We start from the raw sequence: 57,671 nt of genomic DNA, 5'->3' as shown, positions 1-57,671 counted from the left end.
TGGATCCCTCGGTCATAAACATGATAAAGCACATAAGGCCGATAAGCAGGACCGTAGGGTGAGTGTAGTGACTCATCACGCCGCCTTTTGGGGCGGCCGCACGGGCGCTGGCGCCCGCCTGGCCTGCTGCGCCGTCCGGGGCAGCTGCACGGTCAGCCGGGGCGGCGTCAGCGGCCGCAGCGCCGTCGGAGGCGCCGGTATCAGGCAGGTGGACGGTGGTGAAGAGGTGGCGGCCGCCGGTTATCATCAGGACCACCAGAATGGCCGCTGCGTAGATACCGGTAAAGGCAAAGGGAAAGTTGATGGACAGCAGGAAGGTAACGCTCAGTGAGCCTGTGAAGCCGCCTACGCTGTACAGGCCGTGCAGGCCGGACATGACGTTAAGTTCGGTGCGCTGCTCTACCAGGGCTGCGTTGATATTGGCCACCACATCGAGTATTACCGAATTGGTGCCCATGATAAAGAGTATGGCCGCCAGCAGATAAATACTGGTGACAAAGGGAATGAGGGCAAGACAGGCAGCTACGGCAAAGGCGGCAAAGTAAATGGGAGCACGGCAGCCAAAGCGCGAGCTGAAATAGCCTGAGGTAGGCATGGAAACAAAGGATCCTATGCCCATGCACAGCAGCAGCAGTCCCAGATCGTTTTCATTAAGGGCAAAGCGGTCCTTGATATAGGGAATCATGGGAGCCCATGCTGCAACACAGAAACCGGCTATTAAAAAGGCAATGCGGTTGGAGTTGATAAGCTGCTTGTGAGAAGAAGTGATGGCCATAAAGGTACACCCGGAAAAAAGTAAGGTTGATGCCGTCATCAGCTGCCGCCGCAGCACTGTCATCGTAGCCCCGTCTTCAGGCCTGCGCCGCCCCGGCCTCCCGGCAGGGGCGGGCGCAGGTGCGGGCCTGATGGGGCCGGGCATTTCCCTGGTGATTTCCGTGGAGGCAGGCCGGTGCAGTGATGCGCAGGCATGCCGGGCCGCGCCATGACCTGAGGCTTAAGGGGCCGGACCGGCTGCGCTGTCAGGTATGAGTCCTGGCAGGCAGGGCAGCGGCCGCCTGGCCTGTGGGCAGGGCGGGCGTGATTTTGCAGCATGGGGTGGGAAAATGCCGGGCTTAAGGGCGGGGCGATGAGCGCTCAGCGCAGGGCAGTGCGGGCAGGGCCTGCCCTGTCATGGCCGACCGGCCGGACCTGGCGGCAGGCCAGATTACGGACCGGGCGGCAGGCCAGCTTATGGACCTGCCTGCAGGGAATGGAGGCCTGTGCTCCTGTGGGGCGGGCGCCTGAAAGGGCAGCTGACGGCAAACGTTGTCATGGCCAATTTTATCATTATTGCTGCTTCTTTGGCGGCACGGCACAGGCAAGATTATTGTCCCCTGCAACAGGGGCTGTATAGCGGCTGCGCATCCAGATAAAGGCCAGCAAATCACAGGCTCCGGAAAAGGCGCGGTTGAAGAAATTGAATTTGGACTTGCCGTGATAGCGCTGCTGATGGCGTACCTTTACGGCTACTACCTTATGGCCCGTGAGCAGGGTCAGGGCGGGCAGGAAACGGTGCATGCCCGAGAACAGAGGCAGGGAGCGGGCAAGGTCGCTTTTGATTATCTTGAGCGGGCAGTTGGTATCGCTCATGCCATCGTGGGTAATGGCATTGCGGATTTTGTTGGCAAGGCGTGACTGAATACGTTTGGACAGGCTGTCGCTGCGCCGGGCTCTGATGCCGCAGATTAAATCGCCCTCATGCCTTCTGGCCAGCAACAGCTCAAAGTCATCAGGAAAGGTCTGCAGATCGGCATCGATATAGCCGGCCCACTTTGTCTGGGTATGCTCAAAGCCGGCCTTTAAGGCACCGGTAAGGCCGCAGCGGCTGACCAGAGAGATATAGAAAAAGCCGTGCAGGGCATTGGAATTTTCCTTGATGATGGTAAGAGAGCGATCCTCTGATCCGTCATTGACCACCAGAAAGCATACCTTTACCGAGCACTTGCGCTGATACTCACGCAGAGCCTCATACAGGCGCGGCAGACTCTCCTCTTCATTGAAAACAGGAACAATCACAGTAAGGTCATAATGGGAGTGGACGAGGTGGTGGAGCATCGTCAGTATCCTTTCACGGCGGAAGATAAAAAGGCAGTATCACAGCCGGCTCAGCCTGCGCAGCCCGGCTGAGCCTGGTCACAGCGTACCAGCGCCCGTGGCGCCGGCTGCGCTGCGCCGCTGCCTGTCCCGGGCCTCACAGCAGGGGCCCGGTGGTTTTGAGCATGTTCAGCCGCCCGGCCCGGCCCGGTACCGGGCCGGCGCCGGCGCAGGCGCAGGCTCGGCGGAGCGGCTGTCCTTTAATGATATTACCAGCAGGGGGCGGCCCTTTAGCTGCCCTGAAAAAAAACAGCCCGATCCTGTGGGGATCGGGCTGCTTTTATTGGGGCACCGCTGGCGCAATGCTGGCGGCGCTTAGAAGATTTCGCCTTCAGTATCGACGTTGGAGCTGTCGATACCGGTGTTGCGAATGCTCTTTGCGCTGGAGCCATCGTCGATAACGATCATGCCTGGAATGGCCGGCTCGGCAATCTCGCGGTTACTGGTCCAGGTAAGACCATAAGGGCGCGGAATATCAGCTGAAGGCAGACCCTCCTGAGCGCGTTTGAAGAAGTTTGAGAACATTGGCAGCGCAGTAGCACCACCACTTTCTGAACCAATGGCGCGGGTATAACCAAGGTCACGGTCATTATCAAAGCCTACCCAGGCAGTAACCACCATATTGCCATTAAAGCCTGAGAACCAGGCGTCATGGACATTATTGGTAGTACCAGTCTTGGCATGAATGTCATTACGATCAGTCATGCGTGCGGCCTTGGCGCCGGTACCGTAGTAAGGACCGTTAAGACCCTTGCCGCCATAGACATTGGACTTCATCAGCGAGGCCACCAGATAGGCATGGCCGTGACTTAAGATCTGCGGTGCAGTCTTGTACGGGCTGTCAGGGTTGCCAAGGCTGTCAAGATCAGCAAGGGCGGCTACAGAAACAGAGGCGGTGTTGCCCGGCTTTACCACAGCCGGACCCTGTCCGGCAGCATCGTTCTGGGCAACGGCAAAAGGCACAGCTACGTTCTCATTGCCCGTAGCTCCGGCCATGCCGGCAGCATCAGTGCCCTCCATGCCCGGGGCGCCGGCGGCGCCCTCAGGGCCTGGCTGCTGGCCGTCAGGATCCGGACCTTCAACTCTGTCCATGCCCTGAATCTGGTTGGCTGCCTGGATTTGCGATGGAGCCTGGGCATTGTCCAGGTTTGCCTGGTTGCCCTCATAAACAGCCTGGGCCAGATACTCGGCCGGATCGTAAAAATCGCGATTGAGATTTGGGAACACAGTCATCTCAGGCTTATTGACGAAGGTGGCCAGAGCAAGGTCACGGGCATTTGGCTTGTAATTCCTGCGGAACTGCATGGAAATGGCGTTTTCAATGGCATCTGGCAGAGTGTGATCAGCAATCTTTGGATAGGCGCGATACAGCTCCTGACCGTTATCGAGCTCAATGCGCTCAATAAGATGCGGAGTGATCTTGTAGCCGCCATTGGCAAAGGCCGAATAGGCTGTGGCCATTTGCAGAGGAGTAAGCTCTACAGAACCAAGAGCCATGGACTCACTTTGCTGGAACTTTGGCACCATGATGTTGAACTTGCGCAGGTGCTCTACGGCATTAGGCACGCCCACATGACGTATGGTGCGAATAGCAATGGAGTTCTTGGAGCGGGCCAGACCCTCACGTATGGTCATCAGACCGTCAAAGCGGTTTGGTGAGTTACGTGGCTGCCACCAGCTGCGTGAGCCTATGTCCCAGGTCTTGATTGGCTCATCAGGAATAACCGAGTTCAGGGCTATACCGTAGGCTATGGCCGATGAGTAGATAAATGGCTTGAAGCTTGAGCCGGTCTGACGCAGCAGCTGGGTGGTGCGGTTGAACTTGCTCTTTTCAAAGTCAAAACCGCCGGCCATGGCCAGTACGGCACCGCTCTTAGGGTCAAGGGAAATGAGCGCGGCCTCAACATCAGGTATCTGAGTGAGCATCAGCACTTCACGCGGCTGCGTATCCTTGCTGCCATCTTTAGGCTCTATGGTCTTTACGTAGGTAAAGATAATGTCGCCGGCAATGAGGAACTGACCTGGCAGTGAGGGCAGTTCGCCCTGCTTTCTGTCAGTGACAAATTCGCGGGCCCATGACATGCCCTCCCAGGTAAGCAGCTTCTGCTCGCCCTTGGGGGTAAGCACAGTGGCAGTACGGTTTTCATCATCAACTGTGAGCACCAGGGCCGGATCAATGCTGCGCAATTTGTTTTCACGGCGCAGTATGTCCATGGTGGCATCATAATCAAGATCGGCATTAACCTCGGCAATGCGGGCAGCCAGCGGATTGTTGTTTTCCACACCGGCGATGAGATCACGGTAGGTATAGCTGCGCTTCTGGGCGCTCAGCTGCTGGGCCAGCTCCAGGCGGGCCTTGATAATGACACCGTTATTGGCGCCGGCATTGGTACCGTTTTTGGCCACTGGCTGTCTTTCGCTGCCGCGCAGACCACGGGTCGGGTCATAAATGTTATACAGCGGACCACGGTAGCCATGGCGCACATCGTAAGCGGTAAGAGAGCTGAAAATAGCGTCGTGGGCAAATTCCTGGTAGCGTGAATCTACAGTGGTGTAGATCTTAAAGCCTTTGATATAGGCGTTTTCGCCATATTTGGCTATCACGGCCTGACGGGCCTCTTCAGCTACATATGGGGCATAGGCCTCAAGAGGGGCTGAGTGGAAGAAGGCTCGTGACGGAGCGGCGTCAGCTGTTTCAAACTCTTCAGGGGTGATATAGCCCAGGGTGAGCATACGCTGGAGCACCAGATGACGGCGGTCCTTGGCGCGCGTTGGGCTGGTAATAGGGTTTAAGGTGGAAGGGGCCTTTGGCAGACCGGCAATGGTGGCGATTTCAGCCAGGGTCAGATCCTTGAGTGCCTTGCCATAATAGGTCTGAGCAGCTGCAACTACGCCATAGGAGCGGTGGCCCAGTGCAATCTTGTTCAGATAGAGTTCGAGAATTTCCTCTTTGGACAGTACCTGCTCAATACGCCAGGCAATGAACACTTCCTTGATCTTGCGCTCAAGGGTACGGTCACGGGTTAAGAAGAAGTTACGGGCTACCTGCTGGGTAATGGTGGAGGCACCCTGGGAGGCACCGCCTGAGGTGGCAGCTACCACCACGGCACGTAAAATACCAACAGGGTCAATGCCCGAGTGCTCGTAGAAACGGGAATCTTCAATGGCAAGGAAAGCCTGCTGCATCTTTTCCGGGATCTCGTTGAGATCAACAGGAATACGCTTGTGCTCGCCGAACTCACCAATTAACTTGCCGTCACTGGTGTAGATCTTCATCGGAGTTTCAAAGCTTACGTGCTTGAGTTCCTCAACGTCAGGCAGTTCCTCCAGGGTGGAGTAATAGCCCGCCGCAACGACGCCGCCTGACAGGGCAGCACCGAAGAGACCGGCCCAGAAGACTGCTCTTGCAATCCTGATAGCTTTAGAAAACACCACTTTGCTCCTTGCAAAAAATAATGTGAACTCTATATTTTAGCAAAATAAGGTCTTAACCATGCAATTTTCGTCCCGCATCGATACAGGCCCCGGCGCCATTTTCCCGCCATCGCCCATGCCTCCGGCTGGCGGCAGGGCTGCAGCCGGGGCACGGGCAGAGCAGCGCCAGGGCAGCGGCCCCGGGCCCGGTCCGCACTTGTCGCGCTGCACAGGCCGCTGGCGCCAGGATACAGCCCCGGGCCCTGCTCTTAACTGGTGCAACACTCTCATGACTATGGGCAAGTCCCGTCCCGGTGCCTTATGCTGATGCAGCCACCGGGCCGGGCAGGGCATGGCCCCGGCGGCGGCATCAGCAGCTGCAGCTGCGGCTGCAGCTGCGACGCGCGCCCGGCTCTGACGGGCGTGTAAGCGGCGTCCCGGGACAGGCCGCCGATGACAGAGGAGATGACTGTATGAGATTTGACCGGCCGGTATTTCTGGTAGGCCCCATGGGCGCCGGCAAGACCACCATTGGCCGCAGGCTGGCCCAGAGTATCAATGGCAGCTTTCTTGATCATGACGATTACATAATCGAGCAGGCTCACATGTCCATTCCCGACATCTTTGCCTCAAAGGGCGAGCCTTACTTTCGTGAGCTTGAACATGACTGTCTGCGCAGCCTGCTCGATGAAATCTTTTGCCCTGAGCATATAGTCAGGCCGGCGCAGCTGCCTGCTGTCATTGCAGGGGGCGGCGGTGTGGCCGGCCGCGCGGACAGCCGCGCCCTGATAGCTGCGCACAGCCTGTGCCTGTATCTGCATCTTGATGTGGAGCATCAGTATGAGCGCGTGCGTCATGACCAGAACCGTCCCATGATTAATGTTCAGGACATCAGGGGACGCCTGAGCGAGCTCTTTGCTCAGCGCGATCCTCTGTACCGCTCAATTGCCCTGGCCGTAATCGATACTGATGACAGCATTGACAACATAGTGCAGCGCTGCCTGCAGGCCCTGAGCCCGCACCAGCTTTAGCTGCCCGGCCGGGCAGCCGCTGCCGGTCAGCGGCGTCAGCCAGGCTGACGGCGCGTGACCTGCCCCTGTGCCCAATTAAGTGTAAGGAGCCTTTTGATGGATAAAGTTCATATTGCCCTTGGGGATTATTCCTACGATATTGCTATCGGCCACGGTCTTGATGTGGGAGCCCTGGTAAGACAGGCTCTGCCAGAGCGTCGTGACATTATGATTGTCACTAACGATATTGTGGCACCGCTATACCTGGAAAAAGTACAGAAACAGCTTGAGGAGCATGATTTTGTCTGCCGCAGCTGCATTCTTACCGATGGCGAGAGCCATAAGGACATGAACAGCTACATGCAGATCATGACTGATCTGCTCAGTGCCGGCCTTGGTCGTGACTGTGTGCTGCTGGCCCTTGGTGGCGGTGTGGTGGGCGATATGACCGGCTTTGCGGCCGCCACCTATCAGCGTGGCGTGGACTTTGTTCAGGTACCGACCACACTGCTTGCCATGGTGGACTCCTCGGTAGGCGGCAAGACAGCCATTAACCATCCGGCCGGCAAGAACATGATTGGCGCCTTCTACCAGCCAAAGGTGGTCATAGCCGATCTGGACATGCTCAAAACCCTGCCTGAGCGTGAGATTGCCGCCGGTATGGCCGAGGTCATCAAATATGGCGTGATTCTCGACCAGGAATTTTTTGATTACCTCAACAGGGCATCAGGTTTTGCCGGGCTTGATCAGTCTTATGTGGTCAGGCGCTGCTGTGAGTGGAAGGCCCATGTAGTCTCCCAGGATGAAAAAGAGCATGGCATGCGTGCCCTGCTCAACTACGGTCATACCTTTGGTCATGCCATTGAGGTGGGCATGGGCTTTGGTACCTGGCTTCACGGCGAGGCCGTTGCTGTGGGCATGGCCATAGCCGCCTTTGTCTCATATAAGACAGGCAAAGGCATGAGTGAGCAGCAGTGGCTGCAGATAAGAGACATACTGCCACGCTACGGTCTGCCTAAGGCTGTCCCGGCAGAACTTACGGGCGCTGACTTCATTGCCCACATGCGTCATGACAAAAAGGTCAAGGCAGGCCGCATCAACTACGTAATACCTCAGTGTATTGGCAGGAGCTTTGTGTGCAACGATCTTGTCGACGAGCTCATTATCGACCTTATCAACCAGTACCGCTCCCTGACCTGACAGGCCATATCCGGCCATGCCTGGCCCAGCCCTGCATGAGCAGGGCTGAGGCCAGGGCGCCCGCCCGGCCTCCGTCCGGGCCCATGGCGTCAGGGGGCGCCCGGCCGTGCCGGGACGCTGATGACGCCCCGGACAGTGCGGCCGGACCCTGGTCTTTTGTTGTTATAACTTTTGGCAAAGGCCGTTTTCCAGGCTAAAATTGCAGGGATAAACAAGCTCCATATCCTGATTAATATTCATTAGTTAAGATGGTGGAGATGGTGATTTTGTGCACCCCAATTCTCTCTGGTGGTTTCTGCCCGGGGCCTCTTTTTGGACCTGGACAGACAACGGGCCGCCGCTCCAGTGGTGCTTTTGAGCCTCGCTGGTGCTGACTTGCTGTCCGTAACTTAAGGAGCCTTAACCCCGGTACCTGCCGGGCAGAGTGCATCTTTGATGCAGCCTGCAGCATGGAATGAACCTGCACTGCCCCGCCTGTGGTGGCGGTCGTGCCGGGCAGAGCCTGCGTGGCAGGGATGGAACAAGGAAACGACCGTGGACATAGAAGCACTTGCCTCTTTAGAAAGTCAAAAGCGATTTTGTCGGGAACTGGTAAATAATGTAGTTGCCAACGAAAGTTTTATTCTTCTGTCCGGTGACAGCGGTTCAGGACGTACCGTAGTCTGTGAGCAGATAGTCAACGAGACTGACTCCAGAATGCGTGCCGTCTTTATTCCCTGCCACAAGGACATGGCACTGCAGAGACTGCGTGAGCTCTTTTTACAGCAGATGCTGCCCAGCGGTCAGTTCGATACTGACATCAATCTGGCAGATGCTCTGCAAAAGGCCCACATTCCCTACAATCACAAGATTCTTGTAGTCGTTGATGACATCGACAGTGTAGTATCTTCTTTCTACAACGAGCTGCTGGCTCTTCATGAGCAGTTTGCAGGTCAGGGACGTTTTGCCTTTGTGCTCGTCTGTCACCCGCTGTGGGCCGAGGAAAAGGTCAGTTACTATGCAGGCAAGGCCGAAGTGCTGTCCATGCAGATACCGCCGCTGAACATCCAGGAAGCCATGGTGCTCTCGCGTCACATGTTTGCGCTGCAGAATACCATGCGCATTTACAATGCCATTTCCAACAAGCTGCCGGACGCTCTGGCAGCGGCCAAAGGAAATATCAGCCAGATTATTTCAATAACGGAGAAACTCATGAAGGATCCGACCACGCCATCGGTAAGCAATGACAGAGGCCGCTCAGGCGGCAAGGTCAATGCGCCTAAAGCAAAGAAAAAGAGCAGCTCAGTAGGTATTTTCGTCACCATTGTCTGCATTATCATCGTGGTCGCCTGCCTTATCCCAATCTTCCTTGGAGGCAGCCTCTTCGGATCCGATGATGAGAGCAGCCGTCCTGCTCAGTCTGTGGTAGCCAATGGCGAGGGCCTGGTGCTCAACAATGGTCCTGAGGACTTCAAGGGCCTTGATTCAGACGAGGGCGTGCTCCCTCAGGGCGTGCCAGGCGGTATTGATGCCGAAGCTGCAGCTCCAAAGACCGAACATTCCGTAACCCTCTCAGGCAAAGAGCTTGAAAAAATAGAAGGCGGAGCCAATGGCTCTGCCTATCCCCGGGGAGTGGGAGGATCTGTAGCTCAGCAGCAGGCGCCTGCCAAACCTGCCATTCCTGTCCTGCGCCGTGGCGACAATTTCAACCATGTTGATGCCAATGCCCAGGGTCAGATTACCCATATAGTTGCTCCACCTGTGGTAAGCCAGCAGGAGCTCCAGCAGAAGCTGGCTGCTCAGCAGGCTGCCCAGCAGGCTCTGGCAGCCCAGCAGGCCGCTCAGCAGGCTGCCGCCCAGGCAAACCGTCAGCCACCTCACAATCCTGCTGATCGCGCTGCCCTTGAGCAGGCTGCCATGGACAAGTTAAACCAGGATCGTGCCCAGGCTCAGAGGGCAGCTCAGCTGGCTGCCCAGAAGGCTGCCATGGAAGAGGCTGACCGTCAGCTGGCCGCCCAGCAGGCAGCCCAGAAGAAGGCAGCTGAGCAAAAAGCTGCCCAGCAGGCTGCAGCTCAGAAGGCTGCCCAGCAGGCAGCTCAGCAGGCCGCCGCACAGCAGGCAGCCCAGCAGGCCGCCGCCCAGCGTCCGGCCCAGCCAGCTCAGCCGGCCCGTCCTCCATTACGTGCAGGTCAGGTCATCAGCCTTGCAGATGAGCAGCGCCAGCAGGCCGCCGCCCGTCAGCCGGCTGCTGCCGCCCCTGTTCACAATGGCAACGGCACTGAGGCCACAATCGACCAGCTGCGTAATCTGCCAGACGGCCGCTACACAGTTCAGATTGTTTCCGGCTCCAACCGCGCCAATGTGGCCGCAGCAGCCCGTGGCCTGTCCGGTCACTACTGGATTGTGCCAAGCTCCCGTAATGGCCGCCCATGGTTCATTCTCATGGCCGGTGACTTCGGTTCACGCGAGGAAGCCATGGCTGCCGCCCGGAACATCCCACGCACTGTGTCTCAGGGAGCTACTCCTTTTGCCAAGCGCGTGTCCGATGCCAAGGCCGAAATCAGACAGTAATTCAGGAACTTATGTAACCTGAACCGACATATGGGCCCTGTGCTGCAGCGTAACTGCGCTGCGGTGCAGGGCCTTTATACTTGCCAGGACCTGGGCCGCACCAGGTCTGCAGCTGTGGCCGGCCTCCCCGGCCTGCAGCACAGCACAGCTGGGCTGCGGCGCACTGTGCATGCAGCCGTGGCAGGACGCTCCGGCCCTGCAGTAACTTCCTTTTACTTTTTTGTTTGGCCTGAATAATCGGGCTCTCAGAGCACTGAGGCTCTGCTTACCTGACATTTTTAAATTATGGAAAAGAAGCATTTAATCGCCGGCTCCATTCTGGCAGCCGATCTTCTGGATCTGGGCAATGACATTCAAAAGGCTCTGGATGCCGGTGTCGACATCATCCACTTTGATGTTATGGACTACCACTTTGTGCAGAATCTGACCTTTGGTCCTGATCTGCTCAAGGCTATCAGAGGCCGTTTCCCTGAGGCCGTGCTTGATGTGCACCTCATGGTTGATCCGATTAATGACAAGATTCTTACTGACTATGCCCGCGCCGGTGCCTCCATGATTTCCTTCCATCCTGAGGCCACCCCTCATGTGGATCGTTATCTGTCCTTTATCCGTGAGCAGGGCTGTCAGGCCGGACTGGTGTTCAATCCAGGCACCGATATCTCCTGCCTTGACTATCTGTGGGAGCGCCTTGATTTCGTACTCATCATGACCGTAAACCCAGGCTTTGGCGGCCAGAAGCTTATTCCTTCCATGATGAAGAAGATTGCCGACGTCAAGGCCATGGCTCAGCGTGCCGGAAGGGACATCCGCATCGAGGTCGATGGCGGCGTAGCCCCTGATACCATTCGTGCCTGTGCCGATGCCGGTGCCGAGCTCTTTGTGGTCGGATCTGCCCTATTTAACAAGGACGATTACGCTCAGGTAGTTAAGAACCTGCATCAGGCCATGGCATAATAATCAGGCTCAGCACCACGCAGCCGCTCAGCTGCCGCTTGCAGGCACCAGGCCTGCATCGTCTGTGGTATGCGCGGCAGCCCAGGCTGGCATAACGCGCCGGTCGTTTTCAGTACAGTAAGGAGTTTTGTATGAAGCTGGAGTTCAGGCCAAAGGCCATTTTGTTTGACCTTGATGGTACTTTGCTGCACACTTTGCCGCAGCTTTCTCTTGCCGCCATAGCAGTGGCCCGTGATATGGGGCTTGAGCCTCCTTCCGTGGAAAACATGAGTCATTACGTAGGCAATGGCCTTAACATGCTGCTGTGCCGCATTATCCTTGGTCGTCACGATGTCAGGGTCGAGGAAGTTCCGGAGGAGCAGCTCAATCAGGCCCGCGAGCTTTTCTCCCGCCACTACACCCGTGGTCTGAGCACCGACTTTGAGGTTTTTGAGGGAGTGCGTGAGGGCTTTGAGTGGTTTAAGGCCCATGGCATAAAGCTGGGCGTGGTAACCAACAAGCCTCATGTCTATGCCGTACCGCTGCTGAGCTACGCAGGGCTTACTCCTTATCTGGGCGGCATTCTGGGCGGTGAGGTACTCAAGGAGCGCAAGCCTGCCCCTGAGCCTCTGTACCATGTGCTCAGAGAGCTGGGCGTAGAGCCTGCTGACGCCCTGATGGTGGGTGACTCCATCTCCGATGTCAATGCAGCCCGTGCCGCCGGCATGCCATGCGTGGCCTTTACCTACGGCTACGATGGCGGCTTTGACCTGCGCACCACCTGCGATCCCGATTACCTTTTTGACAGCTTTGGTCAGCTCACCGAGCTCATCAAATCACTGCCCGAAAGACAGGCCTAGACCCGCCACGGCCACCCTGGGCACGCCACGGCCACCCAGGGTGTGCCATACGGCCGCTGCCCTGGCAGTCGCATGCCAGGCCGTGGCTGCCAGATGACCTGATCCCTGCCTGTTAAGGTGCATGGGCCGGGATAAGGTCAGCACTCAGTTATCATAAGTATTCATACAGGGCAGACAGCAAGGCTGCTCACAGCTGTGAGCTGCCAGGCTGTCTGAAGCACAGGGGCGGCCCACTTGAGGCCGCCCCTTGCGTGCCTGTCGCATCTGCCCTTAACCTGCCGCGAGGCAGTATCAGTTCAGGAACCTTTTATGGCCAAAGATATTATTTTTTCAGGCATCCAGCCTTCAGGAGAACTCTCAATAGGAAATTATATTGGCTCCTTACGTAACTGGGTTCCAATGCAGGATGAGTCCGACTGTATCTTCTGCGTAGTGGATCAGCACGCCATCACCGTGCGTCAGGATCCTGATATGCTGCGTGAGACTACCCTCAATACCCTGGCAGTTTTCATGGCCTGCGGTATTGACCCGGCCAGGTCCATCATCTTCCTGCAGTCCCATGTGCCAGCTCATACTGAGCTCAGCTGGGTCTTAAACTGCTACACCCAGGTAGGTGAACTCAACCGCATGACCCAGTTCAAGGACAAGGCCAAGCGCTATGAGAGCAATATCACTGCAGGTCTGTTCAACTACCCTGTGCTCATGGCTGCCGACATCCTGCTCTATCAGGCAAAGAAGATTCCTGTAGGTGACGATCAGCGCCAGCACATCGAGCTGACCCGTGACATTGCCGAGCGCTTCAACAGCATCTACGGTCAGACCTTTACCCTGCCTGAGGGCCTGATTCCAAAGGCCGGCGGACGCGTCATGTCACTTCAGGATCCGGGCAAGAAGATGTCCAAGTCCGATGACAATCCAAAGAATGTTATCCGCATTCTTGAGGAGCCAAAGTCCATTCTCAAGAAGATCAAGAGCGCCGTTACCGACAGTGATGACCCTCCTGTAGTTGCCTACGACTGGGATAAGAAGCCTGGCGTATCTAACCTGCTTGAGCTCATGTCTGCTGCCACCGGCCGCGATATCAATGAGCTCGTTGAGCACTTCAGGGGCTCCATGTACGGCACTTTCAAGGCCGAAGTAGGCGAGGCCGTAGTGGCCATGCTCGAGCCTGTACAGCAGCGCTATAAGCAAATCCGTGGCGACGAGGCCTACATGAGGGAAGTGCTTAAAAAGGGCGCCGAAGCCGCCTCCGAGCGCGCTCAGAAGACTCTCGATGACGTCTACAGAAAGATTGGTTACATAGTCCTGTAGTCCCTCACGGCCCAAAGCTGCCCTGGCCCTCACGGCCCCCGGGCAGCGCCGGGCCGTGTCCACATCCGGCTGTTGGCCGGCTCCCAAACAAAAGCCCTGAAATCCTTAAGTGGACTTCAGGGCTTTTGCTTTTCTGACAGGCCAGAACCGGCCCGCCATGCAGGCTTTGGACAGGCCGGCTGCGCCAGGACCGACGCCGGTGCTGCGCCGGGCCTGCGCTCTTAGTGGTTGAAGCGCAGGGCCATGGCCTTGCCCGGCTCTGAGCAAATCCTGCTGTCGGCAACTACCAGATTGCCTGAGGCAATGGTGTGGGTGACCATGCAGCTGAAAGATTCGCCCAGCATTGGGGACCACTTGCACAGGGAGGCAATGTCATCCTGAGTTACGGTGTAGTGAACGCGCGGATCGATGATGGCTATATCGGCAAACCAGCCTTCCTTGATGGCGCCGCGCTTTTCAATGCCAAAGCGCTCGGCCACATTGATGGTAGCGGCCTTTATGCCTTCTTCAAGGCTGATTTCGCGACGGCGGGCCAGCTCAAAAATGACATTGAGGCTGAACTGCACTGATGGCAGGCCTGAGGCCACGTTGAGGTACTTGTCGCTCTTCTTGACGGCCAGCTCATGAGGGGCGTGATCGGTGCCGACAGTGGAGATTACACCGGTGCGCAGTCCCTTTAGCAGGGCCTGACGGTCACGCTCAAACTTGACGGCCGGGTTGCACTTTAAAAAGCCCTTGAGGCGCTGATAGTCACTGTCGTTGAAGAACATGTGAGGGATACAGACCTCGGCTGATACCTGGCGCTCATGTAAAGGACCGTGGGCAAACTGAGCCATCATGGCTACTTCCTCAGCTGAGCTCAGGTGCATGATGTGCAGGCGCTTTCTGGTGGCCAGAGCAGCTTCAATGGCCAGTTTTGAGGACTTGAGGCAGCAGTCGCGGTTGCGGATCACTGGATGCATTTCAAAAGGAATGTCATCGCCGTACATTTCCTTTGCTTCGGCGGTATTGGCGTTGATGATGCCATTGTCCTCGCAGTGGGTGGCTACCAGAGCAGGTGAGGCCTCAAACATCTTATAAAGGGCGCTGTCATCATCAAGCAGCAGATTGCCTGTGGTTGAGCCCATGTAAATCTTGATACCGGCAATTTCATGAGGGTCAACGCGCTTGACCTCCTCAAGATTGTTCTCACCGGCGCCCAGATAGAAGGCGTAGTTGACCATGCTGTCACGGGCGGCAATGGCCTTTTTGTCATGCAGGGCCTCAACAGTGGTGGTGGACGGGCTGGTGTTAGGCATTTCCATGTAGGAAGTCACACCGCCCAGAGCTGCAGCTACGGACTCAGTGGCAATGGTGCCCTTATGCTCAAGACCAGGCTGTCTGAAGTGCACGTGGGCATCGATAAGACCTGGCAGCACCAGCTGGCCGGTACAGTCAATCTCACGATCGGCCTTTTCATTGATGGAAGGCTCAATACGGGCAATGGTATCGCCCTCAATCAGGATTTCTGTCTGGCGGAAACCACTGTCAGTAAGAGCAGTAGCATTCTTTAAAACAATCTTGGACATGGTTTACCTCATTTGATAACCGGCACTGACAGCCCCATTGGTTCTGATCTTCTGCTGCCTTGATCTCAGCTCAGTACCAGCTGTGCTGTCGCTTTCCATAGTTTAACAAATTGAGCCGCCTGTGACGCCCCGCCGCCAGCGCAGCCGCCATAGCGGCCGCCAGAGCCGGCAGCTGCGGCAGCGGCCGGGCGGCCGGGGCCATGGCTGTGACCAGGCACCGGGCTTTTGCATGGCCCATGGCCAGTCCGTGACCATGGCCCGGACTGGGGGCAGGATCATGGGGGCGCATTTTGAGGGAGGGCGGGACTGAAATTATCAAAAGAAAGTGAGCTGTGCGTCATTGCTGCAATATGGATCGGCCGGAGCATTTCGCGCCTGACAATTAAGGTTACAATAGCTTTGCCAGGGTTAATCCCTGTAGCCATGAGGGCGCACCTGGTCGCAGCGTAAGGACAGGCCATATATGCGCACAGAAGAAGTGTGGGCACCACGGATACGCCGTGCATGTTATCTGGTGCTGCCACAGACTATGTGCAGGGGCCGCTGGGCCGCAGACAGCACCGCCTGCCGGGTGCCCATGGGTTTTTATATCATCAGGTGTTTTCTTTTATGGACAGATTTGACGAGCTGGCTGCTCCACGTTTTACTATCAAGGATGTCGAGGTTCACGAGCAGACCCGTCTGTACGAAAGGCGTTTTGCCCTCGATCTCTACCGTGTTTCCCACCGCAAGTTCAACGGACACACTACCCGTATTCTCGACCGCATTATTTTTGAGCGCGGTACCGATGCCGTAGCCATTCTTCCTTTTGACCCGGAAAGTGGTGAGGTTGTGCTCATCGAGCAGTTCCGCCCTGGCGCCTTAAAGGATCCTGTATCCCCATGGCTCATTGAAATCGTGGCCGGCATGATTGACAAGGGTGAGAGTGAAATTGAGGCCGCTATCCGTGAGCTTCAGGAAGAGTCAGGCATCAAAATCACAGCTGAGCACCTGCACTACATCAACTCAGTGTACCCAAGCCCGGGCGGATGCTCTGAGCGCGTCACTCTCTACATTGGCAAGATCAAAGCTGACCATCTGCTAAGCCATGGCGGTCTGGACAGCGAAGAAGAGGACATACGCATCTTCAAGATTCCGGCCCAGAAGGCCTTTGAGCTGTGCCGCAACGGCCGTATCTGCAATGCCGCTGCCCTCATGGCTCTGCAGCATCTGCAGATTTACTACGATGAAATCTGTCAGTCCTTTGCCCAAATCAAGGACTAAGCCCCGCGCCGACCTGCGCATGCGCGCATGACGCAGCCATACTGCCGTGTCCGGCAGGACTGAGCGCCATGCCGGCGCCGCTGCAGCAACGGCAAACGATGTCAGCCCTGATGGCCGCCTCTGGTTGTCAGGGCTGTCTGTTTTCCGGCCGGCGCATACTGCGTATGCCTGATGGGCCTTCACAGGCACAGGCACAGGAACAGGCACAGGTATGCTTTCACAGTGAGACTGGCATCAGGGACATGGGGCTTTTGCCGGTATAGTGGCATGGGCAGGGAGCACAGTGAACGCTCAGGTTTAAATCACACGTATATTTAGCGGTCATAGAGGCTGTTGGGACGGGCTGTGATATGTGGTGAGGGGCCTTTTGTGTGATTTATGGCAAATTTGCTGAAAAAAGTTCTCCAATCTGCGCAATCGATGGCAAGAATGTTATCGGATTAACTTTTCTTGAAATTATTATCCGGTAATATATGCGCACGGGATTGCGCCCACGCCTGACGGAGGCATCAGAATGCTCCACAACAGCCAGTCTGCATGCTTTAACTGGTGCCGTCAGGGCACCTGGATGTGCAGCAGGCACAAAGGCACGCTGGCACAGTCCAGTACTGGACCGGACAGACTACAGTCAGCGCCTGCTTTGACAGCAGACAGCCGGGTTTTATGGTCCTGTTGAAGTTGTTTATGTTTTTTTCCTGATCAAGGATTTTGGCTCAATTGCCTCTGTAATTCACATCAGGTATCGCTGTACTGGCATACAGGAAGTACTCACCTGCAGGCAGCTGCACCTTCAGCTGCGCGACTTGCGGCTGCCCCAGTGGCAGCAGCGGCTGTTTTGCGGATGTACTGACCTGGGCTGTTTTGCTTTTTAGAAATACTGAATGACAGGCAGTTAAGTTTCTGGCGGTTTTGGCATGACTACATTTAATCTGCAGTTGAAAGGCGATGAGGAGCATATCAGCGTCCTCCAGCTCACCGACTTACATCTGTTTGCCGAGGAAGCCGGGACCTTGCTGGGAGTGCGTACTGCTGATTCATTCAAGGCCGTACTTGAGGCTGTGGTCAATCAGTCACTGCACTTTGATATTGTGGTAGTAACAGGCGATATCAGTCAGGATTACTCAGTAAGCTCCTATCAGCGTTTTGCCCACGCCATTGCCATGCTGCAAAAACCGGTATTCTTTGTGCCGGGCAATCATGATGACGGTCCTTTGATGTACCGTATCCTTCACAACTTCGGCGTTCACACCGAACGCTCCCTGATTTGCAACAACTGGCAGTTCGTTTTCCTCAATTCTGAAGTCTACAGCGTTCCTCATGGCTGGGTAGAGCGCGATCAGCTCAACTACCTCAAAGCCTGCTGTGACAACCATCCTGAGCTCAATACAGCCGTACTGGTCCATCACCTGCCACGTCTGGTCAGGAGCAACTGGCTTGATACCCAGACCATGCATAATCAGGATGAGTTCAATAACTTCATAGCCGGTTTCCCAAATATCAAACTGGTACTCAGCGGGCATGTTCATCAGGAGTATGACCAGGTCCACGACGGTATTCGCTACATTGCTACCCCGTCAACCTCCATTCAGTTCGAGCCTTTATCCCACGATTTTGCCCTCGACATGCAGGGCCCGGGATGGCGCTACCTGCGCTTTGACCGCAACGGCGGCATCGACACCCAGGTCTTCCGTCTGCCATCTGGCCGCTTCATCCCTGACACAGGGGTAGGCGGTTACTAAAACCCATACCTCAATGACTTCAAGGGGCTCCCCGCCCTACATCTCCCACGCCATGCCTGCCCACGGGCACAGGCTTTGCCCTCCGGACGCCAGCCTGCACCGGCAGTCTGCACACGGCAGTCTGCACACGCCAGACTGCACCAGCAGCAAGTCCGCAGCTTATCAGCCCAGGGCCATTGCTGGCCGGGCACTCTTCCCTGTCCCCATCCTCTGCTCCGGCCCACTTGCCTGTCACCGTTCGTGCCTTTGCTCTTCAGGGATTTTCCCAGGCACAGGGCTGAGCTGTTTTCGCCTTTCATACCGTTCTTCAGATCTTGCGCATCAGTACAGTCAGGCCTGCACTGGCTCAGGGGCTTGCCTTGTGTCCTGTTCTGTTCTGTACTGTCAGCTCATGTCGCTGGCCAGGTAGCATGTTGCCCGGAGGCTTTGCCGATGGGCGGGCCGGGGCGTCCCTGTCATGGGAGGGCCGGGACTGCAGGGGGCTTTAATCATGGGGCTGATGGGTCTAAACTTGTTTTACGCCTGTCAGCGGCCTGCGAGCGCGGCTGCACTGTCTTTGCAGTGCGTTACTTGCTGTGCTGTGCTGTCCTGTTCTTTGCCAACGTTGCGGGCGGGCTTTGTTCACGGGAGTATTACTGATGCAGATTTTCTATATTCACGGCTTTTTGTCCGGCCCTAATGCCATGAAGGCTACCATGATACGCAACTATCTTAAGGAGCATGGCCGCGACGACCTGGTCTTTGAATCGCTGAGCTTTCCTGATACCCCACGTGAGGGCGTTGCGGCTATATTTGAGCACATTGATGCCTGGGTAAAGGAGCATGAGGGCCAGCCTTTTGCCGTGATAGGCAGCTCCCTGGGCGGCTTTTACTCCAGTCTGGTCGGAACCCGCTGGCCATGCCGTGCCGTGCTGCTCAATCCATGTGTCCACCCTCAGGATTATTTTGTAAAGCTTACTGGTCCTCAGTACAACGCCAATACTGACTGCCACTTCGAGCTTACCCCTGACATGCTGACCTTCCTCAAAGAGCAGGATGAGACCATTAAGGTTAATGTCCCATCAGTAAAGGTCTTTCTGGGCACAGCTGATGAAGTGCTCGAGTACCGCCGTGCCCTTGAGTTTTATCAGGGCTGCGATATCCGCATTGTCGAGGGAGCTGACCACGCTCTTACCGAGGGTTTTGAAGAGCTGATCCCTGAGATTCTCGGCTTTATCGAGGGCTGACAGCCATGCTGACCGTCAGGCTGGGCGCCTGACAGCCAGCCAGGCAGGCCTGCCTTGCAGGGACTTAGTCTGGCAGGGCGCTGCCGGGCAGGACACGGCCCTTTTTAAGCCTGGTTATGCCGGGATGTCGGGAGTGTTGTCCGGGATGGTGCAGGGGCGTGCCTGAGGGCGCGGCCGGAGGGCTGGCCGTCTGCGTGACGGCTCTGGTCTCTGGCCAATCGCGGGCCATCTAAGGAAAAGCTAAGCAATAGGCTTTTACAATTTAACTGACGGCAGCTGAGGTCAGTGTGCTGTCATCTGCCGGGCGCAGCGCTGTTTTGGGTGCTGGCGTACCGGACGGTCACAGAGCATTACCGGTCTTTGTGGCTGTATGCATGCAGGTCTGCTCAAAGTGCAGATCGAGGGACAAGGAGCAATGAAGTATGCGCATTTTACTGGTTGAAGATGATGAGATGATTGGTCAGTCCGTGGCTGATAACCTGGCAGATGCTGCTTATGCCGTAGACTGGGTGAAGAACGGACATGATGCGCTGGAGGCTCCTTTTGCCGCCGAGTATGACTGCTGTCTGCTTGATCTGGGCCTGCCTAAGGTGGACGGTATTCAGGTGCTTGAGTACTGGCGCAAAAACCAGCTCAAAAAGCCTGTCATTATCCTCACCGCCCGCGATGATACCGGTGACAAGGTGCTCGGTCTTGATAAGGGTGCTGATGACTATGTGGTCAAGCCTTTTGAGATGTCAGAGCTGCTGGCCCGTATCCGTGCCGTGACCCGCCGCCGTGAAAGTGCTGCTGCTGACGGATCCATTACTTATGGCGATCTGTGCCTCAATCCTGCCAACCATGAAGTACGTATTACCAAGGGACCAGGTCAGGAGAGTGTTGTAGTGCTTACCGGCCGTGAGTTTGCTCTGTTTGAAGCTCTGATGGCCCGTCCTGGCGCTGTTCTGTCCCGCGATGCCCTGGAGCACCGCATTTACGGCTGGGACGATGAAATCGATTCCAATGCCGTTGAATACATTATCTACACTCTGCGCCGCAAGATTGGCTCTGAGTACATCAAGAATATCCGTGGCGTAGGCTGGAAGGTTAACAAGGTTGACTCAGCTGCCGCCGCAGCCGCACCTCAGGGTGACAAGACTGAGGGCTCCTGGTAACAGGCTTTCAGTCCCCCTGACACAGTACTTCCACCTGGCACGGGCAATACCGGTGGCAGCCTGAAAATTTCCCGTCTATGGAGGAAGGTCACGTGCAGCTCAATCACAACGAAAGCTCTGAGCATCAGCGACAGAGCGATGCCGCTGCTGAGCGTCATTCAGGATCTGCTGGATCTGCAGCCCTGGCCGCAGCTGCCGATGCCCTTAGTGATGACGACTTTCAGCAGTACACCCAGGATCAGGGCAAGGCTCAAAGCGGCCAGGCCCAGGATGCTGCCAGCACCGGTGACTCTGAGTCACCTGAGGCTGCTTCAGCCGCGCCGGCCGTTCCTTTGGCCGCTGCACCAGCTGCCACAGCCCCAGCTGCCGCTGCGCCAGCTGCTGCTCCGGCAGGTGGCGCTGCAGCTGGTGGGGGCAGCGCCGCTGAGGGGGACAGCCGTCGCCGCTGGCGACTGATACGCAAACGCCGTCGTACCAACGACTTCATGCGCTCGCTGCAGTTTCGCATCATGGTGCTCTTTTCTCTGGTGGGTCTGGTTACCACTGCATGTATGGGCATTATGTCCTACATGAAGATTTACAAGACGGCTCAGGAATTCGTTGACGAGGAGCTCTCCCAGATTTCTCTGGTGGCCATCAACTACAAGATGATTATCCCGCGTCGCTGGGAGCCGCCACGTAATAATCACACCCGCATTTTCCGCGTGCAGAGCATCAATGGACGACTGGTGCTTACTTATGGTGTCAGTGAGTTTGGCGATGACAACGGCGGAGCCAACAGGACCGATGGCGCTCCTGCCGTAGCCCCAGATGCCGGCGGGCCGGATGCAGGTGCCCCAGCTCAGGGACCGGGACGCGGACCTGGTCGTGCTCAGGGCAGAGGCCGCATGATGGGCGATGATGTCCCACCGCTTACTCCGTCCATTTTTGATATTCACAAGTTTAAGTACGACATCATCATTGCGCCTCTGTTTGGCCGCCCAGGTGATGCCCTTTATATTCCTCATGGCGTAGCCGACGGCTTTTATACTCTGCTGGTGGCAGATCAGCGTGTGCGTGCCTTCGTGTCCACCAACACTACAGGTCAGCGCTTCCTGGTAGCCAGACCGCTGAGCTCCATTGACAGCATTACCCGTCAGGCCCTGATTACCTCTATCTGGCAGTTTATAGGCATTAATCTGCTGTTCATCCCGCTGCTGATGGTGTCGGTCAAGCTGATGTTTGTCACCCTCAATAAGATTGCCAAGTCACTGTACAAGCGCTCTGAGGATGACCTCAGCCCGGTTATTCCGGAAAACCATACCGGCTTTGTGCCCTCAGAGCTCGACAGCTTCATTCTGGCGCTCAATCGACTGTTCAGTAAGGTCGATGATGGCATTCAGTCCAAGCGGCGCTTTATTGCTGATGCCGCCCACGAAATGCGTACGCCGCTCACCGCGCTGTCGTTGCAGGCTGAGTCTCTGGAAAAAGAAGAGCTCTCTCCTGGCGCCCGTCTTAAGGTCCAGCGCCTTAAGGACGGCATTTCCCGCGAGCGTCAGCTCATGACCTCGCTGCTGACTCTGGCCCGCGAGCAGAACCGAACTGATCTGATGATGGAGACCATAGACATTTTTGATCTCTACACCAGACTGATTGATGAGCAGGAAGTGCTGGCTGACCGCAAGGGCATTGACCTTGGTGTCGAGGGTAATGTTCAGTTCAAGATGGTCTCTGACCGCATGCGTCTTATGCGTATCATGTCCAATCTGCTGTCCAATGCCATCAAATACACCCCTGACGGCGGCCGCATTGACCTGATGGCCCACAAATTTGATGATGGCCGTATTCAGCTGATTGTTCAGGACAATGGTCCGGGCATTCCTGAAGACCACTTAAAGCATATTCTTGAGCCTTTCTACCGCGTCTGCGGTGATCGCTCCGAAATTCAGGGCACCGGCCTGGGCCTTGCCATTGTTAAGGCCAGCTGTGACAGCATTAATGCCCGCCTTGAGTTTGCCAACTGTTCGCCTCATGGCCTTGTGGCAACTGTAACCCTTATGCCTGAGGCCCAGCCACACCCTGGCGACAAGTCAAACCGCCTCCTGTCCTGATACTTATCTACAGTCATTACGACAGGCTGACAGTATGCCTGCCAGCCATCCTGCCTGCCAGCCGGCCTGCGGCCTGCAGCGCTGCCCGCTTGCTGGCCTGCAACGCAGTCGAACGCCCGGCTTGCGGCCAGCCCGGCGGGCGGTGACCATGAGCCACTATGCTATGGGCTCATTCGTGCAGGGCAGCATGACCTGTCTTCTTATTGAGCTAATTTGCCTGAGCTGCCGCCGCATGGCGGTGTGAGCTGAACAGGCCAGCTGCCGCTCTGGCCGGCTGGAGTATTTTCTAAGTCAGCAGCCTTCGGGCAGCTGGCCTGATATTGGAGTTTACTGTGAGCACCAGAAAAGCAAAATCATCAGAGTCAGCTGCACCTGTGGCAACTGTCAGTGCCGATAACACTGGTGTTGCTCAGAATGGCGGCGGCCCAAAGATGCCGCGAACTCTGCTTACCAAAGGAAAGAGCTGCTGCTTCCTGTGCGTTTATAAAAACGTATGGGTAAAGGCCCACAAGGATAAGGACGGCAACGACGTTCCAGCCCGATCCATGCCGGCCAAGCGTACCAGCATAGGCAAGATATTAGAGCCCGACGGCATAGGAGAAGTCTTTCTTTATGATGACTTCCTTGAGGAATATCCCGAGCTCAGGCTCTACCGCGTCATGCGCGTGGGCAAGAGTCAGTTTGAGTTCATTCCCCGTGAGCCTGATCCTAAATTTGGAGATATGCCCAGCCTGCGTCCCAGGATGCCTAATACCCTTCTGGCCCGCTCTACCTACGGCTGGTATCTGTGCACCTACAAAAACAAGTGGACCCCTGCTCACACTGATGAAAACGGCAATTTAGTACCGGGGTCATCCCGTCCGATCAGACGTAACAGCATAGGCAAGATCAACTCGCCTGACGGCCTTGGTGAGGTCATTCTCTATCCTGAGTTCCTCAAACAGCATCCTGAGTTTATCGGCTATAAGGTCGTTCGTACCGGTAAGAACACCTTTGACGTTACTCCATATGAGGAGGAAGAGACCGGCGCTGTTTCTCTGCCAGAGACTGTTTTGACCAGGAGTAAGTGCGTCTGGCTGGTACAGACTCCGCTTACTGTCTGGCAGCCGTCCCATGTAAATGAAAAGGGCGCAAGGGTGGCCGGAGCTACTTACGAGGGTAAGCTAATCAGCATTGGCAGTATTTCAAGCAAGGATGGCACTGGTCCGGTAAAGCTCTATGAGCGCTTCCTGGCCCGTTTCCCAAAATACATGGGCTATGATGTCTACCGTGCAGCTGATGGCAAGTTCCATTTCCATATGTCCGAGAGCAAGCTCAAAGCCGATGAGCAGGCTGCCGCCCGTACTGAAAAGAACCGCCAGAACAGGAAAAAGGCAGCTCTCAAGGCAAGTAAGAAGCTCGAGACTGAGCGCGCAGCCAAAAAAGGATCGGAAAAGAAAGCTGATAAGGAAGCCAGCAAGGCAAACAAACAGGCGGCCAAACAGTAAGCCAGACAGTAAGCCAGACAGTAAGCCAAACAGTAAGCCAGACAGTAAGCCAAACAGTAAGCCAGACAGTAAGCCAGACAGTAAGCTCAGTGCATGACATGTTAATCAGGCTGTTACCGTGTTTGTCCTGCAGGAGGCCTGTATGAAAGAGTACTTAGATAAAATCTACGGTTACATTGCCAAGGCCAACATTGAGGCTGTTGCGGCAGCTGTAGCCGCAGGTGCAATGAAGGGAGCAAACGAAAACGATCCTCTGGATCCTGCTCCTGTATCATTCCGTTACCTTAATACAGCCCGTTGGCCATCAAAAAGTAGCAATAAGTCATCGGCAGAGGGCGCCATAGTCAGCAGAATTGACCGCGACAGCATCGGCTGCGGCAGCATCGACCGCTGCTGCAGCATCGACCGCAGCGTCAGGCGCAAAGGCAAAAAGTAAGGGCAGTCTTACTTAGGCTTAGATCTGAAGGCCGTGGTCTGATATCTGGCTGTCGACTCTGTGCAAAAAGCCCTGGTGTCAGACTTTGTGACATCAGGGCTTTTGTGCTTTCGCGACTTTGTGCTTTGGCTTTGCAGGCCGGACCATTGAAAAAGAGGATGCTCCATGGCCTTTTGGCCTGAGGGGCATCCTCTTTTTTCTGGACCGGGGGCTGCAGGCTGCGTCAGCAGGCTGTGGCGGCCAGGTGGTACGGGCAAGTGGTGTTTGAAGATTAATTGAGAGGTACTACTGCACGTACAGCTTCTTCAAAGGACTTTGCAGGAGGCTCGGTGCTGAGCTCGTGCTCCCAGGTAATGATACCGCCCATGTTCATGAGATGCTTGTAACCGGCGCGTGACATATTGTTCATGGCAATGCCGGAGCGGCGGCCGGAGCGGCAGTAAAGCAGCACTGGAGTGTCTTTTTCCTTGAGTACTTCCAGACCCTTGAATGAGGTGATATCGCCATGCGGAATGTTAAAGGCACCTGGAATGTGGCCATTTTTGTACTCATTTTCAGAACGTACATCAATTACTATGGCGGCATTCTTATCGATAAGGGCCGCAGCTATGGTCTGCTTGACGTTAACTGGGCTCTCAGAGAGCTTGAAATCCTTAACGTTATCAAGGAACTCATCACCGGCAATGGCGGTAAAAGCAGGGAACATTAAAGCAACTCCGATAACAAGGCCTGAAATAAGGCCACGTGCTTTCTTACTGACAAAAGTGTAAATCGACATGATCTCACCTGCTGAGTATTACTGTAGAAATTGTACTGAATTGATTCCTGCCACACATAAGTATGCATAGAACGCATGGCTGTACTGAACATTGTACTGAAATCCGCAGTAAGCGCTGCAGCGCGCATAGAATATATAAAAGAGAAAGCCTGAGCACGAAAGATAAAAAAAATTGTTAGCTCAGGCTTACTTTCAGTACATTTTCAGTTTACGCCACTTTGTCAGGTGATAACAGATAAATCAGATAAATATGCCCCAGACATGAAGTGCATACCCAAAAATAGATACGTAAAACCAGGATTTTGAGAGTATAAAATATCAGGTGATTTCACCCTCAATCCCATAGTTTAGCCGTTTGCGCAATCTTGCGATCTGACTGCAATTTTAATCAATTAAGGAACAGGCTGAAAAAACATAAATTGCGCATGAAGATCCAGAAATGTGCGCTCTCTTAAATTTACTTTGCAAAAATTGCCGTGAGTCAGGTGCTGTAAATACAGGCATAGCCGTCATTTATGACGGTAATTTCATAAGCAGAAGCAAAATTTGATAAAAGTTGCTGTAAGGATGAAGGGGCTTCAGGAGGAATGGTCTGGGGCAATGGTCTGCTACGCTGGCATAGGCCAGGGAACCTGAGCTGGATGTGTGGCAGGTGCCATGGGGATGGCACTGGATGTATGGCAGGGGCCTGTGAACATTAGATTGATGTATGGCAGGTGCCATGGGGATGGCACTGGATGTATGGCAGGGGCCTGTGAACATTAGATTGATGTATGGCAGGTGCCATGGAGATGGCACTGGATGTATGGCAGGGGCCTGTGAACTGTAGCTGTATGTATGGCAGGTGCCATGGAGCGGGCACTGGATATATGGCAGGGCGAAGGGACGATGTCTGGGCAGCACAGCTGCCGTGGCCGGCCGTCAGGCCACAGGCAGATGCGCGCTCAGTTCAGGCCTTTTTCATTGGCCTTGTTAATATCGGAGAAGCGGCTTGCTGACATGATGCGGTTTTCAATGCTCTCAAGGGTCAGACGCCCCGGGTTAGGAAGGTAGAGCATATTTATGTAAAGCAGCAGCAGTGAGGTGATAAATCCCACAGCCAGAAGTCCGCTCAGGCCGTAGTTATGAATAACAGGGGAGTACATCTGCATGCTGCCCAGCAGGCCTATGCCGTGGGCCATGAAGATGGAGGCAAGGCCAAATTCGCGGCCACGGACCGGCATGAGCTCAGGAGCAATGGCTGCAATAAAGACCATGAAGCTGCCCAGGCTGAAGAGCACGAAAATCATGATCGAAATAAACAGAATGAACTGCTGAATCGTGCCAGTCGGAAATAATGAGCTTACCAGGGCGGCACCAAGGGCGGCTAATGCGATAGCCGAGCTGTAGAGCACCACCAGTCGGCGCTTGTTGCGTTCAATAGACAGAGCATGCAGAAATACGCCTATAAATGCCATGAGGAAAGTGGTGTAGATAACCTGGTTGTTAACTGAAAAGTAGCAGGATTCATTATTGAGGCAGATCAGGTACAGCGACATATTGTCGATCAGCACATAAGGGATGACACTGACGCCTCCGACATTGAACAGAAAGGCAGCTATGCACATGTAGCTGAGGAGCCTGCGGTAGACGGTATTTTGCAGGAAGAACTCAAAACCTCGGGACTCACCACGGCAGCACTCATTGATTTCGGCAAGCTCACGTGCAGCGGCACCCATGTCATGACGCAGCTTGAAAAGCACAGACAGAGCGGCATCGGTAGAGCCGGTCAGAGCAAGATAGCGTGGCGATTCACTGAGCTTTACTATGGCTATGGACACCAGAATGATATTAGTGATGAACAGGCCGATGAATACCAGGAAAGGGTGATCAGTGACCTCAGCTGAGGCAATGAAAGAGAAAAAGCCGCCCGCCATGACGCCTACAGGTGTCATCATCAGTCCCATGCCGCGATTGACCGGGAGCATGATTTCGCAGTTGTACAGCGAGGCTGAGACCAGATAGAGGCCCAGGGAGAATCCTATGACCAGCTCTGAGCACAGCAAAATGGAGAAATTGGGAGCTACCAGTGAGGCAAAGATAGCAAGTGAGCCTACGGTGATGGCAGAGATAATGGAGAGCTTGCGTCCTGAGCCATAGTTGACGTACCCGGCAATGAATACACCAAAGATAAAGCCCAGGATATAGGTTCCGGAGATGATATCAGCCTTGCTGTCGGCAATCAGGAAAAAGTCTGAGACTATTTCATGGTTGATAAATACAGAGCCAAGGTCGAAGCCAAAGATCATACCCATGGCCGCAACAAGGGCAACATGGGGCAGAGGCCACAGGGCTATGTCCTTAATCGAGCTGGAATATAAAGGCAAGGGCACTCTCCTGGAAAAGGCTGACAGACCGGATAAAGCATGCCACTGCCGGGCAGGCAGCTGGCGCAGGCGGAGCCAGGGGCAGCGACTGGCGCTGCTGCAGCAGCGCAGCGCAACTGCCGGGGCAGGTACTGAGAACAGGATTTCTGTAAAGTCATGGACCGCAGCAGGCTCAACAGACAGTGCTGCCTGGCCATGCAATGGCCGGGTCCGGTAAAGTCTGAGCACACAGCACGCTTGTGTGCCTGCAAAGCTTATCCGCTCATTCTAAATCAAAGAGCCCGAAAAATCCCGCCCTGGCGCCCCGACACTGTGCACTTGTGCCCGGCGTCGGCTGCACTGCAGCTGTGGTAGCAGGGCTGGAGGCACAGGATGGGCTGGACTGGGTTGCATGGACTGGTCCCCCGCAGAGCTGTACGGGCAGGTCTGCCTGATGAGCTGTACGTGCAGGTCCGGCCTTTTAGCTGTGCGGGCAGGTCGGCCTGATGAGCTGTGCGGGCAGGTCCGGCCTTTTAGCTGTACGTGCTGGTCGGACCTCTGAGCGGACGTGGACGCGACGGTGGGGAAAAACTGTGTCCGGCGCGGCGGCGGCGGTTTGGAGCATTAATATTTTTGCTATTATTGCTAAGATAAATTCAGCACATCTGACAGGTCCTTGCGGGGCCGGTTTTATGGTCAGGTGATGCTGCGTTGCTTAGGCACAGCTGGTGCCATTATGGACAAGTTGAGGTAAAGGCGGATGGATTTTATCAAGATCCCCGAGTTCAACGGTCGTGTAACCGTTGTTGGCGATGTCATGCTGGATCGTTACTGGTATGGCTCTTCAAGTCGTATTTCCCCGGAAGCTCCGGTTCCTGTGGTCAATGTCGACCGTTATGAGAACCGTGCCGGTGGCGCCGCCAACGTAGCCTTAAACCTCTCAGCCTTTGGTATCAGCTGCGACATCGTGGGCATTATCGGCAAGGATGAGTCTGGCGAGTCCTTAAAGCAGCTGCTGGCCGAAAAGAATATTGATGTGCGCTTTATTGAAAGCGAAGATCTGCCAACTATTACCAAACTGCGTATTCTCAGCCGCCATCAGCAGCTGCTGCGCGTTGATTTTGAAAAGGGCTATGAAAAGGTCGATCAGGGCAGCATCATGGCCGCTTTACGCAAGTGCATGCGCGATACCCGCGTGGTTATCTGCTCAGACTATGGCAAGGGTGCCCTGTCCTCAGTACAGACCATGATTCAGGACTGCCGCCGCAAGAACATCATTGTGCTGGTAGATCCAAAGGGCACTGATTTCTCCCGTTACCGTGGCGCTACTCTGCTTACCCCTAACATGTCCGAGTTTGAGGCTGTAGTCGGCAAGGTTACTGACAATGAAGACCTCGAGCGCAAAGCCCTCAACCTCATCAAGGAGCATCAGCTCGATGCCCTGCTGGTAACACGCTCAGAGGACGGCATGTCCCTGATTGTTCCGGGTAAGGCTCCGCTGCATATCCCAACCTGTGCCCGTGAAGTTTATGACGTTACCGGTGCCGGTGATACCGTAATTGCTACCCTGGCTGCCTGCCTTGCCAGCGGCTGCGACCTGCCAGAGGCCTGTGCTGTGGCTAACCGTGCTGCCGGAATTGTAGTGGGCAAGCTGGGTACCTCAACCGTAACCCCGCGCGAGCTTCATGAGGATGTCTACGGTGCCGGTGAGGATGCCTGCAAGCACTGTGGCGTGCTTACTGAAGATGAGCTTGTTGAGGAAGTTGCTTTCTTAAAACAGAAAGGAAAGCGTGTGGTCATGACCAATGGCTGCTTTGACATTCTGCACAAAGGCCATGTGGACTATCTGCAGAAGGCACGTGCTCTTGGTGATGCCCTTATTGTTGCCGTAAATTCCGATGAGTCCGTTCAGGCTCTCAAAGGCCCGACCCGTCCAATTGTGCCCCTTGAAAACCGTATGGACGTGCTGGCTGCCCTGAGCTGTGTGGACATGGTTGTTCCTTTCAGTGAACAGACCCCGCAGCGCCTGATTGGCCGCGTGCTCCCTGATATCCTGGTCAAGGGCGGTGACTACAAGGTCGAGCAGATTGCAGGTCACAAGGAAGTACTGGCCAATGGCGGCTCAGTGAAGATCCTCAACTTCGTTGATAACTGCTCCACCACAGGCATAGTCAACAAGATTAAGGCCCAGTAAGCCTCGCTGCCAGCCGCCCGGCTGCCTGCATGGCCAGCTGGCCATGCTGGGCAGCTGGAGCGCAGGCCGATGCGTGCGGCCCGTGATGCCAGCGCGGACTGCGCTGTCCGCCCAATGAAAAAGGCCTGATCCTCATTGAGGGTCAGGCCTTTTTCGCTGTCCGGGGACTGGCCATTGGCCAGAGCGCCAGGACACCACTGGTGGTCCATGGGCAGATGCTCAGGGACCCTGGAAGAAATTAATTGTTGGTGGAGTGGCTTACTGATGGCATGGAGGTAGCCTTGCGCTGCAGACCACGGTTTATTGCTTCAATGTCAGCAACGGTCAGCTTGCCTTCGACATAGAGCAGCTGCAGACGGGACATGACGTAGTTGAAGCGGGCAGCTGAGAGGCTCTGCTTGGCAGAGTAGAGCTGCTGGGTGGCATTGAGCACGTCAGAAATGGTACGGGTACCTACCTCGTAACCTGCCTGGGTGGCCTCAAGAGCACTCTGGGCAGACTTTTCAGTCTGGGAGTAGGCGTTTACTGAGGAAATGGCGGCCTGAACGTTGTTGTAATTGTTATTGGCGTTGGACACCATGGTACGGTGAGCCAGTTCCAGAGCCTCGGAAGCGGCTACATAGTTGTGCTCTGCCTGGGTTACCTGGGAGCTTACAGCACCGCCTGAGAAAATAGGCATGCTCAGGTTAACTCCTACTGCAGCCTGAGTGCTGGTGCCTTCCTGGGCGCTCATGGTATCTGCAGAATAGCTGCTGTTAGATACGCCGTAGGAACCTGTGAGGTTAATGGTAGGCTCGTGACCGGTCTGAGCCAGAACAATCTGATCCTTGGCAATGTCACGGCTGATGATGCTGGCCTGCAGGCTCAGATTGTTCTCTTCGGCATTAGCCACAATCTGAGAGATGGTGCGGTCAACACCAAAAGGAGTGAAGCGGGCGGCATCAAGGGCATTGAGGGAAGTGACCTGACGGCCGATGAGCTTGCGGATTTCCTCATAGGAGTTGATGAGGATGTTCTCAGCCTGAATTACCTGGGCAGAGGCAAGGTCGTAGGCCGCCTGGGCTTCGAGCTGGTCAGTCTCAGCGATCAGACCTACCTGGAAACGACGGGTGGCCTCATCAAGCTGACGCTTGAGGGCAGTCTGATTGGCTTTGGCAAAGGTTACGGAGTCAACGGCATTAAGCACGGAGAAGTAAGCCTGAGAGACGCGCAGAATCAGCTGCTGCATGGCATCGTTGTACATCAGCTCCTGCTGAGCGGCAGTCTTGGTAGCGATGTCACGGTTAACCCATGAGCTGTGACGCCACAGAGCCTGAGACAGATCAACGCTGCCCTTGGTGGTGCGGCTGTTATAGGAGCTGCCGTTACCTACAGGATCAATACGGGAACCGGTAATGCTGCCAGTTACATTGATCTGAGGAAGCAGAGCTGCAGTAGCTTCGTCAATGGCAGATACTGCACGGTCACGATTGGCTTTGGCCTGCAGAACGACAGGATCTCTCTGATAAGCCTCGTTATAAATCTCGAGCAGGTCTTCGGCCTGTACTGAAGTAATACCGGTACCCAGCAGACCGGCAACGGCCATTGCCAGCATTCCAACTTTAAAACGCATTTGCAACCTCAATCTCAGGGGGCAGCCTGACGGGCTCAGGGCATAAACAGTCACATGTGAGCACTGTATTGCCGGCCATTACAGGCGTGGAAAAAGAAACTTTGGCAGGGAAAACCCGTAGCGGGGGCTGTATTGAACAAACTGCAGGGGCAGGGGGCCCAGTCAGAAAAAACAGCCTGCGCATCCTTATCCCAGGAGCGCTCAGGCCGGTGCCGTTGTGCACCTGTTAACGAAGCTGCGCTTTGATATCTGCGCCATTAATACTGCGCCTTTAACCCGGGGCGCATAATCCCTTACTTCGTCCTGTAAGACTGTTGTGCAATGATGTCAGCTCTTCCCTGATACTTTCCTGTCAGTCTGTGCTGCCTGATGCCTTTGCATGCTCATACCAGTGAATGCTCATGCATGGGCATGCTTACGCCCTGGCACAGCCACCTGCGCTGACAGAGTAAAAACTGATTGCTCCATTATGCAGTCATAAGGTTATATTTTCCTTAGATCAGCACAAATTAAGTGACCTGCACCAGATGTGAACGTCACCTGCAGGTATGGCCAGCTGAAAGAAAAGAGCCATAACGCCAGGGAGAATTACAGTTTTCGTGACCCTCAATTGTAAACTATTTTACGTACATTCATGTATGTATGTTAAAGAAAAATGTGTGAAAGTTTCGAAAAAAGTATTCACAAAACAGCCTGTATATCGCATTTAACTTACATATTGGGGTTAATCGCCTGTTTGTCTAAACCTCTCCGGGCACTGTGCACAGCATAATCACATGCAAATAGAACAATGACAAGCCTGCCCATCGCAAGGCATGCTGCCAGGACCAGAGCGTGACAGCCACGCAGCAGGGCAGCTACAGCACAGCAGCTGCAGCGCAGCAGCTGCTGCATGGACAGCCTCTGTTCACAGGGCAACAGCCCAGCAGCATGTCATGCATCATGGTCGGCAGCAGTGGCTGCAGCATTTGCTGCAGCACAGGCCAGCGCTTACCTGGAGGGCAATGTGATTATGGACAGGCGCATGGACAGCACAAAACTGGTGGCAGAGCTGGTAGCAGAGCTGGTGGCAGAGCTGGTGCGAGCTCCAGGCTGGGCCTGGTCTGGTATGGGGATTTAGATGAAAGGTAATTGGCGTTGAAGAGAGTGGCCTGATGTCGAGGCAGGCTTCAGATCAGCTGGCAGGGGGCTGACGAAAGTGGGGCTGTTTTGGAGTTTTGATGTGGGGAGAAATAGCCTGTGAATCGGCCTGGACTGATGTTTGATAGATACAACATCTGGGCATAAAAAAAGACCTGTTAAGGTCTGTCTTTGTATCATGTATGGTGGAGCTAAACGGGATCGAACCGTTGACCTCTTGCATGCCATGCAAGCGCTCTCCCAACTGAGCTATAACCCCACATGATAGTAGATGGTGGAGGTATACGGGATCGAACCGTAGACCCTCTGCTTGCAAAGCAGATGCTCTCCCAACTGAGCTATACCCCCTAGGGCTTACCAGATCGCATTAAGTAATGGTGGAGCTAAACGGGATCGAACCGTTGACCTCTTGCATGCCATGCAAGCGCTCTCCCAACTGAGCTATAACCCCACTTTATGGTGGAGGTATACGGGATCGAACCGTAGACCCTCTGCTTGCAAAGCAGATGCTCTCCCAACTGAGCTATACCCCCAATCTGGTTATTGTTTTCTTTCTGGTGGAGCTAAACGGGATCGAACCGTTGACCTCTTGCATGCCATGCAAGCGCTCTCCCAACTGAGCTATAACCCCACGTCGTCAGAAAACGAAGCTCATTATACATTCACTTTTTGGCCTGTCAACAACTTTTTAAAAAAATTTTAACCTCAACTTTGCACAGGTCTGCAGGCCCGTATTTATAAGCCCTGGTGCTTTAGAGGCTGAGTTCTGTGCAGGGCAGCTGCATTATTTTCCTGCCATGCAGTGAGAGCTGCCCAGCCTTTCCCGTCCGGTACGCTGCATGCCTGCATTTGCCTGGCTGTGAGCAGGGGCTGGCCGTTTGCTTCGGCATGGCTGTACGCTTTGGCATGGCCGTACGCTTCGGCATGGCTGTATGCTTTGGCATGGTGGAGTGGTGATGGCTGCAGTGGGGCTGATACCATGGGCAGGGTTGCAAAGAGGCTGCATTTTTGAGGAGCGGGCTTAGCTTGCAGAAAATAGTGTGCTAATCTTGCATGCGCCTGAGGGGCCCAACCCACAGCTGGCATCGTATCCGTGAGCGATGTTTAAGCGCACAGTGCGCAGCACTGCCGCACTGCGCACTGCTGCACAGCCGCACTGCGGTACGCTGGCGGCAGTAGCGTGAGGGACGGGCGCTGGCATTGGTTCTGATCTCACTTAAGGGAAAGACAGGTTTTATGGCTAAAGCTGATAAAGCAAATACTCCTCCTGTATACGATGGTTCATCCATTGAGGTTCTTGAGGGCCTTGAGCCGGTACGTCGCCGTCCTGGCATGTATACCGATACCACCAGCCCTAACCATCTGGCCATGGAGGTTATCGACAACTCGGTGGACGAAGCCCTTGCAGGCTATGCCAACTATATTGATGTAGTGCTGCACGAGGACAATTCCCTTGAGGTTATTGATAACGGCCGTGGCATGCCTGTAGACATGCATCCTACCGAAAAGGTACCGGCTGTAGAGCTTATCTTTGGCCGTCTGCATGCCGGTGGCAAGTTCAGCAAGGACAGTTACGGATTCTCCGGCGGTCTGCACGGTGTGGGTGTCAGCGTGGTTAATGCCCTGTCTACCCGTCTTGAGGCCCGTATTCAGCGCAATGGCATCATCTATTCCATTGCCTATGAAAATGGCAACAAGGCCGAAGACCTCAAGGAAGCAGGTACCTGCAAGAAAAGCAGCACCGGCACTTCAATTCGCTTCTGGCCTGATGCCTCCTACTTTGACAGCGGTAATTTCAACTTCAAGGCCCTGATGCATCTGCTCAAGGCCAAGGCCGTGCTCTGTCCTGGTCTTACTGTTCACTTCCTTAATGTCAAAACAGGTGAGGAATTTACCTGGGTTCATGAGGGATCAGTAGGTGCCTATCTGTTAAACCAGTGCTCCGGCCGTGAAATTCTGCCAGCCACCGGTTATTCCGAGAGCATCAAGGGCGATGACTTTGAAATTGCCTTTGCTGTTGCCTGGGAGACCGAGGGTGTCGAGCGCGTACGCGAGTCCTTTGTAAACCTCATTCCTACAGCTGAGGGCGGCACACACGTTAACGGCTTCCGTATCGGCCTGCTGGCCGCCATGCGTGAGTTCTGTGACCTGCACAATCTGCTGCCACGTAATCTCAAACTCGTGCCTGATGACATCTGGGCGGGCTGCTCTTTTGTACTGTCTGTAAAGATAAGGGATCCTCAGTTTGCAGGTCAGACCAAGGAAAAGCTCTCCTCACGTGAGTGTGCTCCGCTGGTGGAAAGTGCGGTTAAGGACCGTTTCTCCCTGTATCTGAATGCCAACGTTGAAGATGCCCGTGCCATTGCCAACCTCATTATCGCAGCAGCCAGGGAGCGTGACTCCTCTGCCCGCGTTATTGAGCGTAAGAAGGCTGTGCGCGGCCCTCAGTTACCGGGCAAGCTGGTGGACTGTACCTCAACTGATCCATCCCGCTCCGAGCTCTTTATTGTAGAGGGTGACTCTGCAGGCGGATCGGCCCGTCAGGCCCGTGATGCCTCCTGTCAGGCTATTTTGCCGCTGCGCGGTAAGATTCTTAACACCTGGGAGGTGTCAGCCAATACTGCCCTGGCCTCTGAGGAAATCAGGGCTATTTCCGTGGCCATTGGCCTTGACCCGGACAGCTCTGATCTCAAGGGACTGCGCTATGACAAGATCTGTATTCTTGCTGACGCAGACTCTGACGGTCTGCACATCGGTACTCTGCTGTGTGCCCTTTTTGCCCGTCACTTCACCCGTCTGGTCAAGGAAGGTCACGTATATGTAGCCTGTCCTCCTCTGTACCGTATCGACAGTGGCAAGGACAAGGAATATGCCCTTGATGATGCTGAACTTGAGGTCAAGAAAAAGCAGCTTATCAAGCGCGGTGCCAAGCCTGAGAACATCAAGATTCAGCGCTTTAAGGGTCTTGGTGAGATGAATCCTGAGCAGCTGCGTGAAACCACTCTGGCTCCTCAGTCACGCCGTCTGATGCAGCTTACTCTCGACGATGAAGTTCAGGACAATACCTTTGCTCTCTTTGACATGCTGCTGTCCAAAAAGCGTGCAGCTGACCGTCGTGTCTGGCTTGAGGAGAACGGCGACAAGGCCGAGCTCATGGACTGATAAGTCCCGGAGAGTCCGCGCAGCCGCTGTCCCTGGGCAGGCCGGGAATGTCATTGCGCTTATGTCACGCCATGCGTGCCGCAGCGTGTCCAGCCATGCGTGCCGCAGTGTGTCACGCCATGCATGTCGCAGTGTGTCCAGCCAGGCCTGCATTGGCTGACCGGGCCAGCAAGGCCGCCATCGTATGGTCTGCTGGGCCAGCTTTGGCATGGCCATGAGCAGGCATGAGAAGGCCGGGAATTGCCAGGCCTGGCGGGGATAAAATGAAGTGGGGGCAGTCTGTCTTACAGGCAGACTGCCCTCACTGTTTTTGTATGCATGGCGCACACAATGAGCAATTTCCGCTGTTTTGCCGTTAAAATAGCCCCGTGGGGCATTAAAATGTGCTCCATAATTGCAAGAGCTTTTGTACAGGTCGGTATGGATGCGGGCTGGCTTTTACGCCAGCCAGCTTTGAGTCATGGTGACCTGTGAGTGCTCATAAGGCTGCAGCCGTGCTGCTGCCCGGACCAGGCTTTGCGTGGTCCAGGGCGGCAGGGCGGCCGGTGGCCATGATTTCTTTTTCGTCTGCATGACGGTCAGGTTCCTGATTTAAGCCTGGCCTGAATGCGGGCACAGTGGTGAAGGCCTGTCTTTTTGAGCAGGGCCTTTGATGATCAACCCTTAGTGCCAGGGTCAGGAATTTATTCCTGGCCTTCCTGGCTCCCGGACTGGTGTGGACCTGTAACTGCTGTCAGGTTAAATGCAGGCCGGGGCAGCATCTTTGTTTTTCAGATGCTGCCTTGTCTGTTTTTAAAGCAGGGACAGGGGCCATGCCCTCCGGGGGCAATGACAGAGGAGATGAAATGGCCGAGTCGTCCGATGGACAGGAGAAGACCGAAGAGCCGACTGGCAAACGAATACAGGACGCGAGAAAGAAAGGTCAGCTGCCGCGTTCGCGTGAAGCCGGTACGTTCTTCGTGCTGCTCTCCGGTGTAGCTTCAATCTGGGTCATGTCGCCTTTCCTGGGTGAGGGCATGGTCCAGCTCATGAGGCACTCCTTCACCCTTACCAAAGATCAGGCTTTTGATCTTTATGAAATGGGCCGTATTTTCTATCAGAACATTTTCCTCATTGCCGTACCCATCCTGGCAATCTGCGGAACCATGCTGGTAGCAGCCTTTATCGGCAATACCATGATTGGCGGTATGAACTTCTCAACTGAAGCTATCATGCCAAAGCCTGACAAGCTCAATCCTATCAACGGTTTCAAGCGCATCTTCAGCATGAACTCCGTGATGGAGCTGCTCAAGAGTATTGCCAAAGTCGCGTGTATCGGTTCGATTTGCTACGTGCTGATCTCAGGGCGAATCAACGAAATTCTGCGACTGTCATACATTGACGTTTTTGCGGCGGTAAGTGACGCCTTCTCAATTCTCTTCTGGTTCATGCTCATCATCGTGTGTGCCATGGTACCAATCATTCTTATCGACGTTCCTTTCCAGATCTGGCAGTACCGTCAACAGCTGCGTATGACCAAGCAGGAACTCAAGGATGAAATGAAGGAGACTGAAGGTAATCCTCAGCTCAAGAGCCGTATGAGGCGTATGCAGTACGAAATGGCTGCCCGCCGTATGATGTCCAAGGTTCCTGCCGCTGACGTGGTAGTTACCAACCCTACCCACTATGCCGTGGCTCTGTCCTATGACCCTGATGGTGAACTGGCTCCGCTGGTTGTGGCCAAGGGCGTGGATGAAGTGGCCGAAAAGATCAAGGAAATTGCCCGCGAATACAAGATTCCGGTGCTGCAGCTGCCGCCTCTGGCCCGTTCGCTGTACTACACCACCGATCTTGACCGTGAAATTCCCCGTGGTCTGTTCCAGGCTGTGGCTCAGGTTCTGGCATGGGTACTTGGTACCAAGGCCTACCGTGAGGGTAAGGCACCTGTTCCTCCAAAGGATCTGGACAAGGAGCTGCCAATCCCGGACGAGCTCAAGTTCTGACACTTACTGTCTTTACTGTTACTGTTAAACGAGGGTCTTCTGGCCGTAGCCGGAAGGCCCTCTGTTTTTTTGGGAGTGTGACTGCCAGGTACATTGAGCTGCAGCGGCCGGCCAGGCGGCCCATGGTCGCTGCCTGGTCAACTGCTATGTCCGCAGCCCGCTTCCTGCAGTGACCAGGGGCGCTGCAGGCAGGTCGTGTGGGGGCATGGTTTAACTGACAGAGGGAGGTTGGAGGTCAGTTGGATGGAGATGGAGCGCGTGGATTGTTAGTTGTGGCTAACTTTTTTGCTTATGTTGGGATACAGGAGTTCTGATGTCATAATCATGGTGGCCATGATGTGATCCATGATGCGATTTTGCACCAAAACAACGATTAATTTGCTATTGCTCAGGGCAGGATCTCTTCTTTTGATTTTCGGTTATGGTACAATCGCGAAGTCATCAAAATGGCTTAGATAAAGCTATATTAATACGACAGGTATTGTTTCTATACATGTCTCAAAAATATATCTTTGGTTTATAACGCTGTTTCTCAATGGAACTGTAAGCTCCATGGAGCAGGTCATTTTGTACTGATGGCAGAGCACCGGTCAGGCAGCCCTGGGCTGTCAGATACTATGCACGATGTCCTCGCCGTAGTATGCAGAATTATGCTGAAAGCTGCCGTCTCCGGGCCTTTTAAAAGAGGCTGGTGTACGGCGGCTTTGTCGTACATAAATTTTCTGCATGATGCAAAAATCCGGCATGTTCCAGCACCTGATCTGGAGCGTGCCGGGCAGGGGCATTTACCCCTTGCTGAAAACTTCAGCACCCGGGGGCGCCACTTAACCTGTCCTTTACGGACTGAGGGGAAAATACTGGACATGGCACCTGCAGGATTTTTCTGTGCAGGGGGGGCGTTGTTGCTGACGTGAGCGCGTCTTAATCAGCATGCGCATCCTTTCCCCTCAGTGGTGCCCGGATTAATGAGCAGCCAAAGGAAGCCGGCTTTGTTGAGCTTCCTGTCAGGACAGGGCATTGCCTGAGCAGGCAATGCCCGGCCGGAGCGCCTGCGGCAGCCATGGCTTTTGCTGTGGTGCCGGGGCGTACCGGCAGATCCTCTGACCCAATATCAATTTCATAAGGAAGGACAGACAGGCCGTAATTTTTTGCAACTCTGTTTTGTTTTGCAAGGCCGCTGTCACAGGACAGACATCTGGGGTAAATCCCTCATATTTTCCCTCCTTATGTTCTGCAGCCGGTGATGCCGTCACCTCTGATGGTCTGATAAGGACCATGTCAGCTGTGAGGCCCCGGCATGGCACCAGTTTCAGCTCATGTAATCCCCATCATATGGCAGTTTCAGGCAATGGCCTGATATAAGGCTGCAAACCTGTTTGCAGATCTGTTATCTGCCGTAATGACAGCCGTCATACCCGTACATCTGTATAAAGCACCTCTATGTCCGTCTGTTCAGGACCATCGGTCCGAGGCCAGACTGCGGCGCGACTGCATGCGGCGCGACTGCTGCAGGCACAGGCAGCCGCAGGCGACGCAGCCACGGTCACGCAGCAGCTCTGCTGCAGCGTGGTTGTGGGGATGAGGTGGGTGAGTCGGGCAACACTGCCAGTGCAGATGGCCTGAATGGGGGCTTAGTGCTCAGCAATAAGAAATTCACAGGCTCTAAATAATCTTCTGGAGGATTAAATGGCCACCAAGACTAACAAGAAACCAGCTCCAGCAGCATCTGCTGCTCCTGCAACTGCCGAGGCTGATTTATTCAAGCCTTCTGTTGAACAGTTCAAGGAATCAATCGTAAACCATTTAAGAAGAACCATTGGTACTTCCGAGCAGAAGGCCTCTCCACTGGCATGGTGGCAGGCTGTGGTGTACAGCGTAAACGAGCTGGTATTTGAGCGTTTAACTCAGACCCAGTCCACCCATGCCTCTAACGACACCCGTGCAGTTAACTATCTGTCTGCCGAGTTCTTAATGGGCCGTTTAACTGTCAACAACCTGTGCAACCTCGAGGTTTATGACGTATGTAAGTCAGCCCTCAAGGAGCTGGGCAAGGACATCAACGAGCTGTGCGATGAAGAACCTGACATGGCTCTGGGTAACGGCGGTCTGGGCCGTCTGGCTGCCTGCTACATCGACTCTCTGGCCACTCTCAAGTATCCTTCCGTCGGTTATGGCCTGCACTATGAAAACGGTCTGTTCCGTCAGGAAATCCGTGGTGGCCGTCAGGTAGAGCGTCCAGATTCATGGCGTGAGTACGGCTGTCCATGGGAAGTATGCCGTCCAGAGTCCTCTCAGGACATTCCTGTAGGTGGTTATGTTGAAGATCAGGTAGCTCCTGATGGCACCATCCACAAGGTATGGCACCCTGCTCACATCATCAAGGGTGTACCTTGGGATATCCCTGTAGTAGGTTTCCGTGGTTCTTCCGTAACAGTATTACGTCTGTGGGAATCCCGTGCTACTGAGCAGTTCAACTGGGACGTGTTCAATGCCGGCGGTTACGTTGACGCTCAGGAAGAAAAGGCTGCAGCCGAGACCATCTCCAAGGTTCTGTACCCTAACGATTCCACCGAAGCCGGCAAGATGCTGCGTCTTACCCAGCAGTACTTCTTCTGCGCCTGCTCCCTGAAGGACATTCTGCGCCGTTACAATCGTGCTCACCACCACGATTACACTGCCTTTGCCTCCAAGATCGCCATTCAGCTCAACGACACTCACCCAGCCATTGCTGTTGCTGAGTTAATGCGTCTGCTGCTTGACGAGGAAGGTCTGGCATGGGACAGCGCATGGAAGATCGTAACCGACGTATTTGCCTACACCAACCACACTCTGCTGCCTGAGGCTCTTGAGAAGTGGCCTGTATACCTCTTTGAGCGTCTGTTACCACGTCACCTCGAGATTATCTACGAGATCAATGCCCGCTTCCTGGATGGCGAAGTTGCTGCCAAGTGGCCTGACAACAACGACATGCGTGCCCGCCTGTCCATCATTGAGGAAGGCCCATGCCGCATGGTTCGCATGGCTCACCTCTGTGTTATCGCCTCCCGTCGCGTTAACGGCGTAGCTGAGATTCACTCCAAGCTGGTTCGTGAGCAGCTCTTCCCTGAGTTTGCCGCTATCTGGCCTGATCGTTTCTGCAACGTTACCAACGGTGTTACCCCACGTCGCTGGCTGCTGGCCTGTAACCCTGGCCTTGCCAGGCTGTACGATGAGGTTTCCGGCAAGGACTGGCCTTTACACCTGGATTCCTGCGCACTCATGCGTCCATACGCTGACAAGCCAGACTTCCAGAAGCGCTTCATGGACGTCAAGCACGAGAACAAGGTTGCTCTTGCTGCCGAGATCAAGAAGCTGTGCGGCGTAGACGTTGATCCATCCGCTATCTTCGACGTTCAGGTCAAGCGTCTGCACGAGTACAAGCGTCAGCACCTCAACCTGCTGTACATCATCAGCCTGTACCGTGAGCTCATCAAGAATCCTGATATGAACATCGTTCCTCAGGTATTCATCTTTGGCGCCAAGGCTGCTCCTGCCTACTCCCTGGCCAAGGACATCATTTACGCCATCAACAAGGTCGGTGACCGTATCAACAACGATCACCGTATCCGCAACCAGCTCAAGGTGGTCTTCATCCCTAACTACCGCGTAAGCCTTGCTGAGAAGATCATTCCAGCTGCTGATATTTCCGAGCAGATTTCTACTGCCGGTTATGAGGCTTCCGGTACTTCCAACATGAAGTTCGCCATGAACGGTGCTCTGACTCTTGGTACCATGGACGGCGCCAACATCGAAATCGTTGCCGAGGCCGGTGAGGAGAACAACTTCATCTTCGGTCTGTCCGTACAGGAAGTTCAGGATCTCAAGGACCGTGGCTACAACCCATGGGACATCTACAACGCCAACGAGACCCTCAAGGACGCCCTTGATCTGCTCGACACTGACTACTTCACCCCAGGTCAGCCAGGCGCTCTGTCCGCCATCAAGCGTTCTCTGCTCGACCACGGCGATCCATTCCTCGTACTGGCCGACTTTTCTTCCTACTACGCCGCTCACAAGCGCGTCGAAGAGATGTACAAGGACAAGCAGCGCTGGGCTCGTGCCGCCATTATCAACTCTGCTTCCATGGGCAAGTTCTCCTCCGATCGCTCCATCGAGGACTATGTACACAACATCTGGTCCTTAAAGAGCTACGATGTAAGCGAAAATGACTAATTAATGCGCTTACCTCTTCAGGCAAAGGATCGGGTAATAACCTGATCTGTGCCGTCAGTCCGTCCCGCTTTGGGGCGGCCTGACCAGAGCAAAAAAGGCCAGCATCTGAATGTGGATGCCGGCCTTTTTTACGCCTGCGCTTTTTGGCGCAGTTCTCCTGCGAGTTCTTTGCCCGGTCCGCTGCTGCTCTAAGTGGCCCGGGCAGAGGGCTTGCGCTCATGGCTGTGCCCGCCCGGCTGCGCCCAGCTGTGCAAAGGGGCGCAAGGCTGCGCCCAGGCTGTGCCCAGGCTGCGCGGGCTTGCTCCTGCAGGGGCGGCCTGGCCGGGCAAGGGCTGGCAAGGTCAGGCCAGGGGTGGTATCAGCCCACAGCGCTCTGCAGGCTGATGACAGATTGTGGCAAATGAGATTTAGCAGCTAATTAACCGCTCAAATAAGGGTAATTCGGGCAAATTCTTGTATAATTTACACTTTTTGAACCGGCGCCCCTGGCGCCTGGCAAAGCCCTTTGCGGGCCTGTATCAGTGATGCCATGTCAGTCATGGTCAAAGAGGTGTTATGTCGGATAATCTCGTCAACTTAATGGATCTCGATCCGGATGGTTTAAAGGAATTTCTTGTAGCTCAGGGAGAAAAGCCTTTCCGTGCTACCCAGCTGTTAAAGTGGATTTACCAGTGGGGCGTAGTTGACTTCGAGCAGATGACCAACATCAAAAAGGATACCCGTGCCATGCTCTCAAGGGTAGCCTGCATCAAAGCCCCTGAGATTGTTACTGAACAGCGCTCCTCTGATGGCACCATCAAGTGGGCCATGGACGTGGGCGACGGTCAGCTGGTCGAAACAGTGCTCATTCCCGAGCCTGATCGCAATACCCTGTGTATCTCCACTCAGGTAGGCTGCCCGGTCAAGTGTTCTTTCTGCCGCACTGGCAAGTCCGGTTTCAACCGTAATCTCAAGGTTCACGAGATTATAGGTCAGGTATGGCGAGCCGCCTCCCGTGTGGGCTTTTCTGAAAACCAGGAGCACAAGCCTATTTCCAACATTGTCATGATGGGTATGGGTGAGCCTCTGCTCAATGTGCAGAATGTTCTGTCCACCTGCAAACTGCTGCTGTCGGACAACGCATTTGCACTGTCCAAAAGACGCGTTACTATTTCCACATCAGGCATCGTTCCGGCCCTGAACAAGATTGCCGGCAAAATCGACGTTGCTCTGGCTCTGTCACTGCATGCACCAAACGATGAGCTGCGTGACATTCTGGTTCCGGTCAACCAGAAATTCCCGCTGGACAGTCTGCTTGATGCTGTCCGCAACTATATTGACAACTCCAATGCCAATTGCGGACGTGTTACTATCGAATATGTTCTGCTTGATCATGTCAATGACAGCACTGATCAGGCTCATGAGCTGGCTGCTCTGCTGCGCGATCTGCCATGCAAGATCAACCTCATTCCTTTCAATCCTCACGAAGAGTCTGAGTACAGACGCCCAAGCAACAGCCGCATCGACCGTTTCTACAAGGTACTGGTAGAGCAGTATGGCTTTACCGTGGTTACCCGTACCACCCGTGGTGATGATATTGCCGCCGCCTGTGGTCAGCTTGCAGGTCAGGTACGCGATCGCAAGCTGCGCGAGAAGACTGATCATGTCCAGGAGCTGGCAGGTCAGGAAATCCGCTCCATAGTAAAGCCTGTTTAACCCGCAGCATGTCCGCAGCGGACAGCCCGGGACAGCTCCCGGTGGGCTGTCCAGTGGGCTGTTCCGGGCCGGGCTCAGGGCAATCTGTACTAATTAAGTTTTTTGCTGGTAATACCATGTCTGATTCAAACACTAACAAGTCTGAAACTGCAGATCAGGTCACCGACGAGACCCTGGTCTCCTCTGATCAGAGCGTTAAAGAGCTCGATGAGGCCGCTGCTGCGTCCGCATCTGAAGCTGAAGCTGACGCTGATGCCGCAGAAGCCAGTGACAGCGCAGAAAAAGATAATGACATGGATGGCAGTGCCCCGGATCCTGATGATCAGGAAGATGACGATGAGGAGCCGGTTGAGGATCCTTACAGAAAGGATAAAGAAAATATCCTTGCTGAGAATCCTGACAATCTCAAGACCGTAGGCGAACTGCTCAAATACCACCGCTTACGCATGGGCATGAGCATTCCTGAAATGGCCACCGCCATTCTGGCCCGTCCCCGCACTGTAAGCGATATTGAGACCAATGCTCTTAACGAGCGCGTCTATATCGACTTTATCTCACCTTTCCTCGAGCGCTACTGCCGCGTGGCCGGTGTTGATCCTGATTATGTAATGCAGCTCTATCTGTCGAGCATTTCTGAAAATGTAGCCATCGACAAGGAGCCTGCTGCCAGTGCCCCGGACAAGACCATGAACCGCAACTGGCTGCTCATAGTCCTGATCATTATCGTGGCTGCAGGCGGCTACTTTATTTTCAGCGGCGACAAGTCCGACAGCTCAGGGGCAACCAATGCCCCGTCAGGCGATCCTGTACGCATTGAGCTCAATGCCGATGGCAGCGAGGCTTCTCCACCTCCAGTGGTTATTGAAGATCCTGCCAATGCCGATGCTGTTGACCTCAAGGTAGTTGATGAAAACACAGCCCGTGCTGCAGCTCAGGCCCACGCCCTGGCCCGTGAGCAGGGCCCGGGAGGCATTGCAGAAATCTCTGAGGGCAAGGCCCCTGAGTCCCTGACTCTGCCAGGTGACGACTACACTGTAACTGGCTATGTCCCGGCCATTGCCATCAAGCCTGGCGCTGATAAGGCGTCTGAGGAAACGCAAAATGGCACCCTTAACCCTCCTGTGAAAGAAACTGGCAAGGATGCTAATGATCAGGGCGCCAGGGGCCAGGACAGCAAGGCTGGCGCAAAGACCGATGACAAGGCTGAAAAGCCTGGCAAGGATGCAAAAGCCGAAGCTGCCAAAGCTGAGCCAAAGGTGGAGCTCAAGGGCAGTCCAACCGATATCTCGGGCAAGGTCAAGGTGGTCAACCGCAAGGATCTGGCATCGCTTAACAGCGCCGAGATTGCCATTGTGCGCAAGGTGGCCCTCAAGCTGACCGACAAGCAGAACAAGGTGCTTGCCTCCGGTGTTTATGAGCCGGGCAAGAAAATTAAGGTCACCGGTATTCCGCCGCTGAAGATTCAGCTTAGCGATACCAGGGCTGTAAAAATTTATTATGATGGCGGTGAAGTTGATATGCCTGAGGCCAAACAGGTTATATTAAAGCTGCCAATGCCTTGATAAGCTCTGTCCGCCAGCAGGCCCATGAGTAAGCCCGGCTGCCCGACCCTTAGATCTCATGGGCCAGCCACTCTGGCCGCCTCGACCTTCAGGTCTCAGCGGCCCCTTAGTCGCGGACAAAGCCATCAGACACGGCCCCTGCATTTTGCGGGGGCTTTTTGTACCCGCAGGCCAGGCCTGGCCATGGGCCTTGCCCATGGTCAAGGGCCCGGGCTGCCGTACGGGTACAGTCACTTAAGATCTGTTAGAAAATGAGGAATGTCCATGGAATGGCAGGCTCCCAAGATTGAGCGTAGAAAGTCACGTCAGATTAAGGTTGGTTCAGTTTTAGTCGGCGGTGATGCTCCAATTTCAGTTCAGAGTATGACCTGCACCGAAACTCTCGATGTTCAGGCCACCGTTGCCCAGATTCAGCAGCTTGCTGATGTGGGTGCCGACATCGTTCGTGTCTCCGTACCTTCTATGGACGCTGCCGCCGCCTTTAAGGAAATTGTTTCCAGGGTTGATGTGCCAATTGTTTCTGACATTCACTTTGACTACCGCATTGCCATTGAGTGCGCCAAAAACGGCGCCGCTGCCCTGCGCATCAATCCGGGCAATATCGGTTCGCGTGAAAAGGTCGAGGCTGTCTGCCAGGCTGCCCGTGACCACGGCCTGCCTATTCGTGTAGGTGTAAATGCCGGTTCCCTTGACAAGGATCTGCTCGACCGCTACGGCTCTCCAACCCCTGAGGCCATGGTTGAGGCCGCCCTGCGCTCTGCTGATATTCTCGAAAGCCACAACTTTGTTGACTATGCCTTCTCCGTAAAGGCCTCAGAGCTCAATCTGTGCGTAGCCGCCTACGAGCTTCTGGCCTCAAAGACCGATGCCCCTCTGCACCTTGGCATTACCGAGGCTGGCGGTCTGACCGGTGGTACCGTACTGTCCTCCATTGGTCTTGGTCTGCTGCTGAGCAAGGGTATTGGTGACACTCTGCGAGTTTCTCTGGCTGCTGATCCTGTTGAGGAAGTAAAGGTAGGCTGGGCTATCTTAAAGAGTATGCATCTGCGCACCCGTGGTATTGACGTGGTTGCCTGCCCGACCTGCTCCCGTCGCGGCCTTGATGTGGTCGGTACAGTAAAGGCTCTGGAAGAGCGCCTGTCTGACATCAGAAAGCCACTCAAGGTTGCCATCATGGGCTGCATTGTTAACGGTCCTGGTGAAGCTCTGCGTGCTGACGTGGCTATCTGCGGCGGCAAAAACGGCAAGAGCATGATCTATGAGCATGGCGAGCTCATGGGCCGTATCGATAACGAGGAAATCCTCGATCGAATGGAAAGCCGCGTGCGCGCCCTGGCCTCCTCATAATCAGGCCAGCCTGGCCGACCGCCGAAAGGGCGGCAGGGCAGCAGGCGCGCGGCAGGGGCTGCTGGCACCATACGGCGGCTGCAGGCCGCCGTATGGGCCGCCGACCGCATTTGCCCGGGTTCCCAGGCCTGGGCTGCAAAAAAGGCTGTATGCTTTCACAACCAGGAGGCAACAGCCTTATTTTTTTGTAGCCTGCTGCAAATAATGTATTATGGTCATTTTCATATTCCCTGAGGATTGCCCTGTGGGGAGTAAATGTGTCTTTTTGCTGTCATGGCGACAGTAAAAAGCTTAGATTGCCTTTCGGGCTTTTCCCTGTACCTGTGCCCACCACCGACAGCATATGCACAGTGCCCGGCTGTACGGCGCTGCGCCGCCTGCGCGCAGCATGCGTGCAGCATCGCTGCACTGAACAGCCGTGGGGCTGTATGACTGTCAGCAGGAAAAGCCGGCGCTGCCGTGAGCCTGGCCATTTGTTTTATGGCTGAGCTTAAGCTGGGCCTGGTCCGGGATGGACCCTGGCCGGCAGCATCAGGTGGGACCGATCACTAAAGGATTATTGACTCATGGCTCAGTCTATTCAGGCTATTCGTGGTATGAACGATTTGCTGCCGGAAGATACCTCCGTATGGCAGCAGGTGGAAAAGGTTTTACGTCAGACCGTGGCCTCTTACGGCTACAGTGAAATGCGTATGCCTATTGTTGAGCAGACCAGCCTGTTCTGCCGTGCTATCGGTGAAGTTACCGATGTGGTGGAAAAGGAGATGTACACCTTTGAAGACCGCTCAGGTGACAGCCTGTCCTTACGTCCTGAGGGTACAGCCGGCTGCGTGCGTGCCTCCCTTGAGCACTCCCTGATTTACAATCAGGAACAGCGTGTCTGGTATATGGGCCCGATGTTCCGTCACGAGCGTCCTCAGAAGGGTCGCTACCGTCAGTTCCATCAGCTGGGTGTTGAGGTCTTTGGCCTTAACGGTCCTGATATCGATGCTGAAATCATCGCCCTGACCCACGATCTGTGGCAGCGTCTGGGCATAAGCGAGCATCTGACCCTTGAGCTCAATACTCTGGGCAACAGTGAGGAGCGCCGTGTCTACAAGGAAAATCTGGTAGCTTTCCTTGAAAAGCACTTTGATGATCTTGATGAGGACTCAAAGCGTCGTACTCACACCAATCCATTACGTGTTCTGGACAGCAAGGACGAGAAGGTAAAGGAAATCCTCAAGGATGCTCCAGCCCTGTATGACTTCCTTGGTGAGGACAGCCGCAGCCACTTTGAAAAGCTGCAGGCCATGCTGACCTCACTGGGCATTAAGTTTGTTATCAACCCACGTCTGGTGCGCGGTCTTGATTACTACAATCTTACCGTCTTTGAATGGACTACTACCGCTCTGGGCGCTCAGGGTACTGTCTGTGGCGGTGGCCGCTATGACGGTCTGGTTGAGCAGCTGGGTGGCAAGGCCACTCCTGCAGTAGGCTTTGGTCTGGGCCTTGAGCGTCTGATGCTTCTGCTGACCACCCTGGAAAAGGTCAGACCTTTAAGCCAGGTAGCCGTCTACGTCTGCGGCATGGGCGACAATGTCGAATCTCACCAGCTGACCCTGTGCTCCCAGCTGCGCGCTGCCCTGCCTGAGGTCGGTATCATGAACCACTGCGGCGGCGGCAACTTCAAGCGCCTGCTCAAGCGTGCTGACAAGGTCCAGGCAAAGGTAACCCTGATCCTTGGTGACGAGGAAATCAGGAACAACACCGTAACCGTCAAGGACATGGCCTCTGCCACCCAGGAAACTGTCTCCCGTGATGAGGCGGTGGCTGTAGTAAAGCGTATTCTTAACGTCTAAAGGACATGGCCGCTGCCACCCGGGAAACTGTCTCCCGTGATGAGGCAGTGGCTGTAGTAAAGCGTATTCTTAACGTCTAAAAGACGTGACCTGCCGCCACACAGGCCCCTGGCACCTGGCGCAGGCCTGCAGCAGCCGGCCGGCAGCCCCGGCCGGCAGCCCCAGGATGCCTGAGCAAGGGGATGGCGGCAGTGCAGTATTTTTCACGGCTCACCTGGCCTGATATATGGCGCCGGGGCCGGTTTTTAGCTATTATCAGCTGTTTATTATTTCGTTTCAGCTGCGATTTTTAGAGGAAAAAGATGGATATCTTAACTGATGAGCATGAAAGAGAAGAGGCGGTGCGCAAATGGTGGCATGAGCACTGGAAGCCAATTGCTCTTGGTGTTGCCATCGCTCTGGCCGGTCTGGTAGGCGTTCGTCAGTACCAGGCATGGCAGCTGTCTGAAAACCAGCAGACCGCCTATGAGGTCTACCAGCATCAGATCAAGCTCGGCACCAGCGGTGCTGCTGCCCTTGCAGATGCCCAGAAATTCATCGATCAGAACAAGAATGTATACGGCTCTCTGCTGGCCCTTGAAATGGCCAATGTTCAGATCCGTGCTGCCCGCTATGACGAGGCCCAGAAGCTCGTTTCCTTCGCTGCTGCCAATGGCGGCGATCTGCTGGCTCCTCAGTGCAATCTGGTAACTGCCCGTCTGCAGGCCCAGCAGGGCCGTTATGAGGACGCTCTGGCCACTCTGTCAGCCTTAAAGAGCGATGCCTACAAGATTGAAGTTGCCGAGACCCGTGGTGACGTGCTCCTTGCAAAGGGTGACCGTCAGGGCGCTCACGATGCCTACCTTGAGGCCATCAAGGCCACCGAGGCTGCCAAACTGCAGATCAGTTCTGTTCTGCAGCTCAAGTTCGACAGCGTCATCAAGCACGGTGACACTCCAGCTTACAAGCTCATGAACCAGCAGGCTGCTGCCATGAGCGCCACCCCTGACAACGTCAGCGGCAAGTAAGCAGACTGCCCGCAAGCCGCTGGCCTGACAGGCGCTGCTGACCTGACAGGGTCAGTGGCAGCAGGCTCTGTCCACTGCCATGGTGCATAGCATCTGTGCAGGAAACGTCAGCTGACGCAGTCAGCGTACGCTGCCTGCAGATGCATCAGGCTGCGAACCAAATGGCAGATTTGCTGTCTATATATTGCTCAGTCCTGTGTACTCATGATTATCAACTTAAGGGCCAGTGCCCAAAAGTTATCTTTGTGAATTTTTACCTCTGCATAATCAGGTACACAGGTCTTATAACCCCATTGAGTGCCGGTTTTTGGGAAAAATTAAACATGCTGAAGTCTAAATTAGCTCTTGCCTTACCTCTTGCCATGCTGGTCCTCGCCGGCTGCTCAAGCTCCGATACGCGCTATGAGCCAGTTGATGCTCCAGAGGTGAACAATCTCTTTACTGTCAATGAGTTATGGACCAAGTCCACTGGTGGCACTGACGATTTCTACTCCGAGCTGGCTCCTGCCTTTGATGCCACTAATGTCTATACCGCATCCCGTAAGGGCGTAGTAATCTCCAGCTCCCAGGCTGACGGCGCATCCGTATGGGAAGTAGACCTCTCTGATGAGGCCGAAAATAATGACAAGCGCTCTGCACGTCTGTCTGGCGGCGTAGCCATCAGCGGTACATCCATTGCCCTGGGCTCTGAAAATGGCTATGTCTACGTTTTAAATACCTCAAATGGCTCTATCCTGTGGAAGAAGTACATTGAGGCTGAAGTAGTAGCCCGTCCAGCTTTCAACGCCAGCGGCGACAAGCTCTTTGTTCTGGACAGCCGTGGCAATTTCACTGCCTTTGATGCCCGTACCGGCGAACAGCTGTGGGCCACCGGTGATGCCCCTCAGCCATTACGTCTGCGCGCTCAGGCCAATCCTGTAGTGGTTGAAGATGACTATCTGCTGGTAGGCACCTCCTCAGGCAAGGTCAATGTCATTCTCCAGTCCAATGGCGCAACCGTAAACCAGATTAATGTGGGCAATGCCGTGGGCACCAATGCTCTTGAGCGTGTAGCTGACGTAGCAACCAGCCCTCTTATCCTCGGCCGCATGCTCTACAGCGCCGCTTACTCAGGCGGCCTGGTTCAGTATGATCTCTCCACCTTCAGCTATCAGAGCCGTCTTGGCTATCAGACCAGCCGCGATATGGCTTACGACAACCAGTCTCTGGTTCTGACCTCTGATGATGGCAGCGTCTACTGTATCAACGCTGAGGACAATTCCCAGCGCTGGGTAAATACCTCCCTTGGTTACCGTAAGACTACCGCTCCAGTGGTATATGGCAATTACGCCGTAGTAGGTGACTATGAGGGCTATATCTACTTTATGGATATGGCTGACGGCTCCATTGACTATATGAGCCGTGTTGACCGCTCCGGCGTTTATGGCGCCTCTCAGGTCAAGGATGGCAAGCTCTACGTTCTGGCCAATGACGGTACTCTGGCCTGTTACTCCTTTGCTGATGCCCAGCGTGAAAGCGCCGCCCGCAATGTAGAGCAGGTTAACAGCGACATCAAAAAGCGCGCAGCTTTTGGTCTGACCTTAAATCACCCAGGCGTATTTGACGGTGGTATTTATGCCCCGTCAAGCGTCAGCCGCGAGCAGCTTGAGGCCCGCCGTAATGCTATCCGCAAGGCTGTAGCCCAGCAGGAAGCTCATGTTGCAGCCCAGCGTCGTGCCGCCGAGCAGGCAGCCCGTGCCCGCGCTCAGTACGAGGCTCAGCGTAAGGCTTACGAAGAGGAAAGACGTGAGCGTCTGTCAGGCTTTGGCATCGCTCCGGGAGTACGCTCTGAGGTAGAGGAGAGCAAGGGTGCTGCCTCTGAAAGCAGCGACACCCAGTACGTCGAGACTCCAGCTTCCGGTGGTGATGACGGCCGCAAGTCCTCCAACTTCGGTATCTGACAGTAAGGGCCTGCCCCGGCACCAGGTGCGGCCCTGACGGGACCGCATCATGGCGCATCCGCAGTCAGGCGCAGACAGGCCAGACAAGGCAGCTCTCAGTCAGTCATCAGGCAGCCACAGGGCTGCCTCAGGCTCTGGCCAGTCTTTTTCAAAAGGCCCGGGTATCTGCAGAAATGTGATAAAATGCACACTTTCTCGGACCCCGGGCTTTTTTACGCCCAGGTTTTACGCTCCGTGCAGCCATCAAGCCCGGCAGGAGCGCTCGTTCCAGCCCATTGTATTCATGCCGGACCACAACCATGAGTGACACGCAGCGTGCTGTCTCACAGCAGGCAGCCCAGTTCATCTCATGGCAGGAGCACTGCTCATGGCAGGGGCTCCATGTGTGCTCAGACACAGCCGCTTAACAGCGGCATTTCGTCATTCAGCTGTCTGAACTTTATCTGTATCCAACCAGCTTATAACCGGCTTTCAGCCTGCAGTACCATCCGGCCAGGGACAATCAGCCCACATGGCCATCCAGCCTGGGGCCATCCGACCAGGGGCCATCAGCCCACAGGGACATCCTGTCTGGGGCTTTCAGCACCCCATGGTCGTCCAGCCTGGGGCCACATCAGCCCCGGCTGAGCCGTCCAGCCATCAGGCCAGCGCCTGCAGGGCTGTCTGCAGTATTGTGAAAGCTTTCATCAGGGGCACAGGTGCAGTCACTGCACCAGTGAGCGCGGCGCTCATTACCATGGCCCCATCTCCCCCTTCTGAGCTGAGGGGATTTTCCCTTTTCAAACAGACACAGGGCCGCTGTGCGGCCCGTACGCGCAGGGGCTCGTGGCTCCTGCACTTGTTGTGTCGAGCTGCCCGGGACGGGCAGCCTCAGGGACCAGGTTATGACAGGATGCTGATGTAAGTTGCAGAACATCGGACAATAGCGCAGTGTGGCGCGGTTGCTCGCGGTGCAGGGCTGAATTGTTTGCAATATCTTAAGAGACCGCAGTGCCATGGCCCATGTGGCAGCTGCGTGGCCATGCAGCATGCACTTATGCATGCGGGCAGGGCTGCACAGCATGCTGCAGGCGAGGCTGCCAGGCTGCAGATCTGATTTCCGGCAGGGAACAGTGTGAGCGCAGGGCAGGAGCTGGGGCAGGGTGGCCACAGGTCTCAGGGAAAATTTCATGAAGGTAGTAGCCCTGGTAGGTTGCCCTAATGTTGGCAAATCTACTCTTTTTAATCGTCTGACCAAAACCCGTGACGCTCTGGTAGCTGACTTTCCTGGCCTGACCCGTGACCGTAAGTACGGCCGCGCTCTTTTTGATGGCCGTGAGTACATTGTTATCGACACCGGCGGTATTGCCGAGGATGCCGAGCAGCCATCAGATCTGACCAATCGCATGACCTCTCAGGCACTGCTTGCCATTGATGAGTGCGACCTTGTTTTATTCATGGTGGATGCCCGTGCCGGCATCATGCCAGGTGATTATTCTGTAGCCGACTACATCCGCAAGTCAGGCAAGCCATGCGCTATCGTGGCCAACAAGATTGACGGTCTTGATCCTGATATTGCCGGTACTGATTTCTACTCCCTGGGTCTGGGTGAGATTTACCAGACTGCCGTAGTACATGGCCGTGGCGTTAACATCCTGCTTGAGGAAGTTATCGCTCCGGTACTGCGTGAAGAGGGTCCGCTGGACAGCGACATTATTGACGAAGAGGACGAGGACGACAGCCAGTGGGAAAGTGGCTTTGAGTTCCTTGAGAACGTCCCTGTAGACCGCACCGGCGGCGGCTTTGACTGGCATGCCTTCCGTGAGGCTCAGCGTGCCCGCGTTAAGGGTGAGGAGAGCGAAGAGGAGAAGGAAAAGGCCGAGCAGACCACCCGTACTCCTTTTGCTGACCTGCCAATCAAATTTGCTCTGGTAGGCAAGCCAAATGTAGGCAAGTCCACCCTGACCAATCGCATGCTAGGTGAAGAGCGTGTAGTAGTAGCTGACATGCCAGGTACTACCCGCGACTCTATCTACATTCCTCTTGAGCGCGAGGATCAGAAGTACATCGTTATCGATACTGCCGGTGTGCGTAAGCGCCGCAAGGTCAACGAGGCCATTGAGAAGTTCTCCATTGTTAAGACCTTAAAGGCCATTGAGGACTGTAACGTAGCCATTCTGGTTATCGATGCCCGTGAGCACATCACCGATCAGGATCTGTCTTTGCTGGGCTTTATCATTGATTCCGGCCGCTCTCTGGTAGTAGCTGTCAACAAGTGGGACGGTCTTACCCAGGAATACAAGGACGAAATCAAGCGTGAGCTCGACCTGCGTCTGGGCTTTGTGGACTTTGCCCGTGTGCACTTCATCTCAGCTCTGCACGGTACCGGTGTAGGCAATCTTTTTGAGTCTATCAATGAGGCCTATGAGTCTGCTACCCGTCGTAACAGCTCCTCAATGCTCAACCGCATTCTTTCTGCGGCCGTGCAGGAGCACGAGCCACCTGTTTCAGGCGGTCGCCGTATCAAGCTCAAGTATGCCCATGCCGGTGGCTACAATCCTCCACGCATCATTATTCACGGCAACAAGGTTTCCAAGATGCCGGACAGCTACAAGCGCTATCTCATCAACTGCTATCGCAAGTCGCTGAAGATCATGGGTACCCCGGTACTGCTCGAGTTCAAGGAGGGTGAGAACCCATACGCCGATCAGAAGCCGGCTCAGAAGCGCATCACTCAGTCCAAGATCAGAGCTCAGAAGCGTCAGGCTGAGACCGAGCGCCGCTATGCCCGCGCAGCCCAGAAGGCCGAGCGCGCCCAGAACCGCGTCGTTGCCGAAGCAAAACGCACCGGCACTGGCATGGTTCTCAAAAAGCGCCCTAAGGTCTCCAAGGGCAAGTAACATCATGCCAGTAAGTCTCAACATGGCCTGCATCACCACAAAATGCTGCAGCCCCAGCCTGCTCACCAGCCGCCGCTGCAGCTGCCGCTGCACCGGCAGCTTCCGGATATGCATCGCCATGCTGACCTGAATAAAAGGCCGACTTTGTCTGTTAACCCGGACAGAGTCGGCATTTTTCATTGCACCGAAAGATACAGCGCCACCAGGCCCGTCATCCGGCCACGCCACCGGGCCCGCCATCCGGCCACATCACCAGGCCCGCCATCCGGCCACATCATGGCCTGACAGCACAGCCTCTGAGCCTGGCCAATATCAGCTGAGCCTTCCCGGCAGCAAATCAACTCTGTCATCACCTCAGTAAGAGAGAGCGCTCAGGGGCAGCTGCACTGATTGCAACCCTGATCACTGCGGCTTAATTGACAGATTTAAGGGGATGCGTCTTTATTCTGGCACTAACAATGTCATTAAAGTGCGTAAAATATGCACTATGGCTGTATCGTGATTTTGACCGTGGTGTATACTAAATATCTAGAATTATGTAGAAACCCTGTCGTTTTCAGGGATAAACAGCGTGGTTGTACCTTATCTGGCACTTTTCTGGCATAAACACACATTGCAGAAAAATGCTCTGGACCGTCCAGTAAGTAAGGAGCACCCGGCTCAGTATTACGCTGTTAACAGGCACGATAACAGTCTAAAGACTATGCCTGGCCATTGTCTGACAGCGATGGCTGTTGCTGAGTAAATGTTTTTCTTATCAAGCAAGATATTTTGCTGCCATCTTATGTGCAGGGGCCTGGCCCCGGGCATGGCAGTTATGATTTTTCTGACCCGATACCGGACAGTATGGCTGACTGATCAGTTATGAGCAGGACAGCCTGTAAATTTATATTCTGCCCCTTAAGGTTGTGTCCGGTAAAAGAGAGAAGTGCAGTTCTTTTCCGAGCAGATGAGACTGCAATACATGTAGTGCTTATTTTGATGACAGGTACCGACAAGGTATCTGTTGTTTCGGTTACATCGTGGCAGGCTGAAAATGCAGAGGTCTGTCTATAACATACAGCTGTACGGCGCATGTTCCCATACAGGGAGTTAACACCGGCTTATGGTGGTCAGCGGATTTTGTCCACTGATTGTTGAGTGCGGTGGTCGTATGGCTTGCAATGCAGGAAGTTGTTGGAGCTAATTATGGATAGCGAAGTTTCAAAGAATGAGGAAGCACCTGAGGCTGTTGAGCTGAGCCCGGTTGAGGCCAAGCCTAAGCGTAAGCGTCGTACCAGAGCCGAAATTGAGGCTGATCTTGCTGCAGAGGCTGAAGCCAAGCGAATCAAGGCTGAGCAGAAGGCGGCTGAAAAGGCTGCCAAGGAAGCCGCCAAGGCCGCTGAGAAAGCTGCCAAAGCCGCTGAGCGTGCTGCCGCCAAGGCTGCCAAAGCCGCAGAAAAGGAAGCCCAGCAGGCTGCCAAGGCTGCTGCCCGTGCCGGTGATGCAGACAGCGGTGAAGCCGCTCCTGCTCGCAAGACCAGAACCGCTGCTGCCAGGAAGACTGCCGCTGCCAAAGATGAAGCTGCCGCTCCGGAGGCCGGTGCAGCTGCCAACCTTGATCTGATTCTCCAGCTGGCCCAGCAGGCCAAAGACGCAGGCAAGATCGACGATGCCACCCTCCAGGCTACCCTTGCTGCCCTTCAGCAGCAGGCTGCTGCAGCACCTGCACCAGCTGCACCAGCTGCCGATGAGGATGATGCTGATGACAATATCGGCAACCGCGTTGATACCAGCAGCTCTGATGGCGAAATCGATGATGACATCGGTAATCGTGCTGACATCTCTGATGACGGTGACGAGCCTGATGACAGCATTGGCAACAAGCTTTCTGCCGATGAGGCCGCCGCTCAGGCTGCCCAGGATAACGTAGACGACTCAGAGGGGCAGGCCGCTGTACAGGCTGCCGGCACTGAGGGTGCCAGGAGCGAAGAGGCTCAGGATGGCGAAGAGAAGAAGCCATTCAAGGAGCGTCCAAACCTTACCCCTGCAGAGCGTCGTGAGCGCAAGGCCCGTGTTCTTGCTGAGCGAAAGGCCGCTGCTGCCCGTCGTGCCCGTGAAAAGGATGAGCGCGAGCGCTTCCTGAGCTTCCTGGCCCTGGCTTTCCCTAAGGCTATTTTCGTTGACCGTGAGCAGCGTCTGCCTCTTAAGGTAGGTATCGCTCAGGACATCCTTGATCGCCTGAAGAACATGGAAGCCCAGTTCCAGTACTTCGACAAGCAGCGCTACAAGATTCTCCACAACTACTGTCACTCTCTGCCATATCTGCAGAAGATCGCCGATGGTGTACCTCGTGTAGACCTTGATGGCAATCCAGCCGGTGAGATTGAAGAAGAGCACCGCGAGAATGCCAAGGCCGAAATCGAGCGTATCCGTCAGGAGATTGAGGCTGCAACCGCCAAGGCCAAGAAGTCTCACAAGGCCAAGCGCCCAATGAAGCCACGCCGTCCGGGCCCAGGCCAGAACCGCTTTGCTCAGGGCCAGCGTCCAAACTTCAACAAGGGCGACGGTCAGGGCTACAACAACCGCTACAACCAGGGCGGCTACCAGAATGGTGGTTACCAGGGCGGTCAGGGCGGTTATCAGAACCGTCAGGGTGGCTATCAGAACCGCTTTAGCAACAACAATGGCTACCAGGGCGGCGGCTACCAGAACAACTACCAGAACGGTGGCTATCAGAATAACTACCAGAATGGCGGTTATCAGGGCCAGGGTGGTTACCAGGGCGGCCAGGGTGGCTACCAGAATGGTGGCTATCAGGGTGGTCAGGGCGGCTACCAGAACGGCTACAACAGCCAGGGCGGCTATCGCGCCGGTGGCTACCGTACTGGTGGCGGCGGCTATCAGAACCGCTTCCAGCAGACCGGTTACCAGAACCGCTTCCAGAACAATGGCGCACCAGCAGGTGAGCAGGGCGGCAATGGTGAGAGCACCGGACCAAAGGTCATGCGCCGTCGCGTATTCAACGTTAACAAGCGTGAAGAATAGCGGCCCGCAACCAGCCCTTCAGGCCAGATGACGGCCGCGCCCACAGCGCAGCCGTCATCCAGCCCGAAACATTAAAAAACCCCGGAACGACCAGCGTCATCACGACCAGCGTCATTCCGGGGTTTTTACATCTGTCATGGGGCATGTCCAATGCCCGAACAGCAAGAACAGCCCAGAACAGAAGCAAACAGGCACGAAAAAGCCCGATATCCGAAGATATCGGGCTTTTTCAATGGAGCCCAGCTCCGCAAGGTCAGTTAACCAAGCAGGGACAGGCCCAGCTGAGGGCGGGTGTTGGCCTGCATCAGCATGGAGGTAGCAGCCTGCTGAATAATAGACTGCTGGGAAAGGTTTGCAGACTCTTCGGCGAAGTCAGCGTCACGAATACGGCTACGGGCGTCAGCCTGGTTTGCGGAAACGTTTGCCTGATTTCGTATGGAAGACTCAAGCCTGTTTAATGTCAAGCTTGACATTAAACCGTTTGTGTTAATATTTGTAAATGTCAAGTTAAATTTGGCAAAAAATACAATTTCTTACAAGAAATCGCATCTGTATCACAGTTAGCGATTTTTTT

At 55.0% G+C, this 57,671-nt stretch carries 32 protein-coding genes, 5 tRNA genes and 1 pseudogene (1 of these 38 running past the window's edge); 25 read left to right on the top strand and 13 right to left on the bottom strand.

Going from position 1 to position 57,671, the window contains the following annotated elements; all coding sequences use genetic code 11:
• The 3 genes from MXE41_RS08490 to MXE41_RS08480 form a co-directional block, all read right to left on the bottom strand.
• Positions 1-775, bottom strand: the 5' portion of a protein-coding gene (locus tag MXE41_RS08490) for an MFS transporter (protein WP_247100187.1). 653 nt of this gene lie to the left of the window's left edge; the window shows 775 of its 1,428 coding nt (coding positions 1-775); its start codon is at positions 773-775; its stop codon lies beyond the left edge, outside the window.
• Positions 776-1,326: 551 nt separating this feature from the next.
• Positions 1,327-2,094 (bottom strand): glycosyltransferase, encoded by a 768-nt coding sequence (locus MXE41_RS08485; RefSeq protein WP_247100186.1) that lies wholly within the window; start codon positions 2,092-2,094, stop codon positions 1,327-1,329.
• A 354-nt stretch (positions 2,095-2,448) separates the two neighbouring features.
• On the bottom strand, positions 2,449-5,568 hold the full coding sequence (locus MXE41_RS08480) for a transglycosylase domain-containing protein (RefSeq protein ID WP_247100185.1): 3,120 nt from the start codon (positions 5,566-5,568) through the stop codon (positions 2,449-2,451).
• A gap of 452 nt (positions 5,569-6,020) precedes the next feature.
• Between MXE41_RS08480 and MXE41_RS08475 the strand changes: the two genes are divergently transcribed.
• The 6 genes from MXE41_RS08475 (at position 6,021) to trpS (ending at position 13,411) form a co-directional block, all read left to right on the top strand.
• Positions 6,021-6,578 carry a shikimate kinase gene (locus tag MXE41_RS08475; RefSeq protein WP_247100184.1) on the top strand — a complete coding sequence of 186 codons (558 nt, stop codon included), beginning with the start codon at positions 6,021-6,023 and terminating at the stop codon, positions 6,576-6,578.
• 96 nt (positions 6,579-6,674) lie between these two features.
• Positions 6,675-7,757 carry a 3-dehydroquinate synthase gene (gene aroB, locus MXE41_RS08470; protein WP_247100183.1) on the top strand — a complete coding sequence of 361 codons (1,083 nt, stop codon included), beginning with the start codon at positions 6,675-6,677 and terminating at the stop codon, positions 7,755-7,757.
• A gap of 534 nt (positions 7,758-8,291) precedes the next feature.
• Positions 8,292-10,307 (top strand): AAA family ATPase, encoded by a 2,016-nt coding sequence (locus MXE41_RS08465; RefSeq protein WP_247100182.1) that lies wholly within the window; start codon positions 8,292-8,294, stop codon positions 10,305-10,307.
• Between the two features lie 285 nt (positions 10,308-10,592).
• Positions 10,593-11,261: a ribulose-phosphate 3-epimerase gene (gene rpe, locus MXE41_RS08460; protein WP_246977244.1), complete on the top strand. Its 669-nt coding sequence runs from the start codon at positions 10,593-10,595 to the stop codon at positions 11,259-11,261.
• A 131-nt stretch (positions 11,262-11,392) separates the two neighbouring features.
• Positions 11,393-12,100, top strand: coding sequence for an HAD-IA family hydrolase (locus MXE41_RS08455; protein WP_246977245.1), 708 nt, complete (start codon positions 11,393-11,395; stop codon positions 12,098-12,100).
• Between the two features lie 309 nt (positions 12,101-12,409).
• Positions 12,410-13,411 (top strand): tryptophan--tRNA ligase, encoded by a 1,002-nt coding sequence (trpS, locus tag MXE41_RS08450; protein WP_247100181.1) that lies wholly within the window; start codon positions 12,410-12,412, stop codon positions 13,409-13,411.
• 221 nt (positions 13,412-13,632) lie between these two features.
• Here trpS and MXE41_RS08445 read toward each other — a convergent pair whose 3' ends face one another.
• Positions 13,633-14,979, bottom strand: coding sequence for an amidohydrolase family protein (locus MXE41_RS08445; protein ID WP_247100180.1), 1,347 nt, complete (start codon positions 14,977-14,979; stop codon positions 13,633-13,635).
• 609 nt (positions 14,980-15,588) lie between these two features.
• Between MXE41_RS08445 and MXE41_RS08440 the strand changes: the two genes are divergently transcribed.
• The 7 genes from MXE41_RS08440 to MXE41_RS08410 all read left to right on the top strand — a co-directional run bounded on the left by MXE41_RS08440 (position 15,589) and on the right by MXE41_RS08410 (position 24,374).
• Positions 15,589-16,242 (top strand): NUDIX domain-containing protein, encoded by a 654-nt coding sequence (locus MXE41_RS08440; RefSeq protein ID WP_247100179.1) that lies wholly within the window; start codon positions 15,589-15,591, stop codon positions 16,240-16,242.
• A gap of 914 nt (positions 16,243-17,156) precedes the next feature.
• A complete protein-coding gene (gene cpdA / locus MXE41_RS08435; protein ID WP_247100178.1) occupies positions 17,157-17,981 on the top strand; it encodes a 3',5'-cyclic-AMP phosphodiesterase in 825 nt (274 codons plus the stop codon).
• Positions 17,982-18,619: 638 nt separating this feature from the next.
• The gene (locus MXE41_RS08430) at positions 18,620-19,207 is read left to right on the top strand and encodes a YqiA/YcfP family alpha/beta fold hydrolase (RefSeq protein ID WP_247100177.1); all 588 of its coding nucleotides are present in this window, start codon (positions 18,620-18,622) and stop codon (positions 19,205-19,207) included.
• 422 nt (positions 19,208-19,629) lie between these two features.
• Positions 19,630-20,361 carry a response regulator transcription factor gene (locus MXE41_RS08425; protein WP_247073782.1) on the top strand — a complete coding sequence of 244 codons (732 nt, stop codon included), beginning with the start codon at positions 19,630-19,632 and terminating at the stop codon, positions 20,359-20,361.
• Positions 20,362-20,438: 77 nt separating this feature from the next.
• Entirely contained in the window at positions 20,439-22,451 is a 2,013-nt protein-coding gene (locus tag MXE41_RS08420; protein WP_247100176.1) for a HAMP domain-containing sensor histidine kinase, read from the top strand.
• A gap of 332 nt (positions 22,452-22,783) precedes the next feature.
• Positions 22,784-23,938 (top strand): hypothetical protein, encoded by a 1,155-nt coding sequence (locus MXE41_RS08415; RefSeq protein ID WP_247100175.1) that lies wholly within the window; start codon positions 22,784-22,786, stop codon positions 23,936-23,938.
• Positions 23,939-24,080: 142 nt separating this feature from the next.
• Complete coding sequence (locus MXE41_RS08410) at positions 24,081-24,374, top strand: hypothetical protein (protein ID WP_247100174.1); 294 nt, start codon at positions 24,081-24,083, stop codon at positions 24,372-24,374.
• Between the two features lie 271 nt (positions 24,375-24,645).
• Here MXE41_RS08410 and MXE41_RS08405 read toward each other — a convergent pair whose 3' ends face one another.
• Both MXE41_RS08405 and MXE41_RS08400 read right to left on the bottom strand, forming a co-directional pair.
• Positions 24,646-25,152: a rhodanese-like domain-containing protein gene (locus tag MXE41_RS08405; RefSeq protein WP_247100173.1), complete on the bottom strand. Its 507-nt coding sequence runs from the start codon at positions 25,150-25,152 to the stop codon at positions 24,646-24,648.
• Positions 25,153-26,096: 944 nt separating this feature from the next.
• Complete coding sequence (locus tag MXE41_RS08400) at positions 26,097-27,518, bottom strand: MFS transporter (protein ID WP_247100172.1); 1,422 nt, start codon at positions 27,516-27,518, stop codon at positions 26,097-26,099.
• A 739-nt stretch (positions 27,519-28,257) separates the two neighbouring features.
• Here MXE41_RS08400 and hldE point away from each other — a divergent pair.
• A complete protein-coding gene (hldE, locus tag MXE41_RS08395; protein WP_247100171.1) occupies positions 28,258-29,691 on the top strand; it encodes a bifunctional D-glycero-beta-D-manno-heptose-7-phosphate kinase/D-glycero-beta-D-manno-heptose 1-phosphate adenylyltransferase HldE in 1,434 nt (477 codons plus the stop codon).
• Positions 29,692-29,929: 238 nt separating this feature from the next.
• Here hldE and MXE41_RS08390 read toward each other — a convergent pair whose 3' ends face one another.
• The 6 genes from MXE41_RS08390 to MXE41_RS08365 all read right to left on the bottom strand — a co-directional run bounded on the left by MXE41_RS08390 (position 29,930) and on the right by MXE41_RS08365 (position 33,074).
• Entirely contained in the window at positions 29,930-31,303 is a 1,374-nt protein-coding gene (locus MXE41_RS08390) for a TolC family outer membrane protein (RefSeq protein ID WP_247100170.1), read from the bottom strand.
• A 1,323-nt stretch (positions 31,304-32,626) separates the two neighbouring features.
• Positions 32,627-32,702: transfer RNA gene (locus MXE41_RS08385), tRNA-Ala, on the bottom strand.
• Between the two features lie 13 nt (positions 32,703-32,715).
• Positions 32,716-32,791: transfer RNA gene (locus tag MXE41_RS08380), tRNA-Ala, on the bottom strand.
• Between the two features lie 27 nt (positions 32,792-32,818).
• Positions 32,819-32,894 (bottom strand) — tRNA-Ala (locus MXE41_RS08375).
• A gap of 6 nt (positions 32,895-32,900) precedes the next feature.
• Positions 32,901-32,976, bottom strand: a tRNA-Ala gene (locus MXE41_RS08370).
• 22 nt (positions 32,977-32,998) lie between these two features.
• Positions 32,999-33,074: transfer RNA gene (locus MXE41_RS08365), tRNA-Ala, on the bottom strand.
• A 605-nt stretch (positions 33,075-33,679) separates the two neighbouring features.
• On the opposite strand from MXE41_RS08365, the gene parE reads away from it, so the two are divergent.
• From parE to MXE41_RS08310, 11 genes are all read left to right on the top strand, one after another.
• Positions 33,680-35,605 carry a DNA topoisomerase IV subunit B gene (parE, locus tag MXE41_RS08360; protein WP_247100169.1) on the top strand — a complete coding sequence of 642 codons (1,926 nt, stop codon included), beginning with the start codon at positions 33,680-33,682 and terminating at the stop codon, positions 35,603-35,605.
• 845 nt (positions 35,606-36,450) lie between these two features.
• Positions 36,451-37,587 (top strand): flagellar biosynthesis protein FlhB, encoded by a 1,137-nt coding sequence (gene flhB, locus MXE41_RS08355; RefSeq protein ID WP_247100168.1) that lies wholly within the window; start codon positions 36,451-36,453, stop codon positions 37,585-37,587.
• A 1,686-nt stretch (positions 37,588-39,273) separates the two neighbouring features.
• Entirely contained in the window at positions 39,274-41,799 is a 2,526-nt protein-coding gene (locus MXE41_RS08350) for a glycogen/starch/alpha-glucan phosphorylase (RefSeq protein WP_247100167.1), read from the top strand.
• Between the two features lie 555 nt (positions 41,800-42,354).
• Positions 42,355-43,494, top strand: a complete 1,140-nt coding sequence (gene rlmN / locus MXE41_RS08345) for a 23S rRNA (adenine(2503)-C(2))-methyltransferase RlmN (protein ID WP_246977262.1) — start codon at positions 42,355-42,357, stop codon at positions 43,492-43,494.
• A 116-nt stretch (positions 43,495-43,610) separates the two neighbouring features.
• The gene (locus MXE41_RS08340) at positions 43,611-45,056 is read left to right on the top strand and encodes a helix-turn-helix domain-containing protein (protein WP_247100166.1); all 1,446 of its coding nucleotides are present in this window, start codon (positions 43,611-43,613) and stop codon (positions 45,054-45,056) included.
• Between the two features lie 264 nt (positions 45,057-45,320).
• The gene (gene ispG, locus MXE41_RS08335; RefSeq protein WP_246977264.1) at positions 45,321-46,403 is read left to right on the top strand and encodes a flavodoxin-dependent (E)-4-hydroxy-3-methylbut-2-enyl-diphosphate synthase; all 1,083 of its coding nucleotides are present in this window, start codon (positions 45,321-45,323) and stop codon (positions 46,401-46,403) included.
• Between the two features lie 566 nt (positions 46,404-46,969).
• On the top strand, positions 46,970-48,244 hold the full coding sequence (gene hisS / locus MXE41_RS08330) for a histidine--tRNA ligase (RefSeq protein ID WP_246977265.1): 1,275 nt from the start codon (positions 46,970-46,972) through the stop codon (positions 48,242-48,244).
• A 302-nt stretch (positions 48,245-48,546) separates the two neighbouring features.
• Positions 48,547-49,251 carry a tetratricopeptide repeat protein gene (locus tag MXE41_RS08325; RefSeq protein ID WP_246977266.1) on the top strand — a complete coding sequence of 235 codons (705 nt, stop codon included), beginning with the start codon at positions 48,547-48,549 and terminating at the stop codon, positions 49,249-49,251.
• A gap of 323 nt (positions 49,252-49,574) precedes the next feature.
• A complete protein-coding gene (bamB, locus tag MXE41_RS08320; protein WP_247100165.1) occupies positions 49,575-51,191 on the top strand; it encodes an outer membrane protein assembly factor BamB in 1,617 nt (538 codons plus the stop codon).
• A 1,169-nt stretch (positions 51,192-52,360) separates the two neighbouring features.
• Entirely contained in the window at positions 52,361-54,070 is a 1,710-nt protein-coding gene (gene der, locus MXE41_RS08315; RefSeq protein ID WP_247100164.1) for a ribosome biogenesis GTPase Der, read from the top strand.
• Positions 54,071-55,258: 1,188 nt separating this feature from the next.
• Complete coding sequence (locus tag MXE41_RS08310; protein ID WP_247100163.1) at positions 55,259-57,097, top strand: ProQ/FinO family protein; 1,839 nt, start codon at positions 55,259-55,261, stop codon at positions 57,095-57,097.
• 257 nt (positions 57,098-57,354) lie between these two features.
• Here MXE41_RS08310 and MXE41_RS08305 read toward each other — a convergent pair.
• Positions 57,355-57,552 (bottom strand): annotated as a pseudogene (locus tag MXE41_RS08305) (flagellin); the annotation flags it as partial.
• Between the last annotated feature and the right edge of the window lie 119 nt (positions 57,553-57,671).

This window comes from Anaerobiospirillum sp. NML120449, assembly GCF_023051105.1.
In the GTDB taxonomy this organism is placed as follows: domain Bacteria; phylum Pseudomonadota; class Gammaproteobacteria; order Enterobacterales; family Succinivibrionaceae; genus Anaerobiospirillum.
Note: the sequence above shows the minus strand (reverse complement) of the source record. Positions and strands in the feature narration are given on the sequence as shown.

Bases quoted from the DNA above. Each gene is read 5' to 3' on its own strand.
- MXE41_RS08485 (WP_247100186.1), bottom strand. From the start codon at position 2,094: ATGCTCCACCACCTCGTCCACTCCCATTATGACCTTACTGTGATTGTT.
- MXE41_RS08475 (WP_247100184.1), top strand. From the start codon at position 6,021: ATGAGATTTGACCGGCCGGTATTTCTGGTAGGCCCCATGGGCGCCGGC.
- aroB (WP_247100183.1), top strand. From the start codon at position 6,675: ATGGATAAAGTTCATATTGCCCTTGGGGATTATTCCTACGATATTGCT.
- rpe (WP_246977244.1), top strand. From the start codon at position 10,593: ATGGAAAAGAAGCATTTAATCGCCGGCTCCATTCTGGCAGCCGATCTT.
- MXE41_RS08455 (WP_246977245.1), top strand. From the start codon at position 11,393: ATGAAGCTGGAGTTCAGGCCAAAGGCCATTTTGTTTGACCTTGATGGT.
- trpS (WP_247100181.1), top strand. From the start codon at position 12,410: ATGGCCAAAGATATTATTTTTTCAGGCATCCAGCCTTCAGGAGAACTC.
- MXE41_RS08445 (WP_247100180.1), bottom strand. From the start codon at position 14,979: ATGTCCAAGATTGTTTTAAAGAATGCTACTGCTCTTACTGACAGTGGT.
- MXE41_RS08440 (WP_247100179.1), top strand. From the start codon at position 15,589: ATGGACAGATTTGACGAGCTGGCTGCTCCACGTTTTACTATCAAGGAT.
- cpdA (WP_247100178.1), top strand. From the start codon at position 17,157: ATGACTACATTTAATCTGCAGTTGAAAGGCGATGAGGAGCATATCAGC.
- MXE41_RS08430 (WP_247100177.1), top strand. From the start codon at position 18,620: ATGCAGATTTTCTATATTCACGGCTTTTTGTCCGGCCCTAATGCCATG.
- MXE41_RS08425 (WP_247073782.1), top strand. From the start codon at position 19,630: ATGCGCATTTTACTGGTTGAAGATGATGAGATGATTGGTCAGTCCGTG.
- MXE41_RS08420 (WP_247100176.1), top strand. From the start codon at position 20,439: ATGGAGGAAGGTCACGTGCAGCTCAATCACAACGAAAGCTCTGAGCAT.
- MXE41_RS08410 (WP_247100174.1), top strand. From the start codon at position 24,081: ATGAAAGAGTACTTAGATAAAATCTACGGTTACATTGCCAAGGCCAAC.
- MXE41_RS08405 (WP_247100173.1), bottom strand. From the start codon at position 25,152: ATGTCGATTTACACTTTTGTCAGTAAGAAAGCACGTGGCCTTATTTCA.
- hldE (WP_247100171.1), top strand. From the start codon at position 28,258: ATGGATTTTATCAAGATCCCCGAGTTCAACGGTCGTGTAACCGTTGTT.
- MXE41_RS08390 (WP_247100170.1), bottom strand. From the start codon at position 31,303: ATGCGTTTTAAAGTTGGAATGCTGGCAATGGCCGTTGCCGGTCTGCTG.
- parE (WP_247100169.1), top strand. From the start codon at position 33,680: ATGGCTAAAGCTGATAAAGCAAATACTCCTCCTGTATACGATGGTTCA.
- flhB (WP_247100168.1), top strand. From the start codon at position 36,451: ATGGCCGAGTCGTCCGATGGACAGGAGAAGACCGAAGAGCCGACTGGC.
- MXE41_RS08350 (WP_247100167.1), top strand. From the start codon at position 39,274: ATGGCCACCAAGACTAACAAGAAACCAGCTCCAGCAGCATCTGCTGCT.
- rlmN (WP_246977262.1), top strand. From the start codon at position 42,355: ATGTCGGATAATCTCGTCAACTTAATGGATCTCGATCCGGATGGTTTA.
- MXE41_RS08340 (WP_247100166.1), top strand. From the start codon at position 43,611: ATGTCTGATTCAAACACTAACAAGTCTGAAACTGCAGATCAGGTCACC.
- ispG (WP_246977264.1), top strand. From the start codon at position 45,321: ATGGAATGGCAGGCTCCCAAGATTGAGCGTAGAAAGTCACGTCAGATT.
- hisS (WP_246977265.1), top strand. From the start codon at position 46,970: ATGGCTCAGTCTATTCAGGCTATTCGTGGTATGAACGATTTGCTGCCG.
- MXE41_RS08325 (WP_246977266.1), top strand. From the start codon at position 48,547: ATGGATATCTTAACTGATGAGCATGAAAGAGAAGAGGCGGTGCGCAAA.
- bamB (WP_247100165.1), top strand. From the start codon at position 49,575: ATGCTGAAGTCTAAATTAGCTCTTGCCTTACCTCTTGCCATGCTGGTC.
- der (WP_247100164.1), top strand. From the start codon at position 52,361: ATGAAGGTAGTAGCCCTGGTAGGTTGCCCTAATGTTGGCAAATCTACT.
- MXE41_RS08310 (WP_247100163.1), top strand. From the start codon at position 55,259: ATGGATAGCGAAGTTTCAAAGAATGAGGAAGCACCTGAGGCTGTTGAG.